The organism is Microbulbifer sp. 2205BS26-8 (genome assembly GCF_030731025.1).
Taxonomy (GTDB): domain Bacteria; phylum Pseudomonadota; class Gammaproteobacteria; order Pseudomonadales; family Cellvibrionaceae; genus Microbulbifer; species Microbulbifer spongiae.
Map to the genome: position 1 here is coordinate 1 of NZ_JAVAMR010000024.1, position 53,902 is coordinate 53,902.

The 53,902-nt window shown below is 55.6% G+C and carries 67 protein-coding genes, 5 tRNA genes and 2 pseudogenes (1 of these 74 cut by a window edge); 19 read left to right on the forward strand and 55 right to left on the reverse strand.

Features of this window, described 5'->3' with window-relative positions; all coding sequences use genetic code 11:
* Together Q5Y71_RS09570 and Q5Y71_RS09575 are read right to left on the reverse strand one after the other, a co-directional pair.
* A pseudogene (locus tag Q5Y71_RS09570) lies at positions 1-1,217 on the reverse strand (hypothetical protein); the annotation flags it as partial.
* Between the two features lie 4 nt (positions 1,218-1,221).
* Positions 1,222-3,228, reverse strand: coding sequence for a phage tail protein (locus Q5Y71_RS09575; RefSeq protein WP_306041964.1), 2,007 nt, complete (start codon positions 3,226-3,228; stop codon positions 1,222-1,224).
* 234 nt (positions 3,229-3,462) lie between these two features.
* Between Q5Y71_RS09575 and Q5Y71_RS09580 the strand changes: the two genes are divergently transcribed.
* Positions 3,463-3,855, forward strand: coding sequence for a hypothetical protein (locus Q5Y71_RS09580; protein ID WP_306041966.1), 393 nt, complete (start codon positions 3,463-3,465; stop codon positions 3,853-3,855).
* A gap of 67 nt (positions 3,856-3,922) precedes the next feature.
* Here the strand turns inward: Q5Y71_RS09580 and Q5Y71_RS09585 are convergent, their stop codons facing one another.
* From Q5Y71_RS09585 to Q5Y71_RS09710, 27 genes and pseudogenes are all read right to left on the reverse strand, one after another.
* Positions 3,923-4,375, reverse strand: a complete 453-nt coding sequence (locus tag Q5Y71_RS09585; protein ID WP_306041968.1) for a hypothetical protein — start codon at positions 4,373-4,375, stop codon at positions 3,923-3,925.
* On the reverse strand, positions 4,372-5,241 hold the full coding sequence (locus Q5Y71_RS09590) for a DUF2163 domain-containing protein (protein ID WP_306041970.1): 870 nt from the start codon (positions 5,239-5,241) through the stop codon (positions 4,372-4,374). Before Q5Y71_RS09590 ends, Q5Y71_RS09585 begins: the two co-directional genes overlap by 4 nt.
* Positions 5,242-5,252: 11 nt before the next feature.
* Positions 5,253-5,621, reverse strand: coding sequence for a DUF2460 domain-containing protein (locus Q5Y71_RS09595; protein ID WP_306041972.1), 369 nt, complete (start codon positions 5,619-5,621; stop codon positions 5,253-5,255).
* A gap of 3 nt (positions 5,622-5,624) precedes the next feature.
* Entirely contained in the window at positions 5,625-8,387 is a 2,763-nt protein-coding gene (locus Q5Y71_RS09600) for a tape measure protein (RefSeq protein ID WP_306041974.1), read from the reverse strand.
* Entirely contained in the window at positions 8,384-8,617 is a 234-nt protein-coding gene (locus Q5Y71_RS09605) for a hypothetical protein (RefSeq protein ID WP_306041976.1), read from the reverse strand. Before Q5Y71_RS09605 ends, Q5Y71_RS09600 begins: the two co-directional genes overlap by 4 nt.
* A 2-nt stretch (positions 8,618-8,619) precedes the next feature.
* Positions 8,620-9,054 carry a hypothetical protein gene (locus Q5Y71_RS09610; protein WP_306041978.1) on the reverse strand — a complete coding sequence of 145 codons (435 nt, stop codon included), beginning with the start codon at positions 9,052-9,054 and terminating at the stop codon, positions 8,620-8,622.
* Positions 9,055-9,144: 90 nt separating this feature from the next.
* Positions 9,145-9,909 (reverse strand): hypothetical protein, encoded by a 765-nt coding sequence (locus tag Q5Y71_RS09615; protein ID WP_306041980.1) that lies wholly within the window; start codon positions 9,907-9,909, stop codon positions 9,145-9,147.
* Positions 9,910-9,923: 14 nt separating this feature from the next.
* The gene (locus tag Q5Y71_RS09620; protein ID WP_306041981.1) at positions 9,924-10,358 is read right to left on the reverse strand and encodes a hypothetical protein; all 435 of its coding nucleotides are present in this window, start codon (positions 10,356-10,358) and stop codon (positions 9,924-9,926) included.
* A gap of 10 nt (positions 10,359-10,368) precedes the next feature.
* Positions 10,369-10,677, reverse strand: a complete 309-nt coding sequence (locus tag Q5Y71_RS09625; protein WP_306041983.1) for a hypothetical protein — start codon at positions 10,675-10,677, stop codon at positions 10,369-10,371.
* A gap of 47 nt (positions 10,678-10,724) precedes the next feature.
* The gene (locus Q5Y71_RS09630; RefSeq protein WP_306041985.1) at positions 10,725-11,501 is read right to left on the reverse strand and encodes a hypothetical protein; all 777 of its coding nucleotides are present in this window, start codon (positions 11,499-11,501) and stop codon (positions 10,725-10,727) included.
* A gap of 15 nt (positions 11,502-11,516) precedes the next feature.
* On the reverse strand, positions 11,517-12,077 hold the full coding sequence (locus tag Q5Y71_RS09635; RefSeq protein ID WP_306041987.1) for a hypothetical protein: 561 nt from the start codon (positions 12,075-12,077) through the stop codon (positions 11,517-11,519).
* A gap of 52 nt (positions 12,078-12,129) precedes the next feature.
* Entirely contained in the window at positions 12,130-13,179 is a 1,050-nt protein-coding gene (locus Q5Y71_RS09640; protein ID WP_306041989.1) for a major capsid protein, read from the reverse strand.
* Between the two features lie 93 nt (positions 13,180-13,272).
* Complete coding sequence (locus Q5Y71_RS09645) at positions 13,273-13,644, reverse strand: head decoration protein (RefSeq protein WP_306041991.1); 372 nt, start codon at positions 13,642-13,644, stop codon at positions 13,273-13,275.
* Positions 13,645-13,647: 3 nt separating this feature from the next.
* On the reverse strand, positions 13,648-14,745 hold the full coding sequence (locus tag Q5Y71_RS09650) for a head maturation protease, ClpP-related (protein ID WP_306041992.1): 1,098 nt from the start codon (positions 14,743-14,745) through the stop codon (positions 13,648-13,650).
* Positions 14,746-14,748: 3 nt separating this feature from the next.
* Complete coding sequence (locus tag Q5Y71_RS09655; RefSeq protein ID WP_306041993.1) at positions 14,749-16,236, reverse strand: phage portal protein; 1,488 nt, start codon at positions 16,234-16,236, stop codon at positions 14,749-14,751.
* A gap of 3 nt (positions 16,237-16,239) precedes the next feature.
* Positions 16,240-16,455: a hypothetical protein gene (locus Q5Y71_RS09660; RefSeq protein ID WP_306041994.1), complete on the reverse strand. Its 216-nt coding sequence runs from the start codon at positions 16,453-16,455 to the stop codon at positions 16,240-16,242.
* Positions 16,452-18,377: a terminase gpA endonuclease subunit gene (locus tag Q5Y71_RS09665; RefSeq protein WP_306041995.1), complete on the reverse strand. Its 1,926-nt coding sequence runs from the start codon at positions 18,375-18,377 to the stop codon at positions 16,452-16,454. Before Q5Y71_RS09665 ends, Q5Y71_RS09660 begins: the two co-directional genes overlap by 4 nt.
* Positions 18,355-18,921, reverse strand: coding sequence for a hypothetical protein (locus Q5Y71_RS09670; protein ID WP_306041996.1), 567 nt, complete (start codon positions 18,919-18,921; stop codon positions 18,355-18,357). Before Q5Y71_RS09670 ends, Q5Y71_RS09665 begins: the two co-directional genes overlap by 23 nt.
* Before the next feature lie 178 nt (positions 18,922-19,099).
* Positions 19,100-19,333: a hypothetical protein gene (locus Q5Y71_RS09675; RefSeq protein WP_306041997.1), complete on the reverse strand. Its 234-nt coding sequence runs from the start codon at positions 19,331-19,333 to the stop codon at positions 19,100-19,102.
* The gene (locus Q5Y71_RS09680; RefSeq protein ID WP_306041998.1) at positions 19,330-19,707 is read right to left on the reverse strand and encodes a 3TM-type holin; all 378 of its coding nucleotides are present in this window, start codon (positions 19,705-19,707) and stop codon (positions 19,330-19,332) included. The genes Q5Y71_RS09675 and Q5Y71_RS09680 overlap by 4 nt, the downstream gene beginning before the upstream one ends.
* Positions 19,708-20,211: 504 nt before the next feature.
* The gene (locus tag Q5Y71_RS09685) at positions 20,212-20,595 is read right to left on the reverse strand and encodes a D-Ala-D-Ala carboxypeptidase family metallohydrolase (RefSeq protein ID WP_306041999.1); all 384 of its coding nucleotides are present in this window, start codon (positions 20,593-20,595) and stop codon (positions 20,212-20,214) included.
* 142 nt (positions 20,596-20,737) lie between these two features.
* Positions 20,738-21,688: a hypothetical protein gene (locus Q5Y71_RS09690; RefSeq protein WP_306042000.1), complete on the reverse strand. Its 951-nt coding sequence runs from the start codon at positions 21,686-21,688 to the stop codon at positions 20,738-20,740.
* 269 nt (positions 21,689-21,957) lie between these two features.
* A complete protein-coding gene (locus Q5Y71_RS09695) occupies positions 21,958-22,347 on the reverse strand; it encodes a hypothetical protein (protein WP_306042001.1) in 390 nt (129 codons plus the stop codon).
* Between the two features lie 21 nt (positions 22,348-22,368).
* Positions 22,369-22,863: a hypothetical protein gene (locus Q5Y71_RS09700; RefSeq protein WP_306042002.1), complete on the reverse strand. Its 495-nt coding sequence runs from the start codon at positions 22,861-22,863 to the stop codon at positions 22,369-22,371.
* 538 nt (positions 22,864-23,401) lie between these two features.
* Positions 23,402-23,584, reverse strand: a pseudogene (locus tag Q5Y71_RS17545) (helix-turn-helix domain-containing protein); the annotation flags it as partial.
* Positions 23,585-23,600: 16 nt separating this feature from the next.
* A complete protein-coding gene (locus Q5Y71_RS09705; RefSeq protein WP_306042003.1) occupies positions 23,601-23,861 on the reverse strand; it encodes a hypothetical protein in 261 nt (86 codons plus the stop codon).
* Between the two features lie 446 nt (positions 23,862-24,307).
* Positions 24,308-24,601 carry a hypothetical protein gene (locus Q5Y71_RS09710; RefSeq protein WP_306042004.1) on the reverse strand — a complete coding sequence of 98 codons (294 nt, stop codon included), beginning with the start codon at positions 24,599-24,601 and terminating at the stop codon, positions 24,308-24,310.
* A gap of 127 nt (positions 24,602-24,728) precedes the next feature.
* Between Q5Y71_RS09710 and Q5Y71_RS09715 the strand changes: the two genes are divergently transcribed.
* Entirely contained in the window at positions 24,729-24,902 is a 174-nt protein-coding gene (locus tag Q5Y71_RS09715) for a hypothetical protein (protein ID WP_301418046.1), read from the forward strand.
* Positions 24,903-24,935: 33 nt separating this feature from the next.
* Here the strand turns inward: Q5Y71_RS09715 and Q5Y71_RS09720 are convergent, their stop codons facing one another.
* A complete protein-coding gene (locus tag Q5Y71_RS09720; RefSeq protein WP_306042005.1) occupies positions 24,936-25,070 on the reverse strand; it encodes a hypothetical protein in 135 nt (44 codons plus the stop codon).
* 132 nt (positions 25,071-25,202) lie between these two features.
* Between Q5Y71_RS09720 and Q5Y71_RS09725 the strand changes: the two genes are divergently transcribed.
* The 9 genes from Q5Y71_RS09725 (at position 25,203) to Q5Y71_RS09765 (ending at position 29,396) form a co-directional block, all read left to right on the forward strand.
* Entirely contained in the window at positions 25,203-25,481 is a 279-nt protein-coding gene (locus tag Q5Y71_RS09725) for a hypothetical protein (protein ID WP_301419288.1), read from the forward strand.
* A gap of 690 nt (positions 25,482-26,171) precedes the next feature.
* Positions 26,172-26,528 carry a hypothetical protein gene (locus Q5Y71_RS09730; RefSeq protein ID WP_299947785.1) on the forward strand — a complete coding sequence of 119 codons (357 nt, stop codon included), beginning with the start codon at positions 26,172-26,174 and terminating at the stop codon, positions 26,526-26,528.
* 251 nt (positions 26,529-26,779) lie between these two features.
* Positions 26,780-27,097, forward strand: coding sequence for a helix-turn-helix transcriptional regulator (locus Q5Y71_RS09735; RefSeq protein ID WP_306042006.1), 318 nt, complete (start codon positions 26,780-26,782; stop codon positions 27,095-27,097).
* Between the two features lie 62 nt (positions 27,098-27,159).
* Complete coding sequence (locus tag Q5Y71_RS09740; protein ID WP_306042007.1) at positions 27,160-27,525, forward strand: response regulator transcription factor; 366 nt, start codon at positions 27,160-27,162, stop codon at positions 27,523-27,525.
* Positions 27,522-27,851 carry a hypothetical protein gene (locus Q5Y71_RS09745; RefSeq protein WP_306042008.1) on the forward strand — a complete coding sequence of 110 codons (330 nt, stop codon included), beginning with the start codon at positions 27,522-27,524 and terminating at the stop codon, positions 27,849-27,851. The genes Q5Y71_RS09740 and Q5Y71_RS09745 overlap by 4 nt, the downstream gene beginning before the upstream one ends.
* Positions 27,848-28,153 (forward strand): DUF6378 domain-containing protein, encoded by a 306-nt coding sequence (locus tag Q5Y71_RS09750; protein WP_306042009.1) that lies wholly within the window; start codon positions 27,848-27,850, stop codon positions 28,151-28,153. Before Q5Y71_RS09745 ends, Q5Y71_RS09750 begins: the two co-directional genes overlap by 4 nt.
* Before the next feature lie 95 nt (positions 28,154-28,248).
* The gene (locus Q5Y71_RS09755) at positions 28,249-28,476 is read left to right on the forward strand and encodes a hypothetical protein (protein ID WP_306042010.1); all 228 of its coding nucleotides are present in this window, start codon (positions 28,249-28,251) and stop codon (positions 28,474-28,476) included.
* A gap of 408 nt (positions 28,477-28,884) precedes the next feature.
* Positions 28,885-29,121, forward strand: coding sequence for a BRO family protein (locus tag Q5Y71_RS09760; protein WP_306042011.1), 237 nt, complete (start codon positions 28,885-28,887; stop codon positions 29,119-29,121).
* 53 nt (positions 29,122-29,174) lie between these two features.
* The gene (locus Q5Y71_RS09765) at positions 29,175-29,396 is read left to right on the forward strand and encodes an AlpA family transcriptional regulator (RefSeq protein WP_306042012.1); all 222 of its coding nucleotides are present in this window, start codon (positions 29,175-29,177) and stop codon (positions 29,394-29,396) included.
* Between the two features lie 107 nt (positions 29,397-29,503).
* Here the strand turns inward: Q5Y71_RS09765 and Q5Y71_RS09770 are convergent.
* Together Q5Y71_RS09770 and Q5Y71_RS09775 are read right to left on the reverse strand one after the other, a co-directional pair.
* Positions 29,504-29,591: transfer RNA gene (locus Q5Y71_RS09770), tRNA-Ser, on the reverse strand.
* Between the two features lie 139 nt (positions 29,592-29,730).
* Positions 29,731-30,297, reverse strand: coding sequence for a nitroreductase family protein (locus tag Q5Y71_RS09775; RefSeq protein WP_306042013.1), 567 nt, complete (start codon positions 30,295-30,297; stop codon positions 29,731-29,733).
* A 243-nt stretch (positions 30,298-30,540) separates the two neighbouring features.
* On the opposite strand from Q5Y71_RS09775, the gene Q5Y71_RS09780 reads away from it, so the two are divergent.
* Positions 30,541-31,941: an adenylate/guanylate cyclase domain-containing protein gene (locus Q5Y71_RS09780; protein WP_301417732.1), complete on the forward strand. Its 1,401-nt coding sequence runs from the start codon at positions 30,541-30,543 to the stop codon at positions 31,939-31,941.
* A 36-nt stretch (positions 31,942-31,977) separates the two neighbouring features.
* Here the strand turns inward: Q5Y71_RS09780 and cyoD are convergent, their stop codons facing one another.
* The 13 genes from cyoD to msrB form a co-directional block, all read right to left on the reverse strand.
* Positions 31,978-32,298 (reverse strand): cytochrome o ubiquinol oxidase subunit IV, encoded by a 321-nt coding sequence (cyoD, locus tag Q5Y71_RS09785; protein WP_306042014.1) that lies wholly within the window; start codon positions 32,296-32,298, stop codon positions 31,978-31,980.
* A complete protein-coding gene (locus Q5Y71_RS09790; protein ID WP_306042015.1) occupies positions 32,291-32,923 on the reverse strand; it encodes a cytochrome c oxidase subunit 3 in 633 nt (210 codons plus the stop codon). The genes cyoD and Q5Y71_RS09790 overlap by 8 nt, the downstream gene beginning before the upstream one ends.
* A gap of 8 nt (positions 32,924-32,931) precedes the next feature.
* Positions 32,932-35,007, reverse strand: a complete 2,076-nt coding sequence (locus tag Q5Y71_RS09795; RefSeq protein ID WP_306042016.1) for a cbb3-type cytochrome c oxidase subunit I — start codon at positions 35,005-35,007, stop codon at positions 32,932-32,934.
* Positions 35,004-36,038, reverse strand: a complete 1,035-nt coding sequence (locus tag Q5Y71_RS09800; protein ID WP_306042017.1) for a cytochrome c oxidase subunit II — start codon at positions 36,036-36,038, stop codon at positions 35,004-35,006. Before Q5Y71_RS09800 ends, Q5Y71_RS09795 begins: the two co-directional genes overlap by 4 nt.
* A gap of 241 nt (positions 36,039-36,279) precedes the next feature.
* Positions 36,280-37,110 (reverse strand): NADPH-dependent 7-cyano-7-deazaguanine reductase QueF, encoded by an 831-nt coding sequence (gene queF / locus Q5Y71_RS09805; RefSeq protein WP_301417722.1) that lies wholly within the window; start codon positions 37,108-37,110, stop codon positions 36,280-36,282.
* A gap of 8 nt (positions 37,111-37,118) precedes the next feature.
* On the reverse strand, positions 37,119-37,892 hold the full coding sequence (locus Q5Y71_RS09810) for an ABC transporter permease (protein ID WP_306042018.1): 774 nt from the start codon (positions 37,890-37,892) through the stop codon (positions 37,119-37,121).
* The gene (locus tag Q5Y71_RS09815) at positions 37,889-38,824 is read right to left on the reverse strand and encodes an ABC transporter ATP-binding protein (RefSeq protein ID WP_306042019.1); all 936 of its coding nucleotides are present in this window, start codon (positions 38,822-38,824) and stop codon (positions 37,889-37,891) included. Before Q5Y71_RS09815 ends, Q5Y71_RS09810 begins: the two co-directional genes overlap by 4 nt.
* A gap of 186 nt (positions 38,825-39,010) precedes the next feature.
* Positions 39,011-39,086, reverse strand: a tRNA-Gly gene (locus tag Q5Y71_RS09820).
* A gap of 39 nt (positions 39,087-39,125) precedes the next feature.
* A tRNA-Glu gene (locus Q5Y71_RS09825) sits at positions 39,126-39,201 on the reverse strand.
* A gap of 114 nt (positions 39,202-39,315) precedes the next feature.
* Positions 39,316-39,391, reverse strand: a tRNA-Gly gene (locus Q5Y71_RS09830).
* A 1-nt stretch (position 39,392) separates the two neighbouring features.
* Positions 39,393-39,468 (reverse strand) — tRNA-Glu (locus Q5Y71_RS09835).
* A gap of 128 nt (positions 39,469-39,596) precedes the next feature.
* Complete coding sequence (locus Q5Y71_RS09840; RefSeq protein ID WP_306042020.1) at positions 39,597-40,406, reverse strand: DUF1499 domain-containing protein; 810 nt, start codon at positions 40,404-40,406, stop codon at positions 39,597-39,599.
* Positions 40,403-40,816, reverse strand: a complete 414-nt coding sequence (gene msrB, locus Q5Y71_RS09845; RefSeq protein ID WP_306042021.1) for a peptide-methionine (R)-S-oxide reductase MsrB — start codon at positions 40,814-40,816, stop codon at positions 40,403-40,405. The genes Q5Y71_RS09840 and msrB overlap by 4 nt, the downstream gene beginning before the upstream one ends.
* A 127-nt stretch (positions 40,817-40,943) precedes the next feature.
* Here msrB and Q5Y71_RS09850 point away from each other — a divergent pair, with 127 nt between their 5' ends.
* The gene (locus Q5Y71_RS09850; protein WP_306042022.1) at positions 40,944-42,158 is read left to right on the forward strand and encodes a pyridoxal phosphate-dependent aminotransferase; all 1,215 of its coding nucleotides are present in this window, start codon (positions 40,944-40,946) and stop codon (positions 42,156-42,158) included.
* Entirely contained in the window at positions 42,158-42,580 is a 423-nt protein-coding gene (locus Q5Y71_RS09855; RefSeq protein ID WP_306042023.1) for a hypothetical protein, read from the forward strand. The genes Q5Y71_RS09850 and Q5Y71_RS09855 overlap by 1 nt, the downstream gene beginning before the upstream one ends.
* On the opposite strand, the gene Q5Y71_RS09860 is transcribed toward Q5Y71_RS09855, so the two are convergent.
* The 5 genes from Q5Y71_RS09860 to Q5Y71_RS09880 are packed head-to-tail and all read right to left on the reverse strand — an operon-like array spanning position 42,577 to position 47,267.
* Positions 42,577-43,518 (reverse strand): class I SAM-dependent methyltransferase, encoded by a 942-nt coding sequence (locus Q5Y71_RS09860; RefSeq protein ID WP_306042024.1) that lies wholly within the window; start codon positions 43,516-43,518, stop codon positions 42,577-42,579. The genes Q5Y71_RS09855 and Q5Y71_RS09860 overlap by 4 nt on opposite strands.
* 2 nt (positions 43,519-43,520) lie before the next feature.
* Positions 43,521-44,669 carry an ATP-NAD kinase family protein gene (locus Q5Y71_RS09865; protein WP_306042025.1) on the reverse strand — a complete coding sequence of 383 codons (1,149 nt, stop codon included), beginning with the start codon at positions 44,667-44,669 and terminating at the stop codon, positions 43,521-43,523.
* Positions 44,660-45,832 (reverse strand): 4-phosphoerythronate dehydrogenase, encoded by a 1,173-nt coding sequence (locus Q5Y71_RS09870; RefSeq protein WP_306042026.1) that lies wholly within the window; start codon positions 45,830-45,832, stop codon positions 44,660-44,662. The genes Q5Y71_RS09865 and Q5Y71_RS09870 overlap by 10 nt, the downstream gene beginning before the upstream one ends.
* A complete protein-coding gene (locus Q5Y71_RS09875; RefSeq protein ID WP_306042027.1) occupies positions 45,829-46,722 on the reverse strand; it encodes a 5'-3' exonuclease H3TH domain-containing protein in 894 nt (297 codons plus the stop codon). The genes Q5Y71_RS09870 and Q5Y71_RS09875 overlap by 4 nt, the downstream gene beginning before the upstream one ends.
* On the reverse strand, positions 46,719-47,267 hold the full coding sequence (locus tag Q5Y71_RS09880) for an elongation factor P hydroxylase (RefSeq protein ID WP_306042028.1): 549 nt from the start codon (positions 47,265-47,267) through the stop codon (positions 46,719-46,721). Before Q5Y71_RS09880 ends, Q5Y71_RS09875 begins: the two co-directional genes overlap by 4 nt.
* Positions 47,268-47,595: 328 nt before the next feature.
* Between Q5Y71_RS09880 and Q5Y71_RS09885 the strand changes: the two genes are divergently transcribed.
* Entirely contained in the window at positions 47,596-48,282 is a 687-nt protein-coding gene (locus Q5Y71_RS09885) for a hypothetical protein (protein ID WP_306042029.1), read from the forward strand.
* Positions 48,283-48,413: 131 nt separating this feature from the next.
* On the opposite strand, the gene tusA is transcribed toward Q5Y71_RS09885, so the two are convergent.
* From tusA to Q5Y71_RS09910, 5 genes are all read right to left on the reverse strand, one after another.
* A complete protein-coding gene (gene tusA, locus Q5Y71_RS09890) occupies positions 48,414-48,650 on the reverse strand; it encodes a sulfurtransferase TusA (RefSeq protein WP_306042030.1) in 237 nt (78 codons plus the stop codon).
* A gap of 73 nt (positions 48,651-48,723) precedes the next feature.
* Positions 48,724-49,350 (reverse strand): alpha/beta fold hydrolase, encoded by a 627-nt coding sequence (locus tag Q5Y71_RS09895; protein WP_306042031.1) that lies wholly within the window; start codon positions 49,348-49,350, stop codon positions 48,724-48,726.
* A gap of 4 nt (positions 49,351-49,354) precedes the next feature.
* Complete coding sequence (locus tag Q5Y71_RS09900; protein WP_306042032.1) at positions 49,355-49,579, reverse strand: YheU family protein; 225 nt, start codon at positions 49,577-49,579, stop codon at positions 49,355-49,357.
* Between the two features lie 79 nt (positions 49,580-49,658).
* Positions 49,659-50,471 carry a class I SAM-dependent methyltransferase gene (locus Q5Y71_RS09905; RefSeq protein ID WP_306042033.1) on the reverse strand — a complete coding sequence of 271 codons (813 nt, stop codon included), beginning with the start codon at positions 50,469-50,471 and terminating at the stop codon, positions 49,659-49,661.
* Positions 50,472-50,493: 22 nt separating this feature from the next.
* Entirely contained in the window at positions 50,494-50,793 is a 300-nt protein-coding gene (locus tag Q5Y71_RS09910) for an MTH1187 family thiamine-binding protein (RefSeq protein ID WP_301417688.1), read from the reverse strand.
* 130 nt (positions 50,794-50,923) lie between these two features.
* Between Q5Y71_RS09910 and Q5Y71_RS09915 the strand changes: the two genes are divergently transcribed.
* The 4 genes from Q5Y71_RS09915 to mnmC form a co-directional block, all read left to right on the forward strand.
* Positions 50,924-51,454 carry a glycine cleavage system protein R gene (locus tag Q5Y71_RS09915; RefSeq protein ID WP_306042034.1) on the forward strand — a complete coding sequence of 177 codons (531 nt, stop codon included), beginning with the start codon at positions 50,924-50,926 and terminating at the stop codon, positions 51,452-51,454.
* Between the two features lie 71 nt (positions 51,455-51,525).
* On the forward strand, positions 51,526-51,999 hold the full coding sequence (gene trmL / locus Q5Y71_RS09920; protein WP_301417684.1) for a tRNA (uridine(34)/cytosine(34)/5-carboxymethylaminomethyluridine(34)-2'-O)-methyltransferase TrmL: 474 nt from the start codon (positions 51,526-51,528) through the stop codon (positions 51,997-51,999).
* A 13-nt stretch (positions 52,000-52,012) separates the two neighbouring features.
* A complete protein-coding gene (gene fldB / locus Q5Y71_RS09925) occupies positions 52,013-52,552 on the forward strand; it encodes a flavodoxin FldB (RefSeq protein WP_306042035.1) in 540 nt (179 codons plus the stop codon).
* A 10-nt stretch (positions 52,553-52,562) separates the two neighbouring features.
* On the forward strand, positions 52,563-53,902 hold the 5' portion of the coding sequence (gene mnmC, locus Q5Y71_RS09930) for a bifunctional tRNA (5-methylaminomethyl-2-thiouridine)(34)-methyltransferase MnmD/FAD-dependent 5-carboxymethylaminomethyl-2-thiouridine(34) oxidoreductase MnmC (RefSeq protein ID WP_371877022.1). 661 nt of this gene lie beyond the right edge of the window; only the first 1,340 of its 2,001 coding nucleotides appear in the window; its start codon is at positions 52,563-52,565; the stop codon falls past the right edge of the window.

Genomic DNA, 53,902 nt, shown 5'->3' on the forward strand with positions numbered 1-53,902 from the left:
CCGTCACCAAAAACCTGCGCCCACTCCGACTGCTGCCCTGCCCTGTGGGCTATCTTGTTTTTCAGGGTCTGGCGGGCATCAAATACCGCCTGCCAGTTGGCATTAAATACTGTGCGACTGATGGCGGTGGTGCTGCCGATGTCGTTCCAGGCTGGCGACAGACCGCCCAGGTAGTTGGCCAGTGCAGACACCGCATTGTTATAGGCGGTTTTTTCTGTGGTAATACCAAAATAGGTCGCCTCGTTATTAATGCCGGCCCGCTCCCCGGTAATCTCCTGGTATTCCCGCACCGACTGTTTTTTTTCGTTAGGTGTGAGTTTGCCGTCCGCGGCAATATCGTCCAGCTCCTCCAGAGCCTCGCGGGCATCCACACGCGCATTGCCGGCTTCCGCCTGCGCCTCTGCGGCTTTATTCTGCGCATCCGCGGCGATCTGGGCCGCATTCGTTGCGTTGCTCTGGTTCACCACGGCCACGGTGTTCAGCAGGGTCTGGCGGGCCTCGAACACTGCCTGCCAGTTGGCGTTCCACAGCGTGCGGCTGATGGCGGTGGTGGTGCCGGTATGGTTCCAGGCCGGCGACAGGCCGCCCAGGTAGTTGGTCAGTGCGTTCAGCGCATTGTTGTAGGCGCTCTTGGCAGTGGTAATACCAAAGCGGTCCGCCTGTGCGTTGAGATCGCTGCGCTGATCAATCAGCTCCTTGTACTCGCGGATCGCGCGTTTTTTCTCCCCCCCTGTCAGCTTGCCGTCCGCGGCGATATCACTGAGTCCCTGCAGGGCGATCACAGCATCGTTCTGTGCCGCCACCGCCTGCTCCTGCACCGCGTTGAGTTCACCCAGTGTCGGCAGCTCCTCACCGTCCGCGCTCAATACCTGCCCTACCCCCTGCACCGTCCAGGCACTTTTGGCAGCGCCATAGAGGGCACGCACAGCAGCGCAGGCATTATTGAGATTGGTGCCCACGGTCACCGAAACGGTATAACGGCGCTCATCAGCGCCCAGGATTTCCGGTGCCCGAATATATTTTGAGGGGTCACTCGGGTCGGTACCGTTGATAATCACCACCTCGAAGCCGCTCAGCTGGCCGGCGGGGAAAAACTCGGCAAAGGTCCAGGTGATGTCCAGCCATTTTTTTCGCTGCACGGTCGGGCGCCCACCGGGTGGCCGGTAGATACCGTCGCGCCAGTCGTCCTCGTAATAACGGCGATGTTTATAGGCCATGGTTTTAATTAGGCTTGCTGTTGCTGATATTCATAGTGCAGCTGGTGGGGCCCGCCGGAAGCAGCCCCCGGCCGGTGACCACATAAACGTACGGGGAAATCTCGGCGATATCCTGCTTGCCGCCACCCCAGACATTCAGCGACACCAGCTTGATATAAAACTGCTGGCCGATACGACTCGACGGCAGCGCGTAGCGGAATATCCCCTCGTCCATACGCACAAAACCGCTGCCGGCGGCATGGCTGGTGATCGGTGTGCCGTAGCAGCCGCGCTTGAAGCGCTTCAGGTCGTAGGCATCGGCTCCGGTGAGGGTGGCACTCTGGTAGGCCAGCAGCTCACCGTCCACCCAGGCCAGGGTCACCAGGTCATCCCGGTCCTCGACGGGGACACTGGACAGCTCGCCGCCGCCCTCAAGCTGCACCGCCAGGGTGTTGGTATGATCGTCCACCCCGCCACCGGGCAGACTGGCGGTGAGTTCGCCGTGGCGCGCGCGGGTATTGATGGCACCGACCAGCTGGTAGCTGGCATCATCCGTGGAAATCCAGATCTCGCAGCCTCCCCAAAGAGCGCCGCCGCTGGTGGCGAGCCAGAGTTCCGGATCACCGTCGGTGAGGATCGCTGGCGGTTCAAAAATGGCTGGCGGATTGGCATAGCCCGGATCGGCATCCACATCCGGTGCGGTGCCGTCGCCCTCCTGCACCTCGAACAGGGCCGCGTGGGCAATGCCGAAGGGCCACTCCTCCGCCACCACGCGGAAGCGGTCCTCGCTGTCCTCCTCAAACTCCAGAATGCGCACCGGGTGCTGGTCCAGGCCCAGCCCGCGATCGGTCAGTGTCAGCAGGTCCATGGGCTCCAGCAGCGCATAGCGCAGGCCCAGGTAAAAGGTGTAACGGTTTTTGGTGTAGATACTGCGCTGCGCGAGAATGCGCGAGAGCTGCTTGGCGTGGCCGGCACGGGTGATCATGCGCAATGAGCGCTTGGGGGCCTGGCGCACACCAAAGCGCTCCACATCCACCGGGTCCGGTTCTTCCTCAAGGCTTTCGTTGTACGCCTGGCGGCGGTCCGAAAACGCCACCGGGTGGCTGTTGTGGGCATCGGAGGCGGATTTGCGCTCCACCTGCACCGGGTCCTCATCACCTGTCTGCAGAAAATCATCGTCATCGAGATCGTACAGGGGCGTGACCTCGGGGGAATAGCTGGCACCGTTGCCACTGACCGGTTCATCGCCATAGGGGCGGATTTTTAATACCCCGTCAGACCAGACCGCATCGCTGTTGGTTGCGGTGAGTAAATCGGATACGCACTCCAGTGCCGGCCGCTGCTGCGAAAACCCCGGAGAGATAAAAAACCCCATGGCCCGACAGTAGTTGTCGTAGTCGGACAGGTCACCGATACGCGCACTGTCCCAGCCCGCGCCGTAATACCCGTTGCTGAGAAAATCCCGCAGTATCTGTGCGGGATGTGCGTCACCACTAAAATCGGTATCGCTGAGGAAACCGGTGATTTCAAAGCTGTAATTTTTTAAAGCACCGGACTCACCCAAATCCAGGCGGGGATTGGCCAGCACCGCGGTGCCAGCATAGCCCACCGCTTTGCCGGGGTGTCGGCTTCTGAGCCAGTTCCAGGGCGCCTGGCTGCGATTGCCACGGAAAAAGGTCCAGCCACTGCCGGTGGCGCGGCTGTTCAGGGCGCCCGCCGATTTATCCACCCAGCAGCGGCCAATACCGCCGATAGGCCCCTCGGCCAGGGCAAACATAATCGATGCCTCATAGGTCCAGGATTCGGTTTTTATGGTGCTCTTGCCACCACCACCGCCACCCTTGCCGCCGCTGGAGCGCTGTTTCTCAACGTGTTTGATCGCCCGGAAATCGTCGTGCCAGATCAGCTTGGCCGGCACCCGGTTCCTGCCGTACTGCAGGGTAAGGCCACTGCCATAGGTGCTGGTCTGCAGCTGGATACCGGCGAGCTTTTCGCCGGCTTCAATGGTGGTGGTTGTGCTTGATCCGCCCATAATGATTCAGTCTCAAAAATCAGCTTTAGGTGCATTTCCGATCCATTTCGTTACAGGATTTTTACTCCTCACAATATCAGCTTGCAGTCAAGCTTGTTCCCGGAAGTGCCCCAAGTATTGTACGTACGCTGTCCGTCTGGTAAGATCCTCAAAATTGGATTTTCGACTCATCTATATAGAGCAGGGCTTTTAGTCATTCGCTCATGTCCATGCTGAATGCTAACAAGATAGGACATGGGAAATTTTACTCACCTATTCTTTTTGTTTGAAAAGTATTTATTTAGTAATAAAAAAATGAAAAATATAATTCTGCTGATTATTGTTATAGTATTTTCAGTGAACTCATATGGTGATTGTTCAGGAAATATATGTAACAACGTCACTGTAGATAGGATCTATATTTATCCGGATGGAAGAAACTTAAGATTCTCCACTTCCGGAGATGAAACAAATTTGGATTGCACCTCCAACGCTAATAAATATCTAGTTCTCGATATGAGCCTTCCATATGCCAAAGAAACTGTCTCGATATTACTTGCAGCACATCAAACCCAGTCAAAAATTTGGGTAAATAATTCTGGTGCAGGCACGGAATGCACAGTTCTTTCAATCCAGTCATATAAATAAGCCGTAAGCGATAAAAGCGAGTTTCCAGCCCACTCTCATATAAGTTTTATTTGTCAGCCAAGTCTGGCTATGACTTTGTATTGTTGTGCAAACCCCAGCAGGTAAAAAATCGACAGGGGCGCTCGGCCAAATCCTGGTCCGCCAGCGCATCGCCATAGACCACCCCGAGGCCCATATAGCTGTGAATAATAGTGGGCCAATCCACCACAAGGGCGCCGTGGGCAAAGCTGCGCCCGAACCGCCACACCGCGATATCCCCCGCCTGCCCCGGCCCTGCAATCTCCTGTGCGTGCTGCAATACCTGGCCCAGGTAGCGCTCCTCGCCCCGGTGTAAATGCCAGTCCCGCGGGTAGTCCTCCACCGCGCCGGCCTCGATCACACCCGTTGTGGAAAACACTTCCAGCAACAACATGCCGCAATCCACCCCGGCGCCCTTCACCCGTCCCTGGTGCCGGTAGGGCGTATTCAGCCAGGTCCTGGCCTCGGCGATGACAGCGGCGCGCTGCGCTGCTGCCGTCATCGCGCCTGCTCCGGCACCGGCACATAGGGGTAGCCGCGAAAGCGGTTGCTGTTATTTTTCGCCGCACACGCGGGCCTGGTGCGATAACAGCCCGGATAAACCGTGAAACTGTCACCGGATTGCGGCGCAACACCCAGTGGCATGGACAGGGTGAAGTCGCCCCCGGCATAGGCGCGCACCGCGCGCCGGCTGCCCGCGGCGGGACCGCTGGTGATGGCGAGCACACCCAGGTCAAAATACTGGCTCGCCTGGCCGAGACCGCTCTTGATCACCTGCCGGGTGGAGCCGGTGTTAATAGTGCCGGTCACCGTGAGGGCACTGCGGGACAGGCCGCAACCGGCATCGTACACGCTGTAGGAACAGCCCGGCTTGAGCAGGGTGCGCGGCATGGGCTGGTTTAATTTATCCAGCTCGGATTTCACCGTCAGCTGCACCTGGTGGCGGCTCGGGTCCACTGCCGCCACCGCCCCTTCGAACATCAGCAGCGCACCGGGGCTGGTATCACCCCAGGTGGGCATATACACCTTCTGCACCTTGACCCGAGCACCATCGAAGGCGCCGTTGGTGGCAGCGGCCGGCAGTGTGTGGCCCTGGATATGGTTGTCGATCCCGGCCTGCGGACTGTCGCCGGTTTTCAGGGTGACATTGAGCACATCCACTTCGAGTCCCGTTTTCAAACGGATTCTGTCCCGCTCGATAATCGGACCCGTGTGGCGAAACACTTCGCCGTCGAGGGTCAGGTCGGTATCGCCGGTATTCCAGCGGTGGGTTTCCCCCGTTAACAGGCTGACGGTGTAGAGGTCGGCAATCAAATAGGTATTGTTGCCGTTTAACAGAGCAATCATTTGCGCGGAGGCATTTCGCATACATTCACCGCTTATTTCACCGAAATCAGTTCGAGGGACTTGAGTTCCCAGAGGTGGATCAGAAACCGTTCGACATCCAGGTTGTCACGGTAAAAGCGCACGCGGCGGCGTATACCGTCATAGGGGTCGTCGAAGTAAAAGGAATCCCAGCGCCCGTAGTGGTCCTCGAAAAACTGCACCAGCTGCTGCAATTCCCGCAGCGGTGGATCGCTACGCAGAAACTCGTAGCGCAGGCGGTACCTGTAGCGCGGTTCCCGCTGATAACGGGCGCGGAACTCCCGGCCGCTGGCAGCTTCCTGCACACGGGTTTTGAATATCGGTGTGCGGCGCAACTTGATCGACAGACCCGGCAGGTCTATGGGGAAAACCGCATTGCTCATAAATCACATGCCCCGCATCATGCCGCGCCGGTATATTTCCCCAATGGCTTTGGACAGGTCGTCCAGCTCCATCATGTACCTATTGCCCATGCGCTTGCCCGGAAACGCCACAGGCGCTGCCTCTTCCATACCTCCCTCTTCTTCACCGAGGCGGCGGATGGTGTTGGCGTGTTGCGCCGGCAGCACCATCTCCTGCTCGTGCAGCTGGGTGAGCGGGTTGATCCCGGCCGGGATGTCGTAGCCTGCACGGGCGGATTTGATATTGCCCTTGAGCGCGCCCACCGTGGCCAGCAGCGAAGCCACCGCGGCCACTGCCAGAATCGGGCCGACATAGGGAATACTGGCCTGGGATTCCGCCCCGCCCGCCGCCGCAGCTGCGGCCGAGTTGCCGATCTTGCCCATGGCCGTGCCGGCGGAGGTGGCCAGGCTTTGACTGGCCGCTGCGCCCTCTACAGCCTGCTTGGTTTTAATAAAACCGATCTGCTGCGCCAGTTTGGTTGCCTGAATTGCGGCCCACTGCTTGAATGGCTCCATCACCGCCTTGGTGATAAAAAACTTGCCCATCTCCGCCCACACGGCGTTCATGGCGTTTTTCCAGGTCAGGGTGCCCTGCATCATCGCCTGCAGACCCTGGTTCCACAGGCCGTTGATGGATTGCCCCAACTCGTTCCACAGGGCCAGGGATTCCTCCTTGGCCTTGGCGTCTATCTCATACAGGCGCCGGTTGTGCTGCTCGCGCAGGGCTTCCAGCTCCCCCTGCAGGCGCACCGTTTCCGCCTCGTGGGCTTCACCCTCGATAGAGAGCAGGGTCAACCGCTCCTGCAGGTTGGCGCTGGCAATCTCGAAGCGCTGAGCCTCGAAGTCGCGCAGCCGCTGTAGATACTCCCCCTGGCCGATCAGGCCGAAGTCCACTTCCGTGCGCGCAGTCTGCTCGGCGGTCTTGAGGCGCTCTTCAGCCACTTTCTGCTGGGCTTCTCGGGCAGCGGTGTCCAGGGCCAGGCGCTGCTTGTGCGCCGTTTCCCGCTCGCGCACCTGCAGTTGCAGGATCTTGCCCTCGATAGTGGCGGCATCGCGGGAGCCGGATTCCACTATCGACAACTTGCGCTGCCAGAAGGCAATTTCATCGGCGATCGACAGTTGACGCAGGCCATTGACCAATTGGTGGTTGGCTTTTATGGCCGCCAACTCGGCAGTAAAACCGGAAACGGAAGCTTTGTCGCCACCCAGGTCAAGCTTGGATAAGTTGGCCCCGGTGCCTCCCGCCGTATTGCCGGTGTTACTGGTGTTGTTGCCCGTATTGTCCTCGGTATCCGGCTTAAAGGGATCGTATTGGCCGCGACGGTAAATCCGGTCGTTGCCGTCTTGGGCAATATTAAAATTGCCCTGCTTCCAGTCGGCTTGCAGTTGACCCCGCGCCAACAGGTTGACTTCCTTTTCCTGGGCCTCTTGTGCATCGCGGTCGGCAATGCGTTTGCGGCTGGCTTCCAGCTCCGCTTCAATTTTTGCCGTCGCCGCACGCCAGCTTTCCGAAACCCCGGCAAAGTCGCCCTTGAGCGCTTTTGCCGCGATCTCGCTGAAACTCTCTATGCGTATCTGCGCACGATCCAGCCCGCTGTTGAACTGCTCCACCAGTACATCCCAGAACGCGGAGAATCCACTGAAGTGATATGCCAGTTCGCTGATCAGCTCCATCGTGGCAAATTTGAGGTTGTGCCAGATCAACCGTACCGCAACACCAAAACCCACAAACAAAATGCGCAGCGTCTCAAGTGCCACCCCAAGAGGCGCCAGCGCCTGTTGCTGTTTATTGGAGGAATCGGTTGCGGCGGCGCCGAGTCCGCTAAATATCTCCCCGCCAATCGTTCCCAGGTCTCCCAGGGTGCGCAGCAGTTCCCGCACCACATCGAGCACCAGGTTGATAGCCCGAGCGGTGACCTCGGCGTACTGACTGGCACCATCCGACTGCTCAAACAGAGTATTAATATCCTGCAATAACTGCTTGATGCCATTGGTACCGCCCGCCTGGCGCACCTCGTCCAGGCCGTTTTTAATGTTATCTATCAAGTTTGACCAGCTGCCGGACAACGACTGCATCAGGGCCTCGCTGGAACCCGCATTCATCCTCCCCATCTCATCCACCAGCGCGGCAATCACATCGCGACCCAGGGCGCCCTGGGCGGACAGCTTCTCCAACTCGGTGGTGTTCCTGCCCGTGACCCGCGCCAGCAGGTCCCATACCGGAATGCCACGCTCGACCAGCTGCAGGATTTCCTCCCCCTGCAGTTTCTGTTTCGCCCAGGCCTGTCCAATCCCCAGGCTGATCCCCTCCAGGGTCTGGTAGTCGCCACCGAATTTGGCCGCGGTATCGGACAGCGCCTGCAGGGTGCCGTCCGTGGGATCGAGGCCGAACGCCTTCAGGCGCACAAAGGACGCCGCCAACTGGTCCACCTGGTAAGGGGTTTCGGTGGCAAAGTCCTTGATCCAGGCAAAGGCGCGCTCGCCCTCGGCGACACTGCCCATCACACCGGTTAAACGGATCTGCAGCTGTTCAAAGCTGGACATCACACCCACCGCCTGCCTGCCCAGTAGCACCAGGCCGCTGCCGATAATCAGGTTGCGCACGGTACTCAGCTGGCCCTGAAACTCCTTGAACTGGCCCTTGATGTTGCCGAGGGATTGATTCACCACCCGCTCCGCCCGGCGCATATCCCCGCGCAGTTCGTCGAGCCTGGTGGTCAGGCGGATTTCGATATCGGGATCATTCATGCTTCGCTATCCGCTTTGACCGGTTGATCCGGGGAATTTTGCGGGGGGAACATCGCCATCAGGTCTTCCGCACTACCCTGCTTTGCTTGGGGTTGGGCGCCCTCGCAGCCCATAAAGGCGCCCACCAGGAAATGGACAGGGGGGAACTTCTTCCAGTAGCGGCTCATGGCCTCGACTTCCGGGAGCGTGACATTGTCGCGGATATGCGCCCAGGTCCAGCCAAAAACCATACTCAGGTGGGTGTAGAGTTCTCCCCAGTCAAAGGGTCCACGTCTGCGGCGACCTCCGGCGCAGACGGATTTTCTTTCTCCTGCTCCTCCAGCGCCTTGCGCCGCAGCCCGGAAATATCCATCACCGCCTGGAAGATTTCGAGCATATTGCCCAGGTCGATCAGCTCGACGACTTCCGCGCGGGTAATCTCCGGATAATTGCGCACCAGGGATGCGAGTGCGGCATCGATCACCACGCTAATGGATTCCGGGGAGGTATCGGCGGAGAAATTTTGCAGGCGCTCCTGCAGCTGTTCCAACGCGCCCAGGTTCAAAGGTGGAAAGACAAAGGTCTTATCCCCCAACGCAATGGGAATCCCTTTAAACCGCACCCTGTGTGGTGTCGGCATATCCGCTGGCGCCGGTGTGGCCGACGCCGCTGTTTTTTGCTTGCTCATAGTGTGCTGTGCTCCAAAAAAAGCCCGGCAGCAATCAATCGCTATCGGGCCCGCGCAGAGGGAATTAATTAACGGGAAAAATGCGCGCAGTTACTCGGAGGACGCCAGTGTCGCCACGTCGCCGTTGGGATCGGCAAAGCACTCGAAGTCCAGATCCGGCATCACAAAATCATCCTGCTTGGTGGACAGGCTCATCTTCGCGCTGACACAGTTCGGCAGGGTGACGATCAACGTCTTGCCCTGGTAGGGCATAAACAATTCTGCCTTGAAGGTGGGTGAGTAACCCATGGGCAGGTTTTTGATGGTCATTTTCTTTGCCGTGGTGCTGTCGGCAGTGTACTGGTAATTGATGTAAACAAACTTGCTCGCCTGCGCACTGGCGAAGGTGTATTTACCACTCCCTTCCACCGCGTACTGGCCGACATTCGGCGTCGCGTTCACGCGCACCATGGTGTTGCCATGCTCATCCCGCACACCCAGGTCAAAGGCAAAGGTGCCACTGTTGGGTGGCTCGACGGTGATCTCGCTGGGAGAAGCCGGTATCTGCACGCCATCGGTGGAGAAGATATCGCTGACAATACCGCTTTGCAGGGTCTGGCCAAAGAACAGCGAGTTGAACAGCAGGCCGTTGATACTGGCGAAGGCGGCCTTGCCGGTGATCTTGCCCTTACCGCGCCCCACCGCAACCGGGAACTGGTTCTGCCCGTGCAGTGTCTTGGTCTCGAAGCTGAAATCCACCGAACAGTTTTGCAGCTCGCCGAACTGTACCGGCGTGGGGGTTTCAATGGTGTTGCCCCTGGCATCCATCAGTGGGATACCCCACAGGATGCCGGAGCCAAACTGGTACTGGGCCATCATATTCTCCTGAATTAATAGGGGGAGTGGGTGAAAGAAAAAGTAACCGGAACACTGACGCCGAAATGCTCGCCACTGTCATTGCCGCTGGAGCCGAACTTGACCGTTCCGAACTCGACCTTGCTCAGGGCCGGGTGAAATTTTGTATCCCGCAGGGCTTTGTAAATATCCTCCTCCAGCGCGTAGAGCCGGGACAGATGCGGTTCTCTGGTGAGGCCGAATACCTGTAATGACAGCCTGCCCTGCTGGTGCTCACGGGTGAGCCTGTCCGGCTGTATTAACAGACTGTCACCGCGAACCTCACCGCTCAGGTAACTTCCAGTGGCATCGGCGGCATAACCGGTACTCACCATCAGGCCCGCATCGGTGCGGTAGTCGTTGGCCTGGGTGACCGTACCCAGGTGCGCCTCCAGCGCGACGTGGATATCGCCAATAAATAAGGACCGCATGGCGTTCTCCTTAAAGGCGCGCCGCCTGCACAGTGCGCAGGTAGCCGTCATCCTCCACCAATGTGCCGATACGGAATGTCTGCCCCAGCTCCGGCACCTCCAGGGTGGCGCTCTGATCGTGCTCGCCGATCACACGCACCAGGTAGGTGAGCGTCGTTTCCCGGTAGGGGGTATCGGCCATCTGATCGACCCCCTCATCCACCACCACCCGGCAGGGGATATTGTCGCTGTCGGGCTTGTAAAAGGCTTCCTTGCCAAAGAGCCGCAGGGCGTGCTCGGCGAGTTTCTGTTCGTGGGCATGCATGATGAAAAGTCTCAATAAAAAACCCGGCAAGCCGGGTGCAAATAGCGGAGGAATCCCGCTGTCTAGCGCTTGCGGAGTTCCCGCTTAACAGCGTTGGCAAACCCCTTCTGAATATTATCCCGCGCGACCCGTGCGGCAATCTTGCGAAACGGAAAGCGTGCGCGGTAGCTGGGGGCCTTTACAAAAATAAACATCGGTTTCGCCGCACCCATCTGCAGGTGCGCGATACTGCTGTCGTTACCGTAGTTTTTTCTCAGGTAAATCCCCGGCGGCAGTTTGCCGCGCTGCTGCTGCAGAACAAAATATTGCGAGCCGCGCTTCTTTTTACTGCCCCGCCAGCGCCTGGCCAGACTCTTGGCCGTAGCGTTGGCCCTGTAGCCCTGCTCGCCAAAGGCGCGCAGTTGTGACAGCATCCGGATCAACTCTCCGCGGGGGAAATTGCCGTTTTTATCCAGGGGCGCATGTTTGGACGGCACTGCATACATCCCCGAAGGCAACAGACCAATGCGCTGCAGGGCTCTCTCAAAGCGCTTGTGCCTGCGCCCGCCGCCATGAATCTGCCCCTGCAGGTACTTGGCCGGAGGGATACCCTTAAACGCCTCGTCACGCAGGAACACTTTTGCCTGCAGGTTCTGCGCACTGGCCCTCTCCACCAGCACACCGCGCAGCGTAAAGGGCGCTGGCCGATCAAAAATACTCTCCATCTCCCGCTGCATATTCTCGCGGGTATCGAAAGCGAGATAGTTCAGTGCATTGGCGGCGACTTTGGGGGAATCCCGCGCGAGGCGCTGCATGCGGCGCTCGAAACGGCTTTTGTCGATAATGATGGAATCGGACACAGTGCCCCCTGGGAGCTAGGGAAGATGACCAATCTGCTCGACCACCCGGTAGCTGATTAAATGCCTGCAGGTTTCACAGCCAGCCTGAAAGTTTTCACCGGTCGCGACCTTGAGCATTTCACCACTGCCCAACTGGCGCCTATCAATAACGGCAATATCGATCACCTTGACCTCAAAACCGCACAGGGCACGCAAGTTCAGGAATTCCGAATCAAGCTGGGTTTCCGTGCTCTGATTGTCCGGGTCGAGATCAAGGTCTGAGCCCAGATCGAAGTCGAGGTCCTCATCCGGGTCCGGGTCCGGGTCCGGGTCTCCGTTATGAATTTCCTGCTCACCGGAAGCAGCCTCCGTCTCTCCGGAATCAATTCCAGGCTCCCTGGTATCGGATTCCTGTTCCCCGCTATCGATATCACCGGGACTGGTGACCGCATCCTGCAGCGCCTTATCGGCCCGTTTCTGTTTCAGCAGCGCCTCCAGCTCACCTGCTGTTCCCAGGTTCTTGTACTCGCTTTCTGAAACACCCAGGGCGGACAAAGCCTTGATCAGCTTTGCCCTACTCTGTTTTGACTTACTCATGGATTATCGCCTCGCGATGGATGAACGCATTCTGGCAGCGCCGCCTGTACGCTTAACTGGCAGCGCTGGAGGCGGGAAATACCAAATCCGGCGCGGTATTGACGATCATCGGATACTGGGCCACATACAGGTCCACCCAGCGCGGGCTGGGAAATTCTCTATCCGGCACCAGGTAGGAATACCACTCCCGACCCTGCTGGGCGAGGTCGTCGAAGGTCTCACCGGGAGAGAGCATATGTCGGAAAATATTGGACCCCTTACCGGGAAAGAATTTAATCTCGGCAGGCGCCAGGTTGATGCTACTGCCATCGTCGGCACCAAAATATTCCTTCCAGGTCACACCGGCAAAACTCACCTCTGTACCCAGGGTGCCCTCGGTGAGCTTGCCCGCCATCTTGGCATCGGCGGCCGCCTCGTAACGCTTGTTGAACTCGGCATTGGCCATCAGTGCATCCCAGGCGGCCTCACCACAAAGCGCTTTTACTTCACCGACAAACCGACCCTTGGCCTTGCGCCGCATGGTGCGGGTAATCTTGCTCTCCACCTTCTTGCGCAGTTGGAATTCACTGGTGTTGGCGATATCCAGGAATACCTTGGGCGGCGCCGTAATGCCAAACTCGGCGTGGAAGTCGTACACAGTGCGGCCTTCTTGATCCAGTAGCAGGCCATTGAGCGCACCCAGGCGCATCAGTTCCAGGCGGTTCTCGCACTGGTCTATCAGGCCACCACCGCCAGTCTGCCAGCGGGCGATTTCCTTTTGCAGTTCCTCCACGATCTGGGTTTCGTTGGAACCAAACTGGCGTACAAACGCCAGGTCCGAGGCGGTGAGGCGTTTATGCCGGGCGACACGTTTGGTCTTAAAGTGGCGGATTTTTCTGGGCTCGTCGCTACTGGAACTGTAAGTTGCACCGCGCTCATCCAGCGGCGCGATCTCCAGCTTGCCTTCCCTGAATTCAATCACCGCCATTTCTGTGCGGATGGGTTCCTGCACAAAAATACCGCTGTTTTTCAGCTCTCTCGGCTGGGTGGGCGCGGTGGCAATCGCCTCTGTCATGGTCACCATGCTAAAGGCGTCATTCGCTAAAACATCAACTATTTCCATAGTGGCGTCTCTCTGTAATGGGTGTCGGGTTTAATCGGATCTAATTGCGGTCGAGGCCTGGTTCCGCCGAACGGGGAACGAAATGGCGTCGCTTCAGTAGCTGCGGACTTTTTGCTGCGCCGCGCGCAGCTGATCAATGGCGGTGGCTTTTTGCTCCTCGGTGATGCCTTCCGGCCACACCAGCAAGCGGTCGTCATACAGGGTGGCGAGATCGTTGATGGTGCCGGGCTTGCCGCCGTCGCTGGCATCCACCGCAGAAAACAGCACCGCCACCGCCACCCCGCTGCCGTCGTCGGCGCCAGGGTTTAGTTGGGTGTAGTCGCCCGAATCGGTAATGCGGCCCAGCACGGTGCCGGCCAGATAATTGCCACCGCTCACAGTAACGCCGCTCTCGCGGCTGAACTGGGTGTGCTGCTCGTGCAGAACATGCGCACCGGGGCGGTTGAGGTTTTCGGTCAGTGTCATGGCTTATGGCCTCCCAGGGAGATTTTTGTAGGCATTGGCCCAGCCGGTCTTGACCTGCTCGGCACCGCCTGCGGGTTGGTCGGAATGGTGGTTACTGCGAATAGGTGTGCTGGCTTGGGTACCGCGCTTGACCGCCAGCAGCATCTTGCCGGCCAGGGCCACCGTCACACCCTCATCAATCAGCTGATCGATGAGGTCATCATCGGCGGACACACCGCAACTCTGTGCCTGGTTACGGATCGCCTTGACCCGTTCCCGCTCGGCCCGAATCGGGTCCGCTGGTGGATCGGCGAGAGGTGTCTCTTCTTCCTCCTCCGGATCGGGCGTTTCATCCGTGGGTGGACCGTCCACAGGCGGCGAACCCGGTTCCTCGCTGGGTTTACTTCCATCCTTGATCGCCTCGATGGTTTTGCCATCGACTCGGAAGGCCACCGCACCGGGTACCCCGGCCAGTGCCGTCTTGACGGTTTCCGGTGGCTGCAGGTTCCCGAGGATCGCCGCCCCCTCCCCGGTCGCGAGCGCCGTTACCGCTTCCTTATTCAGTAACGCGGTAAACTTCTGCGGCACAATGATCTCGTCCACCAGGCCGAGGGTCTTCGCTTCCTCCGGGTTCAGCCAGGTATCCCGCTGCTCGTCCAGGAGCGCGAGCATCCCCTCTACAGTTTTGCCCGTTTTGCGGCTGTAGGCCGTGGCCATGGACTGGTCGGCTTTTTCCAGTTCCTCGACAGCGGTGCGCAGCTCGTTGACATTCCCCTGGGCACTGAGGGAAGCGCGGTGCAACATCACCAGGGCAGTCTCGTACATTTCCACCTTGTCACCGGCGCAGGCCACCACCGTGGCCATGGAGCAGGCGTAACCTTCAATACGGATGGTCACTTCACCGCTGTGATTGCCCAGGGCGTTATAAATGGCAATGCCGTCTTCATGGGTACCGCCCTGGCAATTGATCCGCACCAATACCGCCTCATCACCAATCTCGGCCAGACTGGCGAGGATCTTCTTGGCGGTAATGGAATCCTCCCAGTAATCCAAACCGATCACGTCATAGATCAGCACCTGGTGCGGCTGGCCGCCTTCGCCGCGAATAAAAAATTGAAACATAAATTAAGCCTCTTGTTGTTGGAGGACGAGCTTGGCGAGATCCTGCAATTGACCACTGGCGGTGAGCTTGCCGGGGTTGGTATCCAGCATCACTGCCATCGATTGCTCCAGTATCAGTTGCTCGTTGATTTGATCGAAATCCAGCGCCCGCTCCGCCACCTTGTTCTGGCGACTGTCGAGCCCGCCGCGAATTTCCAGAATATCCGCCATCACATCCTTGAGCGGGTCCACCCAATCCCACTTCGGCGACTTCCAGGCCGGCAGGAAAGCACCGGGGTCCTGCCAGTAACCGGGCACCTCGGCACCGCTCAGCACCGCTACATCCGCAAACCACCGCGCTACCGGGCGGCACCAGCGGTGAATCAGAAAATGCAGCTGCAACTGTTCGATGCGGCGGCGAAATTCCAGCATGCCGGCACGAATGGAGGAATAGTTGAGCCCCTCCAGATCGCCGGTCAGTTGTTCGTAGGTCAGGCCGGCAGCGCGCGCACTGGCACGCAGTTCCGTTTTGAGCCAGGTGGCATAGTTGACACCGTCCACCGCATGGGGGTTGGAAAAGGCAATATCCTCATCCTCCTCCAAGTAATGAATACCGCCGGCACGAATCTGCTCCAGTTGCTCGCCTTCGGGGCCCTCCTTTTTCTCCCCCAGGGGCCGGTTAATCTCGCCCCCCATCTCGGAGGGATACGGCCGCTTTTTAATAATCCAGGCGAACAGCTGCGCGGTCTTCTGCTTGACCAGCAGGGAGTCCTGCATCTCGTCGATTTCATACAGGCGCACCAGGATCGGCGTCAGCTCGGGGATCCCCCGCACCTGGCCGGGGCGCAGGCGCCGGTACAAATGGATAATGTCGTCGGCGGGGATTGCCCGGCGCACATTGCCGGTTAACCCTGTGCTGCCATCGCCGGGGTGATCCCGCCACAGGTGGTAAAAACTGCGCTGGCCGAAGTCATTGAACTGCACTCCGAGCACAATGGGGTTATGCGCCCGCTGCAGGGTGTAGCCCTCGTCCAGGTGATCCGCTTCCAGCATCTGTAACTGCAGGGGCACCGTCAGGCGGTCCGCCGCGCGGCGAATGCGCTGGCGGGTCAGCACTTCGCCGGACTCGAACTGGGCACCGGCAGCCAGCATCTGCAGGCCGTAGAGGTTATCCAGGCCGTCCGCGTCACTCTCCAGAATCCAGCGGTCCCACAATCCCTGCAGGGTTGCGTTACCCCATTTGGCCACAATCCCGTTGCCCACCAGATTGGCAACGTAGGTCTCCTTGGCGGTGGTGGCATAGGCCTGGTTGCGCACCGCGTGGCGGGCGCGCTTGCGCAGGATGGACAGCTTGCCGCTGATATCCCCGTTGGGGCCGCCAATCCCCATCAATCCCTTGTTGCCCAGACGCGGGCCCCGGCTCGCGCCCTCGTAAGTGGCACGTATGCGCGCACGCAGATCAAAGCCGGGGGTGCAGCGGATTCTGGGCCGGGCATCCACTTTAATTGCCATTGCCTAGAGTCCTTTATCAGTAATAATGCGCGAATAGCGCCGACGTTCGGGCTGCACCGCCGCGGCGATGGTTTTGCGCAGCGCGCGCAATTGCGGCAGCGTGACATCGGCGTATTTAATCTGGCGACCGTTGTGGCGGAATTCCCCCACGCGCTCCCCCATCGCCATCTCGCTGATGGCTCTGTCGATATTGTCCAGATCGGTCTGGGTGTAGCTCATCGGATACCACCGGTTACGCGCATACGTTTGCGCTTGGGTTGACGGGTTGCCTTGGGCGCCGTGGCATTCAGGATCTCGTCGAAGTTCTGTTGCAGCCGCGCCAGGTCGAGGCCGAGGTATTTCTGGGCTGCGCGCACCACCGCCAGGTTGCCCTTGTAACAGTCGAGCACCTCATTGCGCACACCGGGTCGACATTCGTATCTGAATATCATCTTGCCGCGGGAGTAGCTCAGCTTTTTTTCCTCGGCCGTTGCCTGGGCAAAGAACGCCCGTGTACACCACTCGGCTGACGGCCAGTGGATACGCCCCGGACACGGTGCCTTGGGGTCCGGCAAATTGCCCTCCTCGTCCGGCTGGGGCAGGAGTTTGTAGCGCGCATAAATCATATCCACTGCGGTATCCGTGCCGATTACACAGGCGCGCGTGCCGTGCCTGTTGCGCTTTTTCTGGTAGGTCACCACCGATTGCTCATAGCGGTTGTCACCGCGACAGGCAAAGCCCACATGAGCATCAAAACGCCGCACAAACGCGTGGGCCTCATCCGTATAGTGGCCGCCGGTATCGATGCCGAAATGGCGAATGCTCAACTCGATACCACTCTCGTGGCGATAACTGGCCGTGCGGATCTTGTCTTCCAGCTGGTCCCAGATAATTGGCCGGTTCAGATCGCCGTAAAGCACGAAATACTCCAGGGTCCAGGACTCCTCCCCCACGCCCCAGGCCACCACCATGCCCTCGAAGCGGTCATCCTGGTGATCGACAAAACAGGTGAGGAAAAGCCCGCCCATGGGCACCGGTGCGGCATACACTTCGCGGCGGTCGTAAAGCAGCTCGGCATTGGGCTTCTCGACGGTGTCCTCCACCCAGAGTTCACCCAGATCGAGGTTGATAAAGGTTTTGCGCTTTAAGCGGTCGTCGCCGATTTCCAGCCATTTGCGCACCAGCCCCACCCAGCCATCGGTCAGGGTGAGGGAGTACAGCGAGCTGATAAAAATACCCACCTTGCGCGGCGGCCGAGCCTTGCTGTCGTCCCGGTTAAAAAAATGCTCACCGTCGCGGGTCCAGAATCCGCAGTCGTCCGCAATCCAGCGGCAACCCTGCTCGATCTTTGCCAGGTCTTTGTAAAAGAATTTACCCTGGCAACCGGCGCACACATACCAGACATCGCTGCCAGTCAGCGCTTCCTTGTCTTTGCTTTTATCCCAGCAGATACCGAAATCGGCATCCCTGCCGCCCCACAGCAATGTCTGCTCGCGCGCACAATGGGGGCAGGTCACATAGCAGCGCAGCACCGCCGAGGCGGATTGCATCAGCCGGTCGATATGGCTTGCGCCAGCCGTGGTGGGGGTACCGCCAAAAATGGCCTTGGGAAAACTCGCCCCCTCCAACCGGGACAGCGCGGCCTTGATCGGGTCCCCGGATTTGCCCGATTCAATCTGCCAGCGGTCCACCTCGTCAGCAAACAGGAACTGCTTGGTGATCATGTCGAAATTGGTCGGGCTGTGCGCCCCCAGCATATCGAGGGACCAACCCAGGCCCTGCTTTTGTTCTATGGTGTTGTTTTCGTTTTGACTGTTCCAGTCGGGGAAAATCGCCTGCAGCACCGGCATCCAGGGAATCACCGGATTAATTTCCGCCTTAACAAACTTCTTCGCTTTCTTATCGTCGGGCTGATAGATCACCCCGCTGCGCCCGCGGTGCACGATCAGGTACAGCACCGCGGCAACCGCGATCTTGGTAAATCCCCAGCGCGCCGACTTCTGGCAATAGACCTCGCGAATGGCATCGCTGGTCATCATGTTGAGTACCGCGGCCTGGGTGGGCTGGGTGGTCCAGCGACCGGATATATGGCTGGACTCCGGCGGCAGGTAAAAATATTTATCCGCCCAGTCAACCCCGTTAATCGGGGGGCGCTTCCTCAAAATCGACAGCCCACGGGTCGCCGCCCTCGCCGCTGCCCTCAGCGTAATCGGAGAGGTCTGGTTCGATTTCAGCAAGTTCATTGCAGGCGGCAACTATTTCCCGGTCCAGCTGCGCAAACGCTTCCGGGGGAAGATCCGGACAGGCCTGCCGCAGCCTGGGGCTCAATGCCTCCAGGCGTGAATTGACTGCCGAGGCGGCCTTCTGCACGGTGTGGGTGATCAAGTCCAGGGGGCCGTAAGTACGCTCAAACACCAAGCGCTTGGCCCGCTGGCCCGCAATGCGCTCGGCCCGCTCCTCCACCTTCAGCTCCGCATCCCGTAACCGGAAGTTCACTTCCGCTTCAGACCCCCCTATTTCCGGTTCAGAGCCGTCTTCCGACACCCCTTTTTTGGCGCGTAAATAGCGAATGTAAAACCCCCGCCAGGCATCCAGGTCATATTGCCCTCGCCCCCGTGGTACGGGGGCTCCCGGCAATTTCTTCAGGTCCCGGATAGCCCGGTCAGAGAGAAAAAGATGCGCCGCCACCTCAGCCTGACTCGCCATGAAAATAACCGGAAGCGGAAATGGAAGATTTCAAAAAATTTTCAGAATCAGAGACTCACTGGGGCCCGAATTACCCCCAGGAGAGAACAGGCCCAGGGAGGACCCGCGCGACGCAAATGGCACTGAATTCACTGTATCCTTTCCCCTTTGTCGCTTTTATCATCTTTGACATCGAAGGTCAGTTTTCGCTCGGCCACGCCTGCTTCTGCTCCTGTTGCGCCTTCATCAACTGCAGGCGCTTGTGGTTGTAATACCAGTTCATCGCAAAGGAAGCGACGGCCACCAAAGCACAGATAAAGCCAACGGGGTTTTGAATAAACAGGCTATAGATACTGCCGATAGCACCCGCGGTTACCGTGGTGGCATGGCCGGCCTTCTCAGCCAACTCTCGCATCAGGTCGTGAACGGTCATGACTGTTTCCATGTCTTGATGGCTTTTTCAGCACTGCGGCCCACCACATAACCACCCAAGCCGATCTTTACGATCTCCAGCAGTGCCAGTGTTTGCTCCTCGCTGAGGTTTGGTGCGGTCCATCCCAACCAATGCGCCACGACCAAACCGACAAACGTCAACATCGTCAGCGGGCGCCAGCACCGTTGTAGCCAGCTCTCTCCACCAGCCTCAGCGGTGATGATGCTGGTGGCCGATTCCAGCTCTTTCAGGTCCATAGAGATCAACTGGCTATCAATCTGAGCCTTGAGCCGGTTGGCCTCTGTTTTGTCTGGGAACGCTTTGTCGATGGCCTTGCCAATCAGGTTAGAGATGGCAGTTAGGGCAGAAATCATCAGTAGCTCCAGGGGTACGGCTTCAAAGTTATCCAGACATAAAAAAACCGGCTCAGGGGCCGGTTTGGGTCGTTGCACGGTGGTGTGGGGAGGGCGGGCTAGAAAAAGCCTTTAACCGGTTATGATTTTTGACCACCGCTCTTTTCATTGGCAGATTTATACTTGAAATACAAAACTATATTTCTTATTACCGCATAGAAGCATACAAACGAACCTATAAGACAAGGAATAAATAGTAAAGCTATTCCGCCAACATACCCCATATAGGAAAACACTCCAAGGAGGAAACCGACGAATATTTCGGTTATTACGGACTCCCAGTCTACGGCGTGAGTTAAATCGATCGTTTTCGCACCGTAGTGCCTTAATCCAATACCTTTAATCTTTCTAGGCATAAAAAATCATAAAATTCACAGTACAATCAAAGTTCAATATTGGTCGTCATGGCGCTATTATCCTGATTACCGTCCCGGAAGCAATTCTGTGCCACTCCCTTCATACGCCCTACCTTGGGTAGCTCCAGATTGTGGGGCCGGTACGCTTGCCCGGAATAGCTCCAAGATCGTCCAGGTGCAGGAATCTGCCCTTGTATGGACCATGCTGCTTTACCCCAATGCCAGTAAACCCTTCCTCTATAGCGATCCCCAGCAGCTCATAGGCACGCCCACCTGAAACTGATACATCCACAGCCTGCCCGGTAGTGTGTGTCATGGTGGAGCCGATCCTGGCGCAGTGGGCCTGGCAGCGATAACCGGAGGTGATCACTATCGGCTTGTTGAAGCGCTTCCTCACCCTTATCAACCGGCACAACGTGTCGTCCGAGAAGTGGAGTTTCCCGCAACAACGGCAGGACAACTCCCTTTCTGTGAAGTGTTCGTTATCAAACATGGGATCACCAAATACGGAAAAGTCCGCACTGGGCGGACTGAAGATTGGTATAGCTGTAAAGATAAATATTCAGAATATTATAAGGCTAGCTGGATGACATCGCGTTTGCTCCCTTACATCCCCTAAATTAGAGCTTCGCGTCTTAAATTCCATCCATGGCTATCGGTGTAGATGTTACCTTTATGCTATCCATCCAAAAGGTGAAATAGTCTGTCATAGGACGATAGATCCCAACTCGAATACTAAATTTACTTTGGAGCCCATTCTCCGGGCTTGGAGGGTAACCCCAGTAAAACTTGTAGTTACCATCATATACGGAGCTATAATTAATTGCTTCTTCCAAAGAAAATTTATTATGAAGCCCCTTATTTTTCCAGAGAAGAATAACACCACGAGGGCCATCATATCTTGCTTTCATCTTAACATGGTAAACATACCAAGAGCTTTTCCATATTGTATCAGTATGGAATGTAACAGCTGGATTCTGTTTGCTCACCTCATTCCTATATGTAAAGTCAACATACATCTTATTTGGGTCAGAGCCGTGATCTCTTAAAAAAATAGCAAATGCTGGCCCTAGTGCCGGGCGACTACCATAAGCTGTAGAGTCATGCTGCCACACCTGGCTTATTATTGCTCTCTGGCCACCCACTTTAGTATCTGGATGAACCTTAAAATAGAAACGCAAATAACGCCAATCACCAAAGCCCATTGCGTCAGGATTATTGCCATGAGACAAAACGATCTCTTCTCGATCAGAGGGGCAGCCAGTTTCAGTTTCAGGATAGCCTTCGAATATAATACAACGATCCCCATGATGACACTCATGATGTTTTAATCGTGATATTTCACGATGCCTTTCATTTAAAGTTGAACAGCCTAGATAAGGCCTGCTAGGTTGTTCAACTATAGGGTATTCGACAAAATTTTCACTATAATGTCCTGTAGTACTTGTATTTACTCCTGCAGGTGGGCCGTATACGGTAATTGAACCACCTTCTCCAGTGATCCTAGCAATTACATCGTTATTCGAAGCATATAATTCGTTGTATGTGAGAAAAACGCCAAAGAGGGCTATAACTATATTTTTCATATTTTATCCTTATATATTTCTTTAACTCTACCAAAACTTTACGGTGATCTGAGCTTTATCACATTGCAGTACACGACGAGCTTGGCGTAGCTCAACACTTCTTTCAATCACATCTCTGAGCTGCAGCCACAAAAAAGCCCCGTCGGCTTAACCAGACGGGACTTTCAAAGGGGGGTATGGTCCCGCTGCGCATACTTCGCGACAGCTTAGCTGAATATAGCATCTTCACGCCTAGGCTGTCAATACATACAGCTTGTATTTAAATACAGTTATGCGGCACTATCCGCCAAATAAAGCGCCTCCACCGTTCCCTCAATGACTTTGCACATATTAATTACCCAGCTTTTACTTTGGCCAACCTTCCTGCACACATTCTGCATTTCCCACCGATAGTAATACCGCAACCCAAAAACCAACCTCTCCAGCGTAGCCCTCTCCTTGTCCTGACGCCTGGCAATCACATTCAGGTAAGCCAATACTGCGGCATCCGTAAGGGCTGCCCTCTCGTAATCTATCGGGTCCGGGCTCTCCCTGCGCCCTGATAGCATCCTTCGGCCAAATGCCGCCATACGGGGCCAACTCACTGAGTCCCCCGCACGTTCAGGATAGGCCCTGGACCACTCCCACAAGCGCTCGCGAATGCTGATTTCATTGACCATCTTTTCCACCAAGTGAAAGATTCACTCCTCCGTCTCCGCAAACAGGGATTTCAGGTTGTCCAGTGTCTGGCGTCCAACCACCTTGGATCGCTCCTGAGCAGTTTTGTTGGGCAGTTTCGGAGGCTCAAACGCCCGGAATATGCGCTCTCCAGGGGCTGGTATGCACATACCGACAAACTCCGCGTAGTTGGGCGGCCAGCTATCGATTTCTCCCTGCCGCGCCGCCTCCTGGTTTCTGTACTCGACGTAATTCATTCCACGGCGCCAGGCCATCTCGCTTAACTCCTGGGTCTTCTTCGCCCATAACATGAAATCCTCGCTGTAGCAGCCGGCAATCTCATCCGCTTCGGAGTCATACAGGGCATGCTGGGACGACCACTTGTGGCCGTACAGCTGGGTCATGCGCTTCCACAGGGCCAGCAGCAGCGCTTCGTGCCTGGGCTCTAGCGGCTGCGGCATTGATCTGGCGGTGTTGCTGTTGGAGGCGGTTGCCAGGGCCTGAGTTACGGTTTTCATGAGGCTTTCCTTGCTTGGGGAGCGGGTATTCGTCCTGCCAGTGCAGGTCGGGGCCGAAAAACGTTTTGGTCTGTTTCACATACCGGGTGCCGGCGTCACCGATCGCCTCGCAGTATCTGGCGTATCGCACCAGACCGGCTCGAATGGGTTCAAACGGGAATTGTTTTCTCAGGGTGCGATATGACTTCAGCGCTCCGACCCTTGGGTTACCACCGGCTCGCTTTGGGTAAATCTCCCAGAGCTGGACAAACTCCTGTTCGATCAAGTCCGGTTGATCAGGGGGTCGATCAACGGGCGCACTGGTGGGTGGGTCGCCAGTATGTGTATTAGGTTCCTTGACTGGTTCAAGAGAGTGACTGGTTCTGGGTGCAGGAGATTCACCACCCCCTAGTGCAGGAGATTCACTACCTGATGCAGGAGATTCACTACCTGATGCAGGAAATTCACTACCCTTATCCAGAGTCAACACAAACAAATTACTGGCATTTAGCTTGCTGGAATTCGTTGATTTCCGATTGTTGATTTTCAGAAACCCGCTTTTCTCTAGCGCCTTGATATGGGCAATAACTGAGCGCCGACTGATTTCACACTGGTCAGCGATATGTTGATAGCTTGGCCAGCATTCACCTTGGTCACTAGCGTTATCAGCCAGTTTCAGGAGTACCAGCTTACGCAGCGGATTCCCCACTTTGACCTTCATTGCCTTGACCATTAGCTCCATACTCACAATGCACCTCCTATTTGATCAGAGTGGAAGCGGTGAGCTGCTCTAGATCCTCACGCTCGCAATCAATGACATTGGCCCACTCGTCCGCAAGCTGAGCGCCCAAAGCGGCCAGCTCCTGCGTAGTGGGATTGTTGTCGGGGATGTAGACAATGGTGCGAAACAGCGTGCGCAGCTTTTTTGTGGTTTCCAGGCTAACGCCAGCGAGCTCAAGAGATTGGGTAATAAACTGATCTGCCCGAGCAGCAGGCACAACTGGGGCGTGGTTAGGCATGAGAGCCTCCTTGCATAGCAGATTAACCGCCACCAAGGAGTTGCATATCTCGATAAGGCGGCGGGGTAGACGGGTATGCAATACCGCTACAAGGAAACGGCGGGCCCGAAGGCCCCCCGAATACCCCACCATAACAAGGAGGTTTCGCGCACAAAAAAAGACGCTTACAGCTAGAGGCGTCTTCCCGGCGCCTTGTAGATACGGGTTGCATATCCCGGCTCCCGATTTTGCGAGAGCGGGATAAGCATAGGACCGTTCTCCGATCTCTGTCAACCGGGGAAACTGGCTTTTCCGTATAGACGCCTGTTGCATTCTCTATGCCCTTAACCAATAACTTCTGCACTGTTTCGTGCCGAACTCTCCCGGCTGTCACACCACTGGGCAGGTGTCGCCTTTCCCGGTATGCTGAAACTTCCAATACCAATAACAACAAGGAATTAGTTATGTCATTGATCGACAACGGCACCCTCGATCTTCTGTGTCCGAAGTGCAGCCGCAAGCAAAAAAAGCGGTTCACTTGGCTCAAATACAACCAGTATTTCAATTGCTCCTGTGGAGCCCGTGTCGAGATTGATGCAACGCAGTTTCAACGTCAGATCGCCGAGATTGGCAAGGCTATTCAGGATCTCCAGAGGAGCCTTAAGAACCTCAAAGCCTGAAAGGCTGCCTTTAATATCCTGCAACCTGCCGAGGGTCGGTTGCGCATCTGCTTGCAACCATGTTGTCGTGTGCTCAAACATTACTGCTCTCCTATGCCCACCCCCAGCAGGCCGTAGACAACTCTGCTGGCTGTGACACCACTCCCCAGGTGACGGGTTTACCGGTACACTGCAGGCTTCCTCACCAGCAGCAACACAGATTTTCCCTATGGACGACTCAGACGAGCGCATTGCCGCAGATATCCTAATTGCCTCCCTTCAGCGCGGCGGAGGAAACTCCTCACACTGGCCATCAGGCGATATGATCGAAGACGACGCCGAGAAACTTGCCAATGCCTTCCAAGTGATTTACGATGCAGTGCGCAACGCGCATAAAAATTAGTGCCTGGACTACTAGCCCGGCCCGAGCTGGGCTTCATCCACTGTTTTGTTCAAACAGCACGAAATCCTCGCTAGCGATATGGGCAGAAAGAATTTCAACTACTAGTGCCCTCCCCTGCTCCGTCTTAAAGAATTCCACGACTTCACTCTTTATGCTTTGTTTGTCCATCGTTCTCTCCTTTAGGTAAATTCAGCTACATGGGCGGATTAGCCGATCTCTATCGGCTGTAATATCCCTGGGCAGCTGCTGTATTTACAGGTAAGCTGCAAGCGCTTACCAATAGCTAACAAGGGAATAGTTATGTTCAACATCACATCCGCCGATAGCACTTTATTTAAAACTCACAGGCTCCGTCTTGAGCGCAATGCAACTGAAGTGGTTCGAATAGAAGTTCGTGAAACACTCCAAAATGGTAAGTCCGCCAACCCACCTAAATTTACGGCACACGTTATTGATGCAATGGGACTCCCAAGCAAAAAATTCATGTCTATAGGGAATACTCTTAAGGAAGCTGTTAACCAACTACTTCCTCAGGCCCAATCTCTACCTATTGACGTGCTATGCCCTCCAATAAAATAAGCACCGGATCTATATCTATCTAATTGAGCTATTCCAGGCGCTGCAAAATCAGCCTATCCATCAGCGCCTGGCTCCCCTTCGACTTGGCAAATTCCGCGACCTCACTCTGTATGCTTAGCTTGTCCATCCTTTTCTCCTGTATGAATGACCATGGTTGGCTATTGATTAACCAGTTCTTGCCTTGCCTCCATACTGCTGTTGGTGGCAGCTCTAGGGCCTACCCCCAAAGGTGTGGATATTCAGAAGCAAGGTCCACCCGCCCACCGCTCGCATAAGCGATGCGCCTTGCGAGCTTTGGGCTTGGCAAAGGGTCATGCCCGCCACCAATGCGCCGCAGGTAAATAGGTTTCGTGCCGACTTCTTCAGCAAGCCTCTGAAGAGCATCACGGTCGTCTTTGAGCTGCGAAAGAAAGGTTCGAAGTTTCATATCACTAAAGGTTAGCTTTTCGCTAACCAGTTGGCAAGTATCATTGGGGAATTGTTGTGATAGGGTGCGTCAAACCGCTTGTGCTGCCTAATTCGCTTGACCAGGCTGCACAAACACAATCTGCATGACTAGGCTGGACTATGGGAAAAGGACCGCGCTGGACAAAAATGACCATACGAGAGATTCGGGCTAGCAATATCAGACTCTTAAGGTCCAAGCACGGCCCAAAAAACAAGCAATTCGCTGAAGCCCTAGGCCTCTCCGTGAGCTACGCCAGCCAGATTAGCCAAGACCCCCCTATTACTAATGTGGGCGATAAAAAGGCGCGCGAAATTGAAGAGCATCTAAACCTAGAGCCCGGCTGGCTTGACCATGAACACCCAGAAACCATTAGCGGTCAGCAGCAACTTAAGCCCGGCCAAATAGATGAGATCCTAGCGGCTAAGTGCGTCGCGGCAATGATGGAAACCTTAGAAAAGGAAAATATGAAAATGCCTTCACCGCGTATCTTCGGTGCGGCCCTTATTACACTGTACTCGGCCAGCCAGTCCAGCGGGGAGATTATTGACCCCCTCCCTGTCCTCCGGCTCGCCATTCTCGCAGGCACTGCTGACGACTGACTCAGCGTCGGCGGCCTTCAAACCTCTCTCGATTGCCCGCATTAATCGCAACACTCGCACGTACTCCGGCATATCCATTTGCAACGATCCTCCACTTCACTTGCGCGAGAAACCAAGCTTCGCTGCGCCTCATTGGCGACATCACCAACATCCCCAAAAGGTCCGCGTTAGTCAACTGAGGGCAGGTCATTTGCAACTTATCTGAACATAATTGCATATTACTCAACCTAATTTACCTTTCGATGCCCAAAATGCCTGAACACCCAAACATACTTATCCGTGCAGCCAGGAAGCGGGCGGGATTAAGTCAGCGCGAAGCGGCGAAAAAGCTCAACATGTCCTTTTCCACTTATAATCGAATAGAGCAAGGCTCTACTTCATCGATAAAACTGGCACTTTTACCCCGAATTCGGGAAGTGTTCGACCAACCCCTTGATGAGATATTCGCTCCTGCTGCAGCTGCACAGGAGTTCATCGAATCCGCAAAAAAAGCCTTAGCAGCAGACCCTGAGCAGGCCGTAGGGCTGTCCAATGAAATATTGGATGCCATTTCTCGACAATTTAGTTAGTTAATTACTTTACATAAAGTTAGTGATACACTAAAGTCTCTTTGCCAATTAAGGAGACAGGCATGCAGCCATTCACTAACAGCTCGACCACTCCTAGCAGCAAGTACAGGAAACTGGCCCCCCGCCAGGCAGAAGCCCTTACACACCGCGCTCGCGGCCTTAGCAATGCTGAAACCGCCGCCGCTATGCACTGCTCTATCGCCAATGTCGCCAACCTGTTGACTGAATGCTTCTTTAAATTGCACGCACGTAACAGTACCGATGCCGTCGCTAAAGCCATTAAACACGGCCTGATCCAGTTCACTCTCGTCGCCTCAATCATTAGCGGTACTGGCACCGATACCCAGGAGCAACTCCGTACCCGTTTCCAGCGCAAACCCACCATTAAAACTATTCGCATACGTAACCAGGGAGGGAATGCCGCATGAAGGGCATCGAATTTAGATCAATTCCGATCACCGACGCAGAGGGAAATCCCAACAGGCCGGTGCTTAGCAAAGAAAACGTTGTGCTGCAGGGCAATATCCTTGGGCGGATAACTTGCCAACGTGGGCTCGACGGCAGCCTGAACTACCACGTCTGCCTGAATGTAAACCTCTCCAGTGCTCTGGGGGCAGGCCTGGCACAGGGCCACGGCGCAAACCGTGCAGAGGCCATACAAAACGCCCTCATCAAAAGCCGGGAAGCGGCAACGGATTACCTCGCAACCCTCGATCACCTCGCACAGCAAATCAATGGGAGCGAAGCCGCGTGAGCTCTGAAACGGTTTCACCACCAGACAACAGCGCCCACGCCTTCCTGAAAAAAGCCGCTCAGCATATGCGCGACCGTGCTGAACAGCGAGATAGCAAAAACGGCGAGCGCTCCATGGCCAAAACCGTGACCGCATTCAATGCCCTACACGAAACCGAGCTTACCGAAGAACAGGGATGGCTGTTTATGGTGCTACTGAAGCAATCCCGTGCAAGCTGCGGGGTGTTTGTACCAGACGACTATGAAGACGGTGCAGCGTACTTTGCCCTGGCCGGTGAAGCCGCAGCAAAAAACAGGAGATAAAGAATTTCCACCGCGCCCCTGGCGCATTCAGTCAGCTGTACCCCCACTGCTTGGGCCGCAGGTACTGGGCCCTTTTTTTAAATCCGGAGAATCTAATGAAAAGATACGCATTTTTTTGCGGCGCATATAACTTGATGATGGGCGGGATAAAGGATTTTCGAGAATCACTCGAAACCGAGGAGGAAGCAAAGAAAAAGGCAGAGCAAATAGCCAAAGACCCCTTTGTAGATTGGGTGCAGATCTTTGATAAAAAGTCCGACGCTACAACTATTTACAAAGTCATCGATGGCAAATTGGTGGAGTGTGAGGCTGGCACCCAATAAAAGCGGGTGGCCCAGATGAACAAATGGAAATTTCCAGTCCTATGGTAGCTCGTACCCTAGTACAGGTGAATTGTGGTGTGACCGTTCGCGAGCAAGTGGCAGCACAGCGTAAAGGGGGAATAGTGGAACTATCGGTTTTTTCCTTGTCTTGCCTGCTGATCGTTTGGATATGTTCATTAAGTGCCTCTCTGAGATTGATGGGCACTAATTTATCTTTCCCGGCAACATTAATGGCGGTGTTTGGCGGGCCTCTTTTCTTGGCAGTCCTCCGCCTAGTGTGGTGGCGTAACGAGGATACGAAGAAAGAGAATCAGAGAAGATTTCAAGAACTGCATCGATAAAAACTGTGAACGGGAAGTTGAGATTTGAGTAAGAGATACCTCTTAAGGAACGGCAAGGAGAGAAACGATGACCGACATCATTCCCTTTAATTTCCATCAAAATTTAGTGCGCACCGTCAAGCGCGAAGACGAACCCTACTTTGTCGGTAAGGATGTGGCTGAGATATTGGGCTATAAAAACACGCGGGATGCTATTGCCAAGCACTGTAAATGCGCCATTTCCGATGGGGTCGCGATTCGCGACGCCACGGGCAGAGAGCAAGTGACCCCCAAGGGTTTGGTCAAGCTGGCTGCTGCACTTTAGAGGATTAAATGATAGGTGCAGCTTCTGCCGCGCCGTAGATCGCAGGAAGAATTATGGATTACTGCAAACCAAAAGGTGAAAGCATGAAAACACCTCGCCGCATTTTGCGGCTACCTGAAGTCGAACGACTCACCGGCTATAAACGCAGCAGCATTTACCGGATGGCTAAAGAAGGACAGTTTCCTCAGCAAAAGCGGATAGGCCCACGTGCTGTTGGTTGGGACAGTCAAGAAGTGGAGACTTGGATAGAGGATAAACTTGATGGTGCCGCATAGTGCGAGTGCCTATCAGTTTGATACTTCAAACAAGTGGGGGACCAAGTGGGGGATTTTATACTTTATAAATAAAAAGCCCTGTAAAATCAGGGCGTTATATTTTAAAATGGCGGTGAGGGAGGGATTCGAACCCTCGATGCCTTTCGACATACACACTTTCCAGGCGTGCTCCTTCGGCCACTCGGACACCTCACCAAATTGTTACTCTCCTTGGGACAATCCATCCTCACCAGGGACCTTTCGATTGCTAAATATCCAATGAAATCAATAAGATATCTAGCATACTAATCGAGAAACCGCGCACTTTACCCAAATGTTTCTCCCTATGCAAGCACTAATGCGCACTCCAATATGAAAAAAATGCATCTACCTGTAGATTCGGTGCCTGGCGGGGGGCACTTTCGGGAGTACCACAGTAGATAAAGCCGTCAATTCTCTCATTCTCGGCCAGTCCAAGCCCCTCGGCAACCAGGGGATTGCCGGCCAATGGCCCGGTACGCCAATAAGCGCCCACACCTTCGGCGTAGGCAGCGGTGAGCATGGCCTGTACGGCAGCAGCCGTGGACATATGCTGTTCGAGATAGGGCACCTTTGGGTGCTCCTGCAGGTGGGTAATGGCAATGATGATCAAAGGCGCGCGTAAAGGCATATCCAGGGTGCGCTGGCGCTGGGTGTCCGTCAGGGTTGCGACCTCTGCCTGCTCCGCTGCCTGCAGAAAAATCCGCCCCAGGCGCCTGCGCGCCTCCCCTTCCACCAGCAGGAATCGCCAGGGACGCAGACAGGCGTGATCCGCCGCACGCAAAGCAGCACGAAAGAGGTTTTGTCGCTGTCCTTCAGTTGGCGCAGGGTCAGTAAGCTTGCCTGTTGAAACTCTATTATGCAGGGCTATCAGGGCATCCATGGTACTCTCCAGTTACATTCTGAGTCCGGAGTCTACTGCAACAAGCCCAGGCAATGCCTGCTCAGGCCCAAAGTACAACAGTGGCCAGCAATGGTTTTTTCGCAATCTGGGGTTTGGAGGAGTACACTTCACCTACTTGTAGAACGCTGCGCAGCCATTGCCGGACACAGGGTTACTGGAGCTCATCTTCCACCTGCTCGCAACATGTTCAATTTCTGCTCCAATGGAAAAAGATAACCACAAATGCAGAACCAGCACGAAGGTGACACAGGGCGGAATATCAACCCCCACTACGCTACCTATTTTCGCACCCTGGTCTGTTTCGCGGCAGCGGGTACTCTGGTCAATGTCAATGCAGATGGCTGGTCCCCTCCCTGGCAGGTAGACAAGCTGCTCAGTGCGGGTATGGTGGTGTTACTAGTCACTTACTGCGCCGTCGCCCAGTATATTCTCTGCCGGGTCCAGGCTTTGAAAGCTCAAAAGGCCCGCCGTTTCCTAACCTTCATCGATACAGTGTTGATTGGCATCACCATTGCCCTGGCCAACTTCAGCATGCTCCCATCCCTGCTGTTTGTTACTGTTGTACAACTGAATGCCCTCACCTTGGGTGGTGGGCGCAATTGGTTTGAGCATAATACCGGTCTGCTTGTGGGCGTTGCTGCCGGTTACCTAATACACAGACCGACACTGCTGATCAATGCCGATCTCACCATCAGCACCGTGAGCCTCATCGGGATTTTGGCTTACCTGTGCGCCTATGCCTTTTTCACCCAGCGACAGATCAGCCTGCTTGAGAGTGCTAATTGCGCCCTGACAACCGAACAGCGGGTTAACAAGGTGCGCTCCTACAAATTATCTAAATACCTGCCCAAACGACTGTGGCGGTCTGTCACCATGGGCAACGAGCAGGCACTGACCACCCAGAGAAAGCTACTGAGCGTTTTCTTCTCTGATATCAAGGATTTTAGTCAGCTTACCGAAGAACTGGAAGCGGAAACCTTCACGCTTCTGCTCAACAACTATCTCTCTGAAATGGCCCGTATCGCGGGTCAATACGGCGGCACCATTGATAAGTTTATCGGCGATGCGGTGATGGTGGTATTTGGAGACGACGAAAGTAATGGGCCAAAATCCGACGCATTGCGCTGTGTGGCCATGGCCCTGGCAATGCGCAAGCGCGTGCGCGAAATGAAACAGGAGTGGTACAATAAAGGGATCTCGCGTCCCTTGCAGGTGAGAATGGGCATCAATACCGGCTATTGCACCGTGGGCGTTTTTGGTACTGCCAACTACCAGTCCTACACAGTGATGGGCACGCATGTAAACCTGGCTTCGCGCCTTGAAGGTGCGGCCCAGCCCGGGGAAATCCTGATCAGCCACGAGACCTGGGCCATGATTAAGCACACGGTCATGTGTCGTGACAAAGGGCATATCACCGTAAAGGGAATCAGCACCCCAGTAAAGGTCTACCAGGTTACCGATCTGCGCAAAAATCTTGGTGGTCAGCAGAGCTATCTGGAAGAACATGCACCCGGCTTCTCCATGCATCTGGATCTAGACAAAATTCGCAATTATGACAAGGAAAAAGTATTGCAGTCTTTGCAAAAAGCAACTTCCAGCCTGAAGAGCAAAGTGATTATTTAAGTTTCACCAGTCTGCACAGCCATTGCAATTTGGTTTTTAAAGGGCTGTATGCATGCGCACAGCCAAGTTGCCCATAATCCACACTGTACCTAGAACAATAATTAGCAGGATCAGAGTTGAGAACAGTACCAGCGCCAGATTTTCACGCTGTTCTTTTTGCGTAGTGGCATGCAGGAAGTATTTGAGCTGCACAACCAGCTGTGCCACCCCCAGCAACCCTACCAGCAACAAAACACGCTTATTATCCGGACCGGCAGAGAGCACTGCTGCGAAGGCGGCGAGTGTTAACACTACAGACAATACATAACCTGTCAGATAGGCACGCAAATCGGTTGCAAACCCGGATTTTTCAGCCATATACCCACCCGCCAAAATAGACTACCGAAAAGATCCCGATCCAGATCAAGTCCAGAAAATGCCAAAACAGAGCCAGGCGCAAAAAACGCAGCTTTATGATATCCACCATTCCCACGCGCCATATCTGGGCAATCAGCACCAGCATCCACAGGCACCCGAAAGTGACATGTAGCCCGTGCAGGGGCACAAGACCAAAAAAGGCGGACAGATAACCACTACGCTGTGGTACCCCCCCTTTTGCGGCCATTTCCGAAAAATCGTAGAGTTCCAAAGCCAGAAAGCCGAGTCCCAGAACCAGGGTCACCACCACCCAGAATAAAAAACTGGTTTGGCTACGCTGATGTTTCATGGTAACAGTGGCAATACCCACCGTAAGACTGCTGGTAAGCAGCAACATGGTTTGAGCAAACAAGCTGCCAAAATCGAACAATTCCCTCGGACCGGGTCCCCCGGCCGTGGCACCGATCATAGTGATATAAATGGCGAAAACGACCCCGAAAAAAATCAGATCGCTCATCATAAAAACCCAAAACCCGAAGATGACCACATCCGGGTCTTTGTGCAACGCACCTGGAGTATCTCCCGGGTTCGTGCTCGGGCTATTGACTGCAGTAGTTACTTCCATCTATTGGTCTAATGCTCCAACTTGGCATAACCTGTGTTTTGCGGGGTATTTTCCAGGTCCCTGTCCACCGCCTGGCTCCGTTTCACCAATCCCAACCATCGTTCCGTATCTGACTGGAGCTCGCTTGCCGGAATAACCCGCTCGGATTCCCAGCGAAAAGAGGAAGCGATCACTGCGCCAAGTATCACCAACGCAGAGACGAGGGCCAGCCACCATATATACCAAACCAAAGCAAACATCAGGACGCCACTGGCCACACACAGAATAAAGCCCAGAGGATTGTTTTTCGGAAGCTCAATATCTCGATATACTTTTGGTGGCTGATAGGCGTATCCCTGTTCTTTAGCCTCGGTAAATGCATCCCGTTCCGTTACCCGAGGCAATTGAGCAAAATTATAGGATGGCGCCGGTGCCGGTATCGACCATTCCAGAGAGCGGCCGTCCCAAGGATCACCCACGGGCACCCGGTTTTGATTTCTGTTGCGCACGCTCACGATCAATTGCACCACAATAGTAATTAGTGCGGCGAGAATCACCATCGCACCAATAAAGGCCACGACCATAAAAGGTTTAAAGGTCAAGTCCATATAACTGAAGGAGCGCCGCGGCATACCGAGCAGCCCGGCTCCGTACAGAGGAAAAAAGGTCATCATAAAACCGGCAATCCAAAGAAATGCTGACAGCCGCCCCAACTTGTCATTGAGACGGAAGCCGAACGCTTTCGAAAACCAGTAATTGTATCCGGCGAGAAGACCGAACAACACACCGGGAATCAGTACATTGTGGAAATGCGCCACCAGAAACAAAGTATTATGCACTTGGAAATCCACAGTTGGATTGGCCAGGATTACGCCGGTCAAACCTCCGATTACAAACAAAATCAGAAATCCAATGGCGTAAATCATCGGGGCTGTAAAGCGAATCCGCCCCCGGTACATGGTCGCCATCCAATCATAGACTTTAACACCGGTGGGTACCGCAATCAGCATAGTCGCAATACCGAAAACGATATTGATCGTGGGGCTCTGCCCCATGGTAAAAAAGTGGTGCAACCACACAGTAAAGCTCAATACCGCAATACTTGCTGTAGCAAAAACCAGAGATTTATACCCGTAAAGTCTCTTTGCGGAAAAAGTAGAGAAGACTTCCGAAAACACACCGTAAGCAGGCAACACAAGCAGGTAGACCTCTGGATGCCCGAAGAGCCAAAACAGATTGGCATAATTCATCATATTTCCACCGAGATCGTTGGTGAAAAAATGAAAATCCAGATATCGATCCAGACCCAGCATCAGTGCTGCCACACTGAGTGGTGGCAGGGCAAAAATCATCAAAATAGAAGAGCACAACGCCGTCCAGCAGAACATTGGCATACGAAAAAGCCGCATCCCAGGGCAGCGACATTTCAAGATGGTCACAGTGAAATTAATTCCCGTAAGGGTGGTGCCTGCTCCGGAAAATACGATGGCCCAGATCCAATAGTCCGGGCCTACACCGGGGCTGAAATCCGCCCCGGTGTAGGGCGGATAAGCGGACCAGCCACCGGTGGAAAATTCACCCACCACCAGAGATACCATCATTAACAGGCCCGATGACACTGTGACTGCCAGGCTGATCTGGTTTAATACCGGAAAAGCGACATCGCGGGCACCAATCTGAAGTGGCATCACATAGTTGATAATACCCACTAGGAATGGAACGGCTACGAAAAACACCATAATGGTGCCATGGGTACTAAACAACTGGGCAAAGTGGTCCGCATAGAGAAACCCGTCTGGTGCAGCGGCCTGTTGCGCCCGCATCACCATGCCTTCCAGCAGACCGCGAGCCAGCATCACCAAAGCAAACACTATATACATGATGCCGATTTTTTTATGATCTGTACTGGTCAACCATTCGGACCAGAGAGTGCCCCAGACCCGATACCAGGTCATCAATCCAAGCGTGGCGAGTGTGGCAAAAATGACAATACTACCGGCGGCGCTGGCAACAGCCTCACTCACCGAGGGATTGTGCAGGAAGCTGCTGAAAACGATTGAATCCCAGTTCAATTTTCCCAGCCAGCCGTGATCAACACTATTCATGGCTGTGTATCCCTTACAGCATCCCCGCCCCGGCCAAATTTTTCCGTACCGGGTTGCTCCTCAATACTGAGCGGTTTACCAGAGTGATAGCGCATCACAATATCCCGGAAAAGCTGTTTATTGGGCAGGGTAAAAAAAATGGCCCTGGCAGGCATTTGTGTCGTGGCCAATTCACTATGCGCCTTGCGACGAGTTGATCGCTCAGCCAAACGGTGATAAGTAGCGGTATCCAGTTCAATACCTACAGCGCGCACCTGTTGCGACCAGGCTTGGAAATCCTCTTCGCTCCTCACCAACACTTCAAATTTTTGATCGGCAAATCCCTTTCCCGTGAACTGGGTGTTTTCCCCCTCGGTTTCCCCAATCTTCGAAGCAATAAAATTGAGCTTGGTGGTCATACCCGGCATGACATAGATTTGCCCGGCGAGAGCGGCGATGAGAAATGACTGCATTACCGTATCGCTGGTCAAGATCATGGATACCGGGGTATTAACCGGAATCACCATCTCCCCAACTGTTGCGATACCCAGGTCGGGGTAGATGAAAAGCCATTTCCAGTCCAGCCCCACCACCTGCATCTGTATAGGCGGTAGAACCCCTTCAACCGCCTGGTAGGGATCTAAGCGGCTGGTGGCACGCCAGAGCATGGAAGACAGGACCAATATCACCATAAAAGGGACACCCCACATCATCAGCTCCAGCGGACCGTAAGACTCCCACTTGGGCGCATAAATACCGTGCCCTTTCTTACGGCGGTACTTGATCAGTATCACCGGCAACAGGATAAACACCGGAAAGACCGCCACCATAGTCAGGGCTATAACCCACAGAAAATGTGTTTTCTGTTCCTGAGCGATAGGCCCTAGAGGCACCAGAAAAGTCTCAGCTGCAAAGGTTTGAGCGGGGCTCAATAAGCAAGGTAGTAACAGCAACAATACAAACGTGGGCCCGGGCAAATGGAAGAAGCCCCACACCGGCGCCCGGTTACTCAGCTGCAAAAATCCCGTAGGCGCTTCAACTTTCCAGTCCATGGTAAAGTCCGCCGAAGATATTCTTTCCCCGTCAATCAGACAGATTGCCAGGTCCATGTAACATAAAAACAGCCACCAACGGTCTATAAGCTCCCTTGAACACAAGCAATTCGGTGCAGTTGAAGCGGTATTTCAAGAGTGATGAGTTTGGCAAACCGTCTCACCAGACCAGAATAGCTGATCGGGGCACGCTTGTCCGCCAGCTGAACACCTGCGAGCCAAACCTGAAAGAAACGAAGGACTACTGTCGGGGAAATCGTGGTGGCAAATGTTTCTCGATACACGTAGAGCGCAGCGGGTTAATATCCAGACCCCCACGGCGAGTATAGCGGGCACAGATCGTTAACTCAGAAAAATCCGCCAGCTGCTGGAGATCACAAAATATGCGCTCTACACAGTGCTCGTGGAAATCCTGGTGTTCGCGAAAGGAAATGATATAGGCCAGCAGCGCCTCACGCTCGAGCGCTGGTCCCTTGTACTCCACCACGACTGTGGCCCAGTCCGGTTGGCCGGTAACCGGGCAGTTAGTACGCAGCAGATGACTATAAAGTGTTTCGCTCACGTCCTCCTCGCGCTTATCCAGGGCAAGCAGTGCCGAATCCGGCTGGTATTGCTCTACTTCGATATCCAGATGATCCAGGCAATAGCCACAGGGCTTTTCCACCGCCAGGGCCCTATCCTCCACATCTACCAGGGTGACGCCCACATTAGTCAGAGCGGTGGCGCTCAAATCCCGTGCCAGAGTATCCTGTACCAGGCGCCAGGATTCAAACCTGCTCTGATTAAACGCGTTCAGATACAGTTTGAGGGATTTGGACTCCACCATGTGGGGACTCTCTGCCGGAAAACTGAAGCGTGCCACTGCCACCTGGGGCTTACCCCTGGGATTCAGCCAGGAGAGTTCAAATGCCCACCACTCGTCCACCCCAAAAAACGGCAGGGCACCGTGGGGCAATCCCAGCTGGGCGCGAGAAACAGAGCGCTGGATTGGATGCAGCAACTGTGGATTGTAAGTGGATTCATAATTGGTCTCCCGACCCAGAGGGAGATTGTGCCAGTCTTTTCTGCTCATACTCAGCCTCAGTGCCGCAAACGCTTGCCATGGCTCATCAGGTAGAGACCCCAGCTCACAAGCAAGGCAATAAATACCAGAACCCCAACGAAAGCCCAAACCACATTGATATCGGAGACGCCCAAAATCCCGAAACGGAAGGAATTCACCATATACAGAATCGGATTCAGTTTTGACAGTCCCTGCCAAAACGGGGAAAGCAGGTCAATGGAGTAGAAGACCCCTCCCAAATAAGTGAGCGGTGTCAGTACAAAGGTGGGGATAATAGAAATGGCATCAAAACTGTTGGCATAGATAGCATTGATAAATCCAGCCAGGGAAAACAGTACTGCAGCCAACAGTACAATAGCCACGGTGACGGCCAGATGCTTCACACTTAGTGAAGTGAAAAAAACCGCCACCAGGGTAACTATCAGGCCGACCATTAAACCCCGCGCTACGCCCCCAAATACATAGCCAGCCATCACCGCCCAGTTGGGTGTGGGCGACACCAGAAGTTCCTCAACACTGCGCTGGAACTTGGCACTGTAAAAAGAGGAAGCCACATTCGCGTAGGAATTAGTAATCACCGACATCATAATCAACCCCGGCACCACGAACTCCATATAGGGATAGCCATCCATGTTGCCGATCCGGCTGCCAATCAGGGAACCAAAAATGACAAAGTACAGCGACATGGTGATGACTGGCGGCACCAGTGTTTGCGGCCATATACGGATAAAGCGACGCAGCTCGCGACGCAAAACGGTGCTGAATGATATCCAGATCAACTTGCCGCTCACTGGTCCAGCCCCTCCATTTTTTCCTCGGACAACATGGAGAGAAATAATTCCTCCAGGCGATTGGCGCGGTTGCGCATACTGGTCACAGTGACACCCTGTGTCTTGAGTGCAGCGAAAAGCTCGGTCAACGACTGACCTTTCTCTAGCGTGACTTCCAGGGAGTGACTATCCAACAGGCGGCATTCAAATTCCAACAACACCGGCGCCTTCTCCAGGTAGGCATTGCAATCTAGAATAAACCTCTCACGGTTGAGTGTTTTCAACAGAGACTTGATTGACGTATTTTCAACAATAATCCCCTTGTCGATGATGGCAATATTGCGACACAGGCTTTCCGCTTCCTCCAGGTAGTGGGTTGTGAGGATGATTGTGGTGCCCTGCGCGTTGATCCTCTCCAAAAAGCGCCACATGGAGCGGCGCAACTCAATATCCACCCCGGCAGTCGGTTCATCGAGAATCAGCAGCTTCGGTTCATGAATCAGTGCCCGCGCTATCATCAACCGGCGCTTCATTCCCCCTGATAACATACGCGCCTGGGTGCCGCGCTTGTCCCAAAGGTCTAACTGCTTCAAGTATTTTTCAGAGCGCTCCCCGGCCAATTTGCGCGGCATCCCGTAAAAACCCCCCTGAGTCATTAAGATGTCGGAGACCTTTTCAAACTGGCTGAAATTAAATTCCTGGGGTACCACACCCAGCAAACGCTTGGCAGCAGGAAAATTGCTATCGGTATCAATCCCAAAAATTGAAACACTCCCTGCCGTCTTGCGCACCAGCGAGCAAATAATGCCGATGATAGTGGACTTACCCGCGCCATTGGGACCTAACAAAGCAAAAAAATCCCCCGGCTGTACCGCAAAGCTGATGTCTTTTAGAGCCTGAAACCCGTTTTCATAGGTCTTTTGCAAGTTTTGGATGGAGAGCGCCGCGGTCATCTTTCACTCCTGTCGCTTAAAGCGCCATTCAACGGGCTTACCTGGATAATTTCAAGCACAGGGCAGGGATTTGACCCTAAAAAACCCGCCGAGCAGTTGCAAACCGAAGCGCACCAGCGAAATAGACAGACTAACAGGCAATATATCGGAAAACGAAAACGCCAATCGAGCAAGCGGCTTTTTCTTTGGAGCGGGAAACCGGGTTCGAACCGGCGACCTCAACCTTGGCAAGGTTGCGCTCTACCAACTGAGCTATTCCCGCATTTTGGATTGGCCCGGCAGCTCGGCTGCCGGGCCCTATTGGCATCCCCAAGGGGAGTCGAACCCCTGTTACCGCCGTGAAAGGGCGGTGTCCTAGGCCTCTAGACGATGGGGACAAAAACCTGCACTACCACCTGCGGATCTCGCGCTGCCACACTGCCAGCAAACAATCGGTGGTCTTATTCTGCGGACAGAATCTAGACACCGCCCGGCAGAGTAACTTATTGAATTGGAGCGGGAAACCGGGTTCGAACCGGCGACCTCAACCTTGGCAAGGTTGCGCTCTACCAACTGAGCTATTCCCGCATGGCATCCCCAAGGGGAGTCGAACCCCTGTTACCGCCGTGAAAGGGCGGTGTCCTAGGCCTCTAGACGATGGGGACCCAGATTTACTTGTGCTGCTGCAGCGCTCCACAGTGTAGCTCCGCGTCAGAAGTGGGGCGCATTCTATGCACCACCCGGAGTGCTGTCAATATCCCTGCTAATTTTTTTTTCTTTTATTGTCAGGCACTTACCCAACCCAACGGATTCCAGTTGACCGGCTCTTGGGACGGATTGAAGCATTGCTGGGCACACTTTTAGCCCGGAGGTGTAACGCCTCGAGAAATACGCGGATACGCTTCGCATTGGCACCCAGATCACTGACGCCCACACGGGAGCTGGAGCGCACATCCACCCGAGAACCCCCATCGTCCTCTGCCTGCACCCGCACCACAATGTCATCCGTAAACCCCAACAACCGCGTTCTAGCCACGGCCTCCAGATGACCGCGCTCTGGCTGATAGGACACGAGTTTCCAGCCCAGATCCGTCGCCACCTCTCCCGCCAGCTCCGTCGTGCGAGTCACGGGCAAGTGGACGTGCAGAGGGATGATATCCGCGTAGACATCAACGCCGCGCTGCAGGCGGGCCACGGATTCTCCCCCATACTCGGCACTATTATCCCCTTTCTTACGCAGGGCCAGAATTGCGCGGTACTCGGGCGGATTGCGGGTATCTGTGCTGATATCGTGAATTCGCGGTACGCTGAAGTTGTCCTTGCCCACCGTCATCAAGGGCACCGCCACCGGCAACAGTCCCAATAAGACCGACCACAGGGCATTGCTGCGGGCGCGGACGTTGTGACTGCGCACACCCCAGACAAAGACAAACAGGCTGGCCAGTGCAATCGCCAGCGCCCCTGCCCCGGCATAGGTGAATACTTTGAAGACAACACCAAAGTGCAGCAGCTCGAACCTCAGCGCTAACCCTGCGAAAACAATGGCCGTGAGCAGAACCCATTGCGTCCACAGCAGAACGCGACTCCAATGCCAGTGTGTCACTCCTCACCTCCTTTCTCACCATTGTCTTTATCAAGTGTTACCGACAGGGAATTCACGCAGTAACGCAAGCCGGTGTCGGTGGGGCCATCGTTAAATACATGCCCCAAATGGCTGTCGCAGTTGCGACAGCGAATCTCCACCCTGCGCATACCAAAACTGTTATCGGGCAGCTCTCTGATGATGCCCCGGCTCGCCTCTGCATCGAAACTGGGCCAGCCGCATTGACTCTCAAACTTTGCTCCAGAGTCAAACAACACTTCGCCACAACAGCGGCAGCGATAGACACCCCGGTCAAACACATCCCAATACTCTCCGCTAAAGGGCGCCTCTGTCCCACCTTTGCGGCAGACTTCAAACTCTTCATCTGTCAGCTTATCGCGCCAGTAGTTATCATCTTTTTGTTTTGACATACTCTGTTACCCGTAATAACCAGTTCCCGCAGGAGCGGTGCCGACCGCTAGTGGACTTCCCGGCTTTTGCGCAGCTCGCTCGCGGACCAGGGCGGCTCCTGCCAAGCTACAGGGCTGCCGAACCACTATGAAGGACATCCACAAATCTGACAAACTGCACGGCGTCTGCTATGAGATCCGCGGCCCGGTGATGGAACAGGCCCACCGCATGGAAGAGGAAGGCCACCGCATACTCAAACTGAATATCGGCAATCCCGCCCCTTTCGGCTTCGATGCACCGGATGAGATCATCCAGGACGTAATTCTCAACCTCACCCACGCTCAGGGCTATGTGGAATCCAAGGGGCTGTTTACTGCACGCAAGGCCATTATGCAGGAGTGTCAGACCCTGGGTATCCAAGGAGTTGATATAAACGACATCTACCTGGGTAATGGCGTCTCCGAACTGATTTCCATCACCACCCAGGCACTGCTCAATAACGGTGATGAACTCTTGCTGCCCATGCCCAACTACCCTCTGTGGATGGCGGCAACCAATTTGACCGGCGCCAACCCGGTGTTGTACCGCTGCGACGAGGGTTCCGGTTGGCTGCCGGATATCGAGGATATCAAGTCCAGGATCACGCCGCGTACCCGCGGCATCGTAGTCATCAATCCCAACAACCCCACCGGCGCCATCTACCCGCGGGCACTGCTGGAAGATATCGTCGAAATCGCACGCAGCCACAATCTGGTGATCTTTGCCGATGAGATCTACAGCAAAATTCTCTATGACGGTGCGGAGTTTATTCCCATGGCCAAACTGGCCCAAGATGTGCTCTGCCTGAGTTTCAACGGCCTGTCCAAATCCTATCGACTAGCCGGCTTCCGCTCCGGCTGGATGGTGATCAGTGGCGCCAAACACCGGGCCGAGGGATTCATCAGCGGTGTGGACATACTGGCTTCCATGCGGCTATGCAGTAACGTTCCGGCCATGTTTGCGGTGCAAACCGCGCTTGGGGGCTATCAGAGTATCAACGATCTGGTGCTGCCCGGCGGACGCCTGCGCCAACAGCGCGATCTGGCCTACCACATGCTCAAAGAAATTCCCGGAGTCAGCTGCGTCAAACCCAGTGGCGCGATTTACCTATTCCCCAAACTCCATCTGGATCACCACAAGATTGACAATGATGAGCACCTGGTGCTCGAATTTCTGCGCCAGGAAAAAATCCTGCTGGTCCAGGGGACCGCTTTCCACTGGGATGCACCGGATCATTTGCGCATCGTCTTCCTGCCCCAGGCCGACGATCTCTGCCACGCCATCGAGCGCCTGGGGTATTTTCTGGAACGATATTCTCGCTGATGTTAGACGATTTACATATTCACGATTTTTATCGCCACACTGGCAGAATCCTGCTGGCGTTGTTTGACCAGTTCCCTGTACCGACCACCCTTTATGTAGAGGATATCGCCGGACCCGATACCCCTGACGCATTCGGACTGCACTCGCCGCACCATCTCGCCTGCCTGGGGGCAATGACATGGCTAAAACGAAGTGGCTACATCGACTTTGCCCAACTGCTGGGCCAGGAAGCGATGGAAAATGCAGTGCTGAGTCACAGGGGCTTTTTGCTGTTAATCAACACTCAGGCCGAGCCGGGGCAGAGCAACGCACAATTGCTCAACAGCGCCGTGCGCAGCGGTTCATCCGCGAAACTGCAGGCGCTGATAGAGCACCTGATGCGGGAGTTCGCCGCATCGGGAGGCAGCCTGTATGACCACTAATGCCGGCGGCGGTATTTTACGTGCAGCATCTTTAATGCTGCATCCGCATCCCGATCCGGGAAATCGGGATTCTGCGGCAGACGCGCGGCCACTGCATACCCCATATCGGCCTCGAGAATCAATTCGCGAAAGCGGGCCTCACTGTAGCGCGGGGAATTGATTACCATCAACAGATCCGCCTCCTCCGCGAGGCAAGCGGGCAATTGCTGCAGCAGTTTTGCGTAGTTATGGATCACATCAAAGCGGCCTTTCTGGCGTGTGGGGGGGTCCACCACCCCCAGTTGGAAGGGACCGCGCCGATCAAAGCGCTTGAACTGGCGCAGCGCATCCAGCGGCAGAAACTGGATGCCCTCCAGGGGCAGGCCATTGATCACGTGATTCTCGCGCCCGCGTTTCAACACGCCGCGGTTCACATCCACATTCACAATGTCAATATTCCCTGCCGAGCGGGCCACTGCAGAGAAAACACAGGTAAAGGCAAACAAATTAAGCATTTTCACCGGCTTCTGTCCGGTGCAAAAACGTATCTGCTCCTCCAGCCAGATTCGACCCGGCTCTATGTCGAGAAAGAAACCCACATTCTGCCGCTCGAAAGTGAGGGGAAATTTCAACCCTCCACGTCGCGCCATCGGCGTCGCTACCACCACACCGCACACCCAGTCCACCGAAACCCCGGCCAGATAGCGCCGCTGTACGGCGACACCCCGATAACCGCTAGGCTGCGCCAATCGCCACAATCCCTCACACAACGCCGTTTCGCCCCGGTGTGGCTCAAAAAAAGTGACCAGTATTGCCGGAAAAAAACTGTCTACACTGACCTGCTCCAGACCCGCGTAGCTGCGGCCACGGCCATGGAATAGCCGCCGGCTATCCCCGTCACCCCCGGCTAACTTATTCGCAACCTGCTCGAGTAATGGCTCCCACACCGCGGACAGCATACTTAGAGTGCCCCATTGCCCAGGGGATAGAGGATCGCATCCCGGTAACCAGTCACAACCCGGATAAAACCCGACCACTGCCAATCCAGTCCGGGGTCGCCACTATCCATCAGCAGGGGCCGACCACCCAGTTCGGAAATTTTGCTTTTGGTGGCCACCACCATCAAGTGATCGCGTCCCACTGCTCGGAGAATACTCGGGGAAAACTGCTGGTTGCCACGGCCAAGCAAATGACCCTGCCCGCCAATAGCGGTGAGAATAATGTTTACCGGGCCATTGTGCAGTGCCATGGCCGCTTCAATCTGAGGGGCGCTGACATCTGCCTGTTTCAAAGTGCCCTGCAGCAGCAGATCCACTCCCAGCAAAGTGCCCTGACAGCCCAGTGCAGTTAAAATCGCCAGAGTAGTGGAGCCCGGGCCGACGATATACAGTGTTTGCGGGTCCAGTGCCTCAAGAATGTCGGCTGCGATATCCGCCACCGCCAGTGCCTCTACTTCGCGCCCGGCATTCTTCACCGCCTGTAAAAAATGGCCCTCCCGAGGTACCAGCAGTTCGCCGTAGTAGCGGGTGCACACGCGCCCCCGGCGAAAAGACTGTTCGTCGATATCCCGCACTTCACACTCACACAGATCCACCAGCTGCCCTGCCATCAAACGCCGCAATACTTCACCCCCGGCTTTGGGAGAGATGGCAAAACATGCCGAATGCATCTTGACGCCGGCGGGAATACCCAATACCGGGAAATGTTCTCCGAGGGCGTTGACGATATTGCGTGCAGTGCCGTCACCGCCGATAAACACAATCAGGTCGGCACCGGCATCACGGATAGCAGCGGCTGCCCGTTCGGTATCCGCGGACGTGGAGGGGGTGGACTCCGCAGCTCCCAGGATACGCACAGAAAAACCCAGCGCACGGGCGGTGTCCTCTCCCATCTCGCCGGCAAAACATAGTAGTTCCAACTGTCCGCGATAGGGCGTCAGGGCCTCCAGGGCAATCCTCGCACGCAAGTGGGACTGGGGTTTACTACCCAAAGACAGGGCCCGTTCAACTGTCTCGGTACCATCACTGCCCTTCAGCCCCGCCGGGCCACCAATGCCTGCCCAGGGGTTAATAATCAACCCGAGTTTTTTCACCTGCTTATCTATTTGCACATCAAACCCAATATTGCCAGTTGTTGCAATTCTTCTTCGTTCAACACCTCCGCCGGGGCTGTGTAGTGACAAAACTCCAGACGCTTGGGGTACTCCCGGCGCAGCCGATCAAATCCCTGCGCCATGGGCTCAGTGTCGGACGCCGCTTCGCGCAGGCGGCGGTCATCCACGCGCGGATCGTACATCTGCAGCAGTAGATCGGGCATTGCCCCTCCCTGCCCTGTCCCTAGGTCAGCCTCACCACTCCTCGCATTTCCCGGCACAATCCGGATAGTGGCGCTATTGCCTGAGGTTTCTGGAGCCATTGGGGGAAGTGCAAGATCCATCACAGCGGACAACCCCTCTCGAACCTGGCGGGTTCCGGCCAGCTTGCCGTCATCACTGTAACCGGCAATATGCGGCGTGGCCAAATCCACCCGTTGCAACAGCTCGGTATCGATCTCCGGCTCGTTTTCCCACACATCCAACACCGTTCGAAAGCACGGTTTCCGCTTGAGCCGTTGCAGCAGCGCGCGGCTGTCCAGCACCGCACCGCGCCCGGCACTGATCAGCACAGCACCATCGCGGATATGCGACAGCTGCTCCGGCCCGACCATATGCAGGCTGGGATAGCGCCCGCCTTTGACCAGGGGTGCGTGCAAACACACAATATCCCGCCCCAGTACCTGGGCCAGTGGGGCAGAATCCGGGTTATCCGGCAGCCAGGGGTCATATACCACACAGGAGGCACCCAGGGCATGCAGACGCTTTTGCAATAAACCACCCACATTGCCGCACCCCACAATACCGAAACTGCGCCCACGCCAATCGACCTCCAGAGCGGCCAGGGCACAGAATACATACTCCACCACGGCATTGGCATTACAGCCAGGTGCCGTACTCCAGTGAATGCCATTGCGCTCCAGCCACGGAATATCCAGATGGTCTGTGCCGATGGTGCAGCTGCCTACAAAGCGCACCGGGGTGCCCTGCAAGAGGCTCTGATTCACTTCGGTCACGGAGCGCACCAGCAGGATATCCGCCTCGGACAACTGCTCCCGGCTCAGGGTGCGACCAGGACAGCGCCGCAGGGTGCCGAGATCCCCGAAGAACCGCTCCAGTGCTGGAATATTTTCATCGGCGACGATCCTCAATCCGGGGGTCTCTACACCGGTGTTATTCATTCAGACTCTCCATGCGCACACCCAAGGATACGCATCATTTTTCCGCCAAGGTCGGAAATGCCGAATTCCCCTGCCAGGGCGAGCGCCAGGTACAGGTCGACAGACTGGGGGCGCAATTGCCCCGGGTTGATATCCAGCGCCATATTCTCCTCCAGGCAGGTCAGACGTTTAGCCAAGCGCAACTGGTCCGCATACTGCTCAAGGCGCGCAGCAGTCCCCTTGGCACCGCGCAACGGCAGGACGGCCATTCTGTCGAGCTGTGCCAGCAGGGCTTCAATATCTTCGAACTCTCGCAACAGACAGGACGCGGTTTTCGGGCCAAGCCCGGGGATACCGGGAATATCGTCCCCCCTATCCCCCACGAGGGCCAGGTAATCGGCAATCTGCTCCGGGCGCACACCAAACCTCTGCTCCAGGGCCTCGCTGTCCAAACGCCGATCTGCCACTAGATCCCACAGGGACGAGGCTCCGCGGGCCAGCAATTGACCCAGGTCCTTGTCGCGACTCACAATAACCGGAGCATACCTGCGCAGTTTGCGGGTCAGGGTGGCGAGGATATCATCCGCCTCGTAGCGTTCACTGGCGAAGCTGGCGATACCCAGCGCCTCCGCCATCTCCCGACAGGCCGCCAGTTGGTAGGCGAGGGCAGCATCGGGCAAGGCGCGGCTGCACTTATAAGTCGGGTAGAGTGCATTGCGAAAGCAACTTCCCAAGGATTCATCAAATGCACAGACAATATGGCGCGGACGCCGCGCCAGCATGTCCAACAGCAGATTGGTAAAACCGTAAACCGCTTCGGTGGCATAGCCGCTACGGCTGTGCCAGTGGGGCGGTAGGGCAAAGTAATAGCGGAATATATGAATTGGCGCATCGATCAGATAACTGCTCACGATAAATCCGCCAGTTGGTAGATTTCGGCGCAAAACGGGTCGGGCTGCTCAAACGCACAAGCCAGGGCCCGGGCAAAGGCCCGCGCACGGGCGTTGACCCCCTTCTCGCAGTATTCCCGCACCCGCCCCCAGATCGCTGCCTTGAAACTGTCGCTGGGGCCCAGGTCACTGTGAAGATTGTCACTACTCACCCGGAATCCGAGACCACAGGCCCGGGCAAAGATCCACTCCAGGGCCTGGGGTTCTACCTCCACTTCCTCGAACGCCGCCTGCTGCTCGGCACTGCGCCCATCGGGTAAATACCAGTAACCATAGTCTGGCAGCCGGCGGCGAACCTCTCCGGCCAGGCACCAATGTGCTGCCTCATGTAGGGCGCTGGCAGCATAATCCAGGGTAAACTCTACTTGGTGGTATCGCTGATTTCTCTCGGCAGGTCGGTAGTAGGGCTCTAAAAAGCCGCCGCAAAGTCGGGTATTGAACCCTTTTGGGTCGGCAAAACAGCAATCAAATACTAAGGCGATGCGAGCAGCCATTGGCTGAGTCATAGAAACTGGAGCTATTTCCGGGTTCTGAACGGGCAAGGTGTTCTCCAGGGCACCACAAAAGTGGGGACTATATCAACGCCTGCGCGGCAATCAAGGGGATGCTGCCACAGAGCAGATCCATCGCCCTGGTTGTATTTCCGCAGATCACCATATACCTTTATTGGCAGGGATGTCGCCAAAGGCAAAGCTTGTTGCGGATCCCTTAAGAGGGGAATTAATGTATTCCAACTCCCCCTCTTCTCCGGTCTCCCCTCAGTGACAATGCATTCGCAGTCGCAGCAGTATCTGGGGGAGGCGGTATCCAACCGGCCCTGCCAGGAGGTGCTCCATGACAGACCACTGCTGCAACAATGTGGTTGACCTCTTCACCGGCGAGCCGATCGGCACTTCGGCGGAAAGGCGCTTTATTCGTCTTTCTCCGGAACTCGACGGCTTGGAAATGCTCTACTCCAACAACGCCAGCGGAAAGGATCTCTATAGTTTGAAGATTCTGTGCTGGGGACTCAAAGCCAATGGCGAGGTCGTGGGCCTCGTCCCCTGGTTAAACTCCATAGTGGCCTGTCCTGATATCCAGGACCCTCTGGACGGGTGTTTTAAGGGCTACTACGACCCCGGCATTGAAGAGATTTTCCATCAGCCCCCGATCCACAAAATCGTCGAGTTGGAGACTGCGGCGGAGTACTTTGAATACGAGAGCAACAAGGCCGAAGAGGTACTGCAGGAGATCCCCGATAGTATCGGCACCCATGCGGTGTTTATGGACGAGGACAGAGAGAACCTGACACTGATAGAAGTCATCAGTTGGCGCCTGCACGCCGATGGCGTGATTCTCGGTATGCTGATTGACCACGATATCGTTGAAACTACCCCGGTACTGCCGGGTGACCACTGCCTGTACCCGGCACAACAGAGCGAGGGCTTTCGCTACTTCTTTCAGCACCATATCGCCAACAAGATCAAATCCGAAGACCCGGAGGCATTGGCGGCTATTGCTGCACTGGTCACAGCGCCATAATAGCCCAACCGGTCGATATCAATCTAATTCCATCTTTGCATGGCCGGCTTGCGACCGGTCGAACTCCGCAAGCGCTTTGCCATTGACCAGGCATAGGGCTTGCGGGTTTTATAGCGGACGTTTCTGGCCAACTATTCCGCCCCCACCCTTTTGATCCAATATACGAACTCCTCGTTTTCCCCGGCTTGTTGAAGCAGCTCATAGCCGAGAAACTGACAGAATTTGGGGACATCCCGCTGGGTGGAGGGGTCGGTGGCAAGCATTTTCAATACCTCTCCATCGGCAATATTGCGCACCGCTGAATGCAGTAACATCAGCGGCTCTGGACACAGCAGGCCGCGGGTATCGAGGATGTGATCTGGCTTCATAGCATCCATTGTGCGCAATTTAACGGGCGCGGTCACCTGCGCGTCCAGGCCCGCCGATGCAGGAAGAGGTGGCTCATGGCCCTCTGGAGCGGAGCATAAACTGCGCTACGACCGCCTGCGCCGACTGCCAATGCCGGGCCTGGGTCAATCCACTGGCGCGACGGGGCTTAAAGTCGTGGTCTCCATCTTCCAGCCATGCGATCTCAACGGCATGTGACAATCCGTAGCCCGCCACTTCGGCACAGCTGCCCAGAGGATCCCGGTCTCCTTGTACAATAAGCATTGGACAGGAAATACCAGCCAGATGCTGAGTACGCAGCTTGTCCGGTTTCCCCCTGGGGTGGAACGGGTAGCCCAGACATATCAAACCGGCGATTAAGCCCTTCTCAAAACTCGCATCGGCAAGCAGACTCGCAACCCTGCCCCCCATGGACTTGCCACCAATATACAAGGGCAAATCGTCCAGTTGCCGCACTATCTGCGCGCCGAAACAGTCCAACAATTGAGGCATGGTATTGGGCGGGCGCCGGCTCCCGCCGGTGCGGCGTTGGGCCATATAGGGGAACTCGAAACGAATCACTTCTATCCCCAGAGCACACAACCCTTGGGCCAGCACCTGCATAAACCGACTGTCCATGGGGGCACCAGCACCGTGGGCACACAGGAAGCGCGCGCGGGGCACCTTTGGGCGGTTTATCAAGTACTCAGACACCTTGGGACAGGTCCCGTGCCAGTACCAGGTTCACAGACGCCTCACCCGCATCGAACCAGATGACCACCTCACCGGACTGTAACTGGCGACGCAGGCTCGATACCTTTTCCGACAGCGCAACCTCGCGCTCACCGTATTCGGTGCCCTCGCGGGTGGCATACTCCTCCAGGAGACTTTGCAGCGTGGCGGGATTGAGCTGTTCAAAGGGGATAAGCATACAAAAACAAATCGGGCGGGGGGGACGCGACCAGCATCGCGCCCCCAGCCAGTAGTCAGTGCCAAAAAACAATGGGCACTCAGGGTTTCGGCTTGCGAAAACGCAGGGTCATACGGTCACTTTCCCCGATGGCCAGATACTTTTCCTTATCCTCATCCCCCAGGCGCAGGGACGGTGGCAGGGTCCAGACCCCCTTTGGATGCCGGGCGGTATCCTTCGGATTGGCGTTGACCTCACTGCTTTCTTCCAGCTCAAAACCCGCCTTTTTGGCCACTGCAATCACATAGTCCTGGGTGACATAACCGCTTTTGATCATTTCCTCCATGCTGGTACCGTGTTTAGCACGGTGCTCCACCACACCCAACACACCGCCGGGCTTGAGGGCGGCGAAAAAACTGGCAAAGGCCTTGTCTTCGTAGCCGCGGTACATCCAATTGTGCACATTGCGGAAAGTCACTACCGCATCGGCACTGCCGGCGGGTGCTATCTCGCGCCCAGTCTGCGGGGAGAACTCCGTAACTACAATGCGTTTATAGGCTTTTTCATCGGAAGCCAGCTTCTTCTTGAAGCGTTTCAGAGAGCGCTGGTAATAGTCAGACTCACTGTCTTCGGGAAAATGCGCCGCGTAGAGCTTGCCCTTCTCGCTGAGATAAGGGCCAAGAATTTCTGTGTACCAGCCGCCTCCAGGAGTAATTTCAACCACCGTCATCTCCGGTTTTATCCCTATAAATTTCAGGGTTTCCACCGGATGGCGGTACTGATCCCGTGCGCTGGTTTCCTCGCTGCGGTGATCTCCCTTAACCACAGAATCCAGATTTGCAGCCTGGGCGCCTCCGGACAGGACCAGTGCACCGGCCAGGGCCAGCAGGGATTTCTTAATATTGATCGTCATAATCGCTCCTGTTTTGTTCTCGTTAATCCAGCTTCGACCGCACGCTGTCGATTTTATCTTGTAAAGACTGGTTGCGGTCCAAACGGGTTCCCAACTTCAGGCTGGTGCTGATGCGTTCGGCGCCCATTGCATGCACCCGTTCGTGGCACATCTTAACTGCAGCCATTACCGCATCCCACTCTCCTTCGATATTGGTACCGTACGCATGCAGTTCATGGGTGAGCCCGGCTTCTGCCAACACTCTTTCGCACTCTGCCACATATGCGCTAACAGACAGCCCCACTCCCAGGGGAATAACACACAAATCGGCAATCACTTTCATCGGCAGCCCTTCCTAAATTACCCCTTTCGACGGGTGTGGATAATGACTTTGAGATTAAACGATAGGGTTATCCGACGAAATCCTATTACAATCCAGTCTACATGTCTTGAGTAAAGCAAGGAAACCCGGTATGCAACACCATCTGGTTATCTCCATGATCTGCGACGACAGGCCCGGCGTTGTGGAAACGCTCTCTGCGGTCATAGCAGATAACGGTGGCAACTGGGAAGACAGCCATATGGCACACTTTGCTGGAAAATTTGCCGGCATTCTGCGCGTTGCCATCCCCATAGAAAAAAGCCGCTGCCTGAGAAACGCCCTCGCCGATTTGGCCCAGGAAGGATACAACCTGGTGATCGAGGATGCTGTCGCTGTCACTGCCCCATCCCGACAGACATTGACTCTCAAACTGGTGGGCAATGACCGCCCGGGTATAGTGCGCGAGATCTCTCGCGCCCTTACCGCCCGCCACATCAATATGGAACAATTGGAGACCACCTACAGCAGTACCCCCTGGAGTGGCGAGCCGCTGTTTTGCGCCGAGTGCAAGATCAGTGTGACCAAAGAACCGGATTTTGACGGGCTGCGCGATGAACTCGATCAAATTGCCATCGAACTGGGGGTGGAGATCGACTGCGAAGAGATCGCCACTGCCCGTTAATTATGGGATAATTCGCACCCGTACAAGGCCGGGTACTCCCGCCCCGAGCCGGTGAGGGCGGCCCCCAGCCAATGTTCAAGATTGTTCTATACCAACCGGAAATAGCCCCCAACACCGGCAATATTATCCGGCTCTGTGCCAATACCGGTGCCGAACTGCACCTGATTGAGCCTCTCGGCTTCCATATGGACGACAAACGCCTACGCCGTGCCGGGCTCGATTACAGCGAGTACAGCCCTGTAGTACGCCACCGGGACTGGCAGGCCTTTATCGATAGTGAACAGCCCGTACGGGTACTGGCACTCTCTACCAAGGGCAGTCGCTGCCACTCCGCCGTGGAATACCAGCGTGGAGACGCCATCGTCTTCGGCCCCGAAACACGCGGTCTGCCCGCAGCATTTCTGCAGGCTGTCGGTGCACAAAACACCCTGCGTATCCCCATGCGCGCCGAAAGCCGCAGTATCAATCTGTCCAACGCCGCCGCCATCGTTATTTACGAGGCCTGGCGTCAGCAGAGCTTCAGCGGCGCCGTCGCCCGTTGGTGAGTATCCTGTAGTTATGCAAAGCGTCCAAGCCCCTATAGGACTGTTTTACGGCTCCAGTACCTGCTACACCGAAATGGCTGCGGAAAAAATCCGCCAGTGTATCGGGCCACAGTGGGTAGACCTGCACAATGTGGCCGAGGCAGATATCACCCTTGCGGAGGATTACGATTTCCTGCTGTTTGGTATTCCCACCTGGGACTATGGCGAGCTGCAGGAGGACTGGGAGAATATCTGGGACGAGTTGGCTGCCCTAGATCTAAATGGCAAGGCCGTGGCCCTGTTCGGCCTCGGCGACCAGGAAGGCTATCCCCAGTGGTTTCAGGATGCACTGGGTTACCTGCACGCCCAATTGGTAGCTTGTGGCGCCCGCCCCCTGGGCTACTGGCCTGCGCAAGACTATGCCTTCGAGCAGTCCAAGGGGCTAACACCGGACGGCAGCCAATTTGTGGGCCTCGCCCTGGACGAGGAAAACGCATCTGACCTCAGCCAAGCGCGTATCCAGCACTGGTGCGCCCAGGTAATGCGCGAGTTTGGTTTGCGGGAAGAGGCCTGATAGGAGTCCAGTGTTGCACGAACCCAGTCACCACTATGCACAGATCGAGTGGCGTGACAATGGCCAGCCCCTGTCCCGTACCTATGGCGATGTCTATTTCTCCACCGCCTCAGGACTGGAAGAAGCCCACCATGTCTTTCTTCAGCACAATGCCCTGGCAGCGCGCTGGGCGAACCTCGGTGATAGAGAGCGTTTCACCATCGGCGAGACCGGCTTTGGCACTGGCTTGAATTTTCTCGCCGCCTGGGCACTCTGGCAAAAAACCGCGCCCCAAAGCGCACAACTGCATTTCTTCTCCGTTGAGAAATGCCCTCTGCGCCCACAGGATCTGCGCAGGGCCCTGGTCCTGTGGCCCCAGTTGCAACCCCTTTCCCAGCTTCTGCTCGACAACTATCCCGCCCTCCTTGCCCCGGGTGCGCACCGACTGCAATTCGGCCAGGTGAGCTTGACTCTGGTGATCGGTGAAGCCAGCGAAGCCCTGCGGGGCCTGTGCCTGCAACAGGAGCAGCGCGACCGGCAGGTAGATGCCTGGTTTCTGGACGGATTTGCCCCGGCGAAAAACCCGGAGATGTGGACCCCATCGCTGTTTGCAAGCATCGCGACCCTGAGCAGGCCCAGTGCCACCTTTGCCACCTTCACCTGCGCCAGGCCAGTCAGGCACGGCCTGCGCGATGCGGGCTTTATCTGGCGCAAAGTGCCCGGTTTCGCGCGCAAGCGGGAGATGCTGTGTGGTGCACTGCACAGTGCCTCGAGAAGCCAGACTACAGCAACCCCTTGGTATCTGCCCCCAGAGATGCCGAAGTGGCCACAGACTGCAGCCGTTATCGGCGCTGGAATTTCAGGCGCCACGGTTGCCAGGGCACTGGCGGAGCGCGGTGTGCGGGTTCGGGTTTTTGAACAGGGGGCAACCCCTGGCAGCGGTGGCTCCGGCAACGGCCAGGGCATTCTCTATGCAAAGCTGTCTCCCAAACCCGGTCCCAACGGCGACTTCAACCTGCACGCCCTGCTGTTTGCTCAGCGCTATTACCGCAATCGCTGCGCGCAAGTCGCGCACTTGAATGGCCTGTTGCAACTGGCCCAAACAGACCGAGAACGAAGATTGCAACAGCAGGTTGCTGAGACCCTCGCGAAACACAACAGCCAGACCCTGGCCCACGCCGTGACACCTGCAGAAGCGAGCGCGCTGGCGGGAGTGAATCTGGCTGTCAGCGGGCTTTATTTTCCCCAGGCGGGCTGGCTGGAACCACAAAAAGTATGCGCAGCCCTACTGCAACACGACAATATTGAATTGTACTGTGACACCTCGATAGAACACCTCGAACAGTGCAATTCCGGCTGGTGTCTGTACAC

Bases quoted from the DNA above. Each gene is read 5' to 3' on its own strand.
- Q5Y71_RS09575 (WP_306041964.1), bottom strand. From the start codon at position 3,228: ATGGGCGGATCAAGCACAACCACCACCATTGAAGCCGGCGAAAAGCTC.
- Q5Y71_RS09580 (WP_306041966.1), top strand. From the start codon at position 3,463: ATGGGAAATTTTACTCACCTATTCTTTTTGTTTGAAAAGTATTTATTT.
- Q5Y71_RS09585 (WP_306041968.1), bottom strand. From the start codon at position 4,375: ATGACGGCAGCAGCGCAGCGCGCCGCTGTCATCGCCGAGGCCAGGACC.
- Q5Y71_RS09590 (WP_306041970.1), bottom strand. From the start codon at position 5,241: ATGCGAAATGCCTCCGCGCAAATGATTGCTCTGTTAAACGGCAACAAT.
- Q5Y71_RS09595 (WP_306041972.1), bottom strand. From the start codon at position 5,621: ATGAGCAATGCGGTTTTCCCCATAGACCTGCCGGGTCTGTCGATCAAG.
- Q5Y71_RS09600 (WP_306041974.1), bottom strand. From the start codon at position 8,387: ATGAATGATCCCGATATCGAAATCCGCCTGACCACCAGGCTCGACGAA.
- Q5Y71_RS09605 (WP_306041976.1), bottom strand. From the start codon at position 8,617: ATGGTTTTTGGCTGGACCTGGGCGCATATCCGCGACAATGTCACGCTC.
- Q5Y71_RS09610 (WP_306041978.1), bottom strand. From the start codon at position 9,054: ATGAGCAAGCAAAAAACAGCGGCGTCGGCCACACCGGCGCCAGCGGAT.
- Q5Y71_RS09615 (WP_306041980.1), bottom strand. From the start codon at position 9,909: ATGGCCCAGTACCAGTTTGGCTCCGGCATCCTGTGGGGTATCCCACTG.
- Q5Y71_RS09620 (WP_306041981.1), bottom strand. From the start codon at position 10,358: ATGCGGTCCTTATTTATTGGCGATATCCACGTCGCGCTGGAGGCGCAC.
- Q5Y71_RS09635 (WP_306041987.1), bottom strand. From the start codon at position 12,077: ATGAGTAAGTCAAAACAGAGTAGGGCAAAGCTGATCAAGGCTTTGTCC.
- Q5Y71_RS09640 (WP_306041989.1), bottom strand. From the start codon at position 13,179: ATGGAAATAGTTGATGTTTTAGCGAATGACGCCTTTAGCATGGTGACC.
- Q5Y71_RS09645 (WP_306041991.1), bottom strand. From the start codon at position 13,644: ATGACACTGACCGAAAACCTCAACCGCCCCGGTGCGCATGTTCTGCAC.
- Q5Y71_RS09650 (WP_306041992.1), bottom strand. From the start codon at position 14,745: ATGTTTCAATTTTTTATTCGCGGCGAAGGCGGCCAGCCGCACCAGGTG.
- Q5Y71_RS09655 (WP_306041993.1), bottom strand. From the start codon at position 16,236: ATGGCAATTAAAGTGGATGCCCGGCCCAGAATCCGCTGCACCCCCGGC.
- Q5Y71_RS09660 (WP_306041994.1), bottom strand. From the start codon at position 16,455: ATGAGCTACACCCAGACCGATCTGGACAATATCGACAGAGCCATCAGC.
- Q5Y71_RS09670 (WP_306041996.1), bottom strand. From the start codon at position 18,921: ATGGCGAGTCAGGCTGAGGTGGCGGCGCATCTTTTTCTCTCTGACCGG.
- Q5Y71_RS09675 (WP_306041997.1), bottom strand. From the start codon at position 19,333: ATGACCGTTCACGACCTGATGCGAGAGTTGGCTGAGAAGGCCGGCCAT.
- Q5Y71_RS09680 (WP_306041998.1), bottom strand. From the start codon at position 19,707: ATGATTTCTGCCCTAACTGCCATCTCTAACCTGATTGGCAAGGCCATC.
- Q5Y71_RS09685 (WP_306041999.1), bottom strand. From the start codon at position 20,595: ATGTTTGATAACGAACACTTCACAGAAAGGGAGTTGTCCTGCCGTTGT.
- Q5Y71_RS09690 (WP_306042000.1), bottom strand. From the start codon at position 21,688: ATGAAAAATATAGTTATAGCCCTCTTTGGCGTTTTTCTCACATACAAC.
- Q5Y71_RS09695 (WP_306042001.1), bottom strand. From the start codon at position 22,347: ATGGTCAATGAAATCAGCATTCGCGAGCGCTTGTGGGAGTGGTCCAGG.
- Q5Y71_RS09700 (WP_306042002.1), bottom strand. From the start codon at position 22,863: ATGAAAACCGTAACTCAGGCCCTGGCAACCGCCTCCAACAGCAACACC.
- Q5Y71_RS09705 (WP_306042003.1), bottom strand. From the start codon at position 23,861: ATGCCTAACCACGCCCCAGTTGTGCCTGCTGCTCGGGCAGATCAGTTT.
- Q5Y71_RS09710 (WP_306042004.1), bottom strand. From the start codon at position 24,601: ATGTTTGAGCACACGACAACATGGTTGCAAGCAGATGCGCAACCGACC.
- Q5Y71_RS09715 (WP_301418046.1), top strand. From the start codon at position 24,729: ATGGACGACTCAGACGAGCGCATTGCCGCAGATATCCTAATTGCCTCC.
- Q5Y71_RS09720 (WP_306042005.1), bottom strand. From the start codon at position 25,070: ATGGACAAACAAAGCATAAAGAGTGAAGTCGTGGAATTCTTTAAGACG.
- Q5Y71_RS09725 (WP_301419288.1), top strand. From the start codon at position 25,203: ATGTTCAACATCACATCCGCCGATAGCACTTTATTTAAAACTCACAGG.
- Q5Y71_RS09735 (WP_306042006.1), top strand. From the start codon at position 26,780: ATGCCTGAACACCCAAACATACTTATCCGTGCAGCCAGGAAGCGGGCG.
- Q5Y71_RS09740 (WP_306042007.1), top strand. From the start codon at position 27,160: ATGCAGCCATTCACTAACAGCTCGACCACTCCTAGCAGCAAGTACAGG.
- Q5Y71_RS09745 (WP_306042008.1), top strand. From the start codon at position 27,522: ATGAAGGGCATCGAATTTAGATCAATTCCGATCACCGACGCAGAGGGA.
- Q5Y71_RS09755 (WP_306042010.1), top strand. From the start codon at position 28,249: ATGAAAAGATACGCATTTTTTTGCGGCGCATATAACTTGATGATGGGC.
- Q5Y71_RS09760 (WP_306042011.1), top strand. From the start codon at position 28,885: ATGACCGACATCATTCCCTTTAATTTCCATCAAAATTTAGTGCGCACC.
- Q5Y71_RS09765 (WP_306042012.1), top strand. From the start codon at position 29,175: ATGGATTACTGCAAACCAAAAGGTGAAAGCATGAAAACACCTCGCCGC.
- Q5Y71_RS09775 (WP_306042013.1), bottom strand. From the start codon at position 30,297: ATGGATGCCCTGATAGCCCTGCATAATAGAGTTTCAACAGGCAAGCTT.
- Q5Y71_RS09780 (WP_301417732.1), top strand. From the start codon at position 30,541: ATGCAGAACCAGCACGAAGGTGACACAGGGCGGAATATCAACCCCCAC.
- cyoD (WP_306042014.1), bottom strand. From the start codon at position 32,298: ATGGCTGAAAAATCCGGGTTTGCAACCGATTTGCGTGCCTATCTGACA.
- Q5Y71_RS09790 (WP_306042015.1), bottom strand. From the start codon at position 32,923: ATGGAAGTAACTACTGCAGTCAATAGCCCGAGCACGAACCCGGGAGAT.
- Q5Y71_RS09795 (WP_306042016.1), bottom strand. From the start codon at position 35,007: ATGAATAGTGTTGATCACGGCTGGCTGGGAAAATTGAACTGGGATTCA.
- Q5Y71_RS09800 (WP_306042017.1), bottom strand. From the start codon at position 36,038: ATGGACTGGAAAGTTGAAGCGCCTACGGGATTTTTGCAGCTGAGTAAC.
- queF (WP_301417722.1), bottom strand. From the start codon at position 37,110: ATGAGCAGAAAAGACTGGCACAATCTCCCTCTGGGTCGGGAGACCAAT.
- Q5Y71_RS09815 (WP_306042019.1), bottom strand. From the start codon at position 38,824: ATGACCGCGGCGCTCTCCATCCAAAACTTGCAAAAGACCTATGAAAAC.
- msrB (WP_306042021.1), bottom strand. From the start codon at position 40,816: ATGTCAAAACAAAAAGATGATAACTACTGGCGCGATAAGCTGACAGAT.
- Q5Y71_RS09850 (WP_306042022.1), top strand. From the start codon at position 40,944: ATGAAGGACATCCACAAATCTGACAAACTGCACGGCGTCTGCTATGAG.
- Q5Y71_RS09855 (WP_306042023.1), top strand. From the start codon at position 42,158: ATGTTAGACGATTTACATATTCACGATTTTTATCGCCACACTGGCAGA.
- Q5Y71_RS09860 (WP_306042024.1), bottom strand. From the start codon at position 43,518: ATGCTGTCCGCGGTGTGGGAGCCATTACTCGAGCAGGTTGCGAATAAG.
- Q5Y71_RS09870 (WP_306042026.1), bottom strand. From the start codon at position 45,832: ATGAATAACACCGGTGTAGAGACCCCCGGATTGAGGATCGTCGCCGAT.
- Q5Y71_RS09880 (WP_306042028.1), bottom strand. From the start codon at position 47,267: ATGACTCAGCCAATGGCTGCTCGCATCGCCTTAGTATTTGATTGCTGT.
- Q5Y71_RS09885 (WP_306042029.1), top strand. From the start codon at position 47,596: ATGACAGACCACTGCTGCAACAATGTGGTTGACCTCTTCACCGGCGAG.
- tusA (WP_306042030.1), bottom strand. From the start codon at position 48,650: ATGAAGCCAGATCACATCCTCGATACCCGCGGCCTGCTGTGTCCAGAG.
- Q5Y71_RS09900 (WP_306042032.1), bottom strand. From the start codon at position 49,579: ATGCTTATCCCCTTTGAACAGCTCAATCCCGCCACGCTGCAAAGTCTC.
- Q5Y71_RS09905 (WP_306042033.1), bottom strand. From the start codon at position 50,471: ATGACGATCAATATTAAGAAATCCCTGCTGGCCCTGGCCGGTGCACTG.
- Q5Y71_RS09910 (WP_301417688.1), bottom strand. From the start codon at position 50,793: ATGAAAGTGATTGCCGATTTGTGTGTTATTCCCCTGGGAGTGGGGCTG.
- Q5Y71_RS09915 (WP_306042034.1), top strand. From the start codon at position 50,924: ATGCAACACCATCTGGTTATCTCCATGATCTGCGACGACAGGCCCGGC.
- trmL (WP_301417684.1), top strand. From the start codon at position 51,526: ATGTTCAAGATTGTTCTATACCAACCGGAAATAGCCCCCAACACCGGC.
- fldB (WP_306042035.1), top strand. From the start codon at position 52,013: ATGCAAAGCGTCCAAGCCCCTATAGGACTGTTTTACGGCTCCAGTACC.